Source organism: Micromonospora sp. NPDC023869 (genome assembly GCF_055559695.1).
This window is the reverse complement of the sequence record NZ_JBVHKD010000001.1, coordinates 381,481-439,151: the sequence shown is the minus strand read 5'-3', so window position 1 is coordinate 439,151 and position 57,671 is coordinate 381,481. Positions and strand designations below refer to the sequence as shown.

Here is a 57,671-nt window from a genome sequence, read left to right as displayed (position 1 = left end):
CACCGACACGGTCGCCCAGGTGATCACCTTTCCGTCGGACGTGGCGCTGCCCACCACCTACCTCAACGACGTACGGTTCGACCTGCGGCGCGGTGCCGCCGGGATCGCGTACGTCACCGACTCGGCGGTCGCCGGGGCGAACGGGATCATCGTGGTGGACCTCGACACGGGCGCCTCGTGGCGGCGACTGCACGAGCACCCGTCCACCAAACCGGAGCCGCTGTCCCGCTTCCGCCCGGTGGTGGAGGGTCGCCCGTTCCTGGAGCGGACGGCGGACGGGCCGCCGAAACCGGTCACCATCGGTTCGGACGGCATCGCCATCTCCGCCGACGGAACCCGGCTCTACTACTGCGCCCTCGCCTCACGCCAGTGGTACAGCGTGGCCACCGACGCCCTCGTGGACGTCTCCCTCGGCGAGGACGAGGTGGCCGCCACGGTGCGGCACGAGGGCGACAAGGGCACCGGGTCGGACGGCCTGGAGAGCGACGATGCCGGCCGGATCTACCTGACCTCGTACGAGCACAACGCGGTGCTCCGCCGCCGCCGGGACGGCGGCTACGAGACGGTGGTGCACGATCCCCGCCTGCTCTGGCCGGACACCATGTCGGTGGCCGTCGACGGGCACCTCTACGTGACCGCGAACCAACTCCACCGGCAGGCCACCTACCACCGGGGCGAGGACCTGCGCCGCAAGCCGTACGCGCTGTTCCGTACCCGGATCGACGCCGGGCCGGTGCTGTTGCGCTGAGCCGGGCTCACTGCCCGACGGCGCGGCGACGGCGCAGCAGGAACACCGCCGCACCGACTGCCAGGATGACCAGCACCCCGGCGCCGACCAGCAGCCCCACCGGGGCCGAGTCGTCGTCGGTGCCGCTCGCGGCGGGGCTGGCGGAGACGGTCGGCTCCGCCGACGGCGTCGTCTCGGTCGGCTCCGGGCTGGGAGTGGGGCTCGGGGTCGGGGTCGGCTCGGCGGTGGCGGTCGGGTCGGCCACGGTGAACTCGTACGACCCCTGCACCGGGTGCCCGTCGGCGGAGACGATCCGGTACGCCACCGTGTAGACGCCGTTGACCAGCGGCTCGTCGATGGTGATCGTGCCCTTGGTGCCGTCCACCTCCGGCTCGCTGGTGGCCACCTTCTCCTTGTCCGCGTCACTGAGCGTGATCGTGGTGTAGTCCGGGTTCAGTCGCTGGAGGAATTGCAGGGTGACCTTGGTCGGCGCCTTGGTGACCTCGGCGTCCTGCGCCGGGGTGGCCTTGGTCAGCACGTTGTGCGCGTACGCGGGGGCGGCGGGCGTGGCCAGCAGCGTCGTGGCGGCCAGCAACGAGGCGGCCAGTGCGGCGGTGACCCGGTGGCGGAGGCGGGTGGACATGCGGGTGATTCTCCTCGTCAGTCGAGCAGTTGCCGGCCGATCCAGCCGTCCTCCGGGCACCCCGGCGGAACGGCGAAGACGGCGGAACCGATCGGGGTGACCCACTCGTTGAGCAGGTCCCGCTCGGCGAGCCGCCGCTGGATGGGCAGGAACTGGCGGTCGATGTCGGCCTGGTAGGAGGCGAAGATCAGTCCGCTGTCGGCGGTGCCGTCGGCGGCCGGTGTTCCATCGTAGTTGTAGGGGCGGCGGAGGATCCGGAACCGGTCGTCGGTGACGTGCGCCCGGGTGACGTGGGAGAAGTCCGGCATCACGGTGAGCCCGTCCGGGCCGAGGGCGGCGAAGTCCGGCTCGTCGTGCTCGTCTGCCCCGGTCAGCGGCGCGCCGTCGCCCAGTCGCCGGCCGACGGCCAGTTCCCGGTCGACGCGTCCGAGCAGGTCCCAGGTCTCCAGGTCCATGCTGATCCGCCGCACCACCAGCGTGGTGCCGTGCCGCAGCCAGTCCGGGCCGTCGGGCACCCAGACCGCAGTCTCCACCGGGGTGCCCGGCTTCGGGTTGGCGGTGCCGTCGAGCTGGCCGAACAGGTTGCGTTGGGTCCGGCCCGGCTCGGCACCGGCGGCCCGCCGGAAACCCTGCTGGACCCAGCGGACGGTGGCGAACGGACGGCTGTCCTTGACCAGCACCCGCTGGGCGTGCGCGACAGTGATCGGGTCGTCGGCGCACACCTGGATCAGCAGATCCCCGCCGGACCAGCGCGGTTGCAGCCGGTCGATGCGGAACGCGGGCAGGTCGGCGACCGAGGGCGGGCGGCGGTCGTCGAGGCCGGCGGCGGTGAACAGACCCGGGCCGAAGCCGAAGGTGACGGTGAGCCGGGCGGGCAGCAGGCCCAGTTCCGGCTCGGTGTCGGCCAGCGCCGGACGGCCCTGGGTGAGCCGGGCGGCGTCGTCGGAGAGCAGTCGCAGCATCCGGCCGAGGGCGGCCCTGTCGGTGCCGGGCTGCAGGGTGAAGGCGACGAACGCCGCGTGCGCCTGGGGCTCGGTGGTGATCCCGGACTGGTGTACGCCGTGGAACGGCTCGACCGCCGCGCCGACGGTGACCGCCACCGGCTCGGGGCGTACCGCCGGTGGGTCGTCCCGGCCGGCGGCGACCGCGGCGGCACCGGCCAGCGTGCCCCCGGCGGCCAGGGCGCCGCCGGTGAGCAGTCCGCGCCGGCTCACCGGCCGACGGGTCGGGGTCACGACGCCGGGCTGGGAGAGGTGTGCGGCATCGGCTCACCGTGCCCCGGGGCGTAGCTCTCCTGCGCGCCGGTGAACGGCTTGGCCACGGCGGTGAACGTCTGGGTCCGGCCGTCGGCGAAGGTGAGCGTGATGCTTAGCTCGTCACCGGCCTTGACCGGTGCGGTCAGGTTCATCAGCATCAGGTGGTCGCCGCCGGGCTCCAGCTTGTGCTCGCCACCGGCCTTGATCACCACGCCGCCGGTCTTGGCCTGCATGACCATCTTGCCGTCCCGCATGGCCATCTCGTGCACCTCCATCGGGGAGACCTCGGTGCTGGCGCCGGTCAGGGTGACGTCGGTGTCGCCGTCGTTGACCAGCGTGGCGAACGCCGCGGTCATGCCGTCGTCGGCGGCCTTGACCCACGGGTCGCGTACGCCCAGCACGCCGGCGGCCTCGCTCGGCGCGGCGGCGGCCGGGGTGGCCGACGGGCCGGGGGCGGCGGTCGACGCGTCGTCGGACGAGCCACAGCCCGCGACGACGGCGGCCAGGACGACGCCGGTGAGCAGGAGTGCCGGGCGGACGAGCCGGCGGGAGGCGGTGCTGGGCATGGGCTTCCCCTCGATGAGCGATCTCGTGAGCTTGGTCGGCTCCGACGCGTCGGAAGTTCCGGACCGCGAGGTAACCCGGATCACGGTCGGCCACCGGGCGCGGCAGGTTCGGCCGGGATCGGGCAACGGTCGTCGTGGATGCGGCCGTGATCGGGTCTATCGGGCCGCACCTGCGGCCGTTACGATCCGTCCGTGACGATGTTCCGGATGGGTGAGGCGGCCGAGTTGCTCGGGGTCAGCGTCGACACCATGCGCCGCTGGGTGGACGGCGGTCGGCTCACCGCGAGCCGCGACGAGCACGGACACCGGGTGATCGACGGCGTCGAGCTGGCCGCGTTCGTCCGCGCCCAGGCCGCCGAACCCGGTGGGCGGGCCGACGAGTCCTCGGCGCGCAACCGGCTGCGCGGCATCGTCACCGCCGTGGTCAAGGACGCGGTGATGGCCCAGGTCGACATCCAGGCCGGTCCGTTCCGGCTGGTCTCGCTGATGAGCCGGGAAGCGGTCGACCACCTCGGCCTGGAGGTCGGGTCGGTGGCGGAAGCAGTGATCAAGTCGACCACCGTCGTGGTGGAGAAGCCCGCCGTGCCGACCGGCAGCAGAGGAAGGGCCCACTCGTGAGAGCAGTACGTCTCCTGGCCGCGGTCACCGCACTCGCACTGCTCGGCGGATGCGCCGAGGACGCCGCGGACCCGCCGGTCGGCGGGAACGGGATCGGCGGCGAGCTGACCGTCTTCGCCGCCGCGTCACTGACCGAGTCGTTCACTCGGATCGGGCGGGACTTCGAGGCGACCCACGAGGGTGTGAAGGTCACGTTCAGCTTCGCCGGCAGCTCCGCGCTGGCCACCCAGATCAACCAGGGCGCACCCGCCGACGTGTTCGCCTCCGCCGCCCCCGCCCCGATGGCCACCGTCACCGAGGCGGGCAACGGCGACGGTGAGCCGGTCACCTTCGTCCGCAACCAGCTCGTCATCGCCGTACCCGAGGGCAACCCCGACCGGGTGACCGGGCTGAGCGACCTGACCAGACCCGGCGCGAAGGTGGCCCTCTGCGCCGAGCAGGTGCCGTGTGGGGCGGCGGCGCGGACGGTGCTGAACGCGGCGGGCGTGGCGCTCACCCCGGTCACCCTGGAGCAGGACGTGAAGGCCGCGTTGTCCAAGGTGCGGTTGGGCGAGGTGGACGCCGCGCTGGTCTACCGGACCGACGCGCGGGCCGCCGACGCGGACGTCGACGGCGTTGAGTTCCCCGAGTCGGCCGGGGCGATCAACGACTACCCGATCCTGGTGCTCAAGGAGGCCCGCAACGCGACGACCGCGCGGGCCTTCGTGGAGTACGTCCGCTCCGACACCGGGCAGGCCGTGCTCACCGAGGCCGGATTCCAGGCGCCGTAGCCGGTGACCAGCGTGCCCACCCGTACCCGGCGCACCGGGCGGATCCCGATCGCCCTGCTGGTGCCCGCGACGCTCGGGATGGTCTTCCTGGTGCTGCCGCTGGTCGGGCTGCTGGCCCGGACACCGTGGAGCACGCTGCCGCAGCGACTCACCGAACCGGGCGTGCTGACCGCGTTGCGGCTGTCGGTGCAGACCGCCTCGCTGGCCACCCTGCTCTGCCTGGTCCTCGGCATCCCGCTGGCCTGGCTGCTGGCCCGGGTGTCATTCCCCGGTCGCCGGGTGGTGCGCGCCCTGATCACCGTGCCGCTGGTGCTGCCTCCGGTGGTCGGCGGCGTGGCGCTGCTGCTGGTCTTCGGTCGGCGTGGGCTGGTCGGCTCCTGGTTGGACAGCACGTTCGGCATCACGCTGCCGTTCACCACCACGGCGGTGGTGCTCGCCGAGGCGTTCGTGGCCATGCCCTTCCTGATCATCGCGGTGGAGGGGGCGTTACGTGGCGCGGACACCCGGTACGAGGAGGCCGCCGCCACGCTCGGTGCCGGCCGGTGGACCACCTTCACCCACGTCACGTTGCCGCTCGTCGCGCCCGGCATCGCGGCCGGGGCGGTGCTCTGCTGGGCCCGTGCGCTGGGCGAGTTCGGTGCCACCATCACCTTCGCCGGCAACTATCCCGGCCGGACACAGACCATGCCGTTGGCCGTCTATCTGGCGCTGGAGACCGACCTGGAGGCCGCGATCGTGCTCAGCCTCATCCTGCTCACCGTCTCCGTCGTGATCCTGGCCTGCCTGCGCGACCGGTGGATCAGCTCGCCATGACCGCCTCGCCACCGACACCGGCCGCCGGGTCGCCGCTGCTCGACGCCCACCTGACCGTGGCGCGGGGCGAGTTCCGGCTGGACCTGCCGCTGACCATCGGCCCCGGCGAGGTGGTCGCGCTGCTCGGGCCCAACGGGGCCGGCAAGACCACCGCGTTGCGTACCCTCGCCGGGCTGATCCCGCTCTCGGCCGGACACCTCACCCTGGACGGCCGCGACCTCGACGACCCGGGGCGGCGGATCTGGACCCCACCCGAGCGCCGGTCCGTCGGCGTGGTGTTCCAGGACTACCTGCTCTTTCCGCACCTCACCGCGTTGGACAACGTCGCGTTCGGCCCGCGTCGACAGGGCCTGAACCGGCGGCAGGCGCGCAGCCTGGCCGCCGACTGGCTGGCCCGGATGGGGTTGACCGCACACGCCGGGCACAAGCCCCGGCAGCTCTCCGGCGGGCAGGCCCAGCGGGTCGCCCTGGCCCGGGCGCTGGCGGTGGAACCGGCGCTGTTGCTCCTCGACGAGCCGCTGGCCGCGCTCGACGCCGGGACCCGGCTCGACACACGCGCCCAGTTGCAGCGGCACCTCGCCGCGCACACCGGAGCCACCCTGCTGGTGACGCACGACCCGCTCGACGCGTTGGTGCTCGCCGACCGGCTGGTCATCGTCGAGCACGGTGAGGTCGTGCAGGAGGGCAGCGCCGCCACCATCACCGCCCGACCGCGTACCGACTACGTGGCCCGCCTGGTCGGGCTCAACCTGTACCGGGGGCAGGCCAGCGGGCATCAGGTCCGGCTCGCCGACGGGTTCCGGCTGACCGCCGGGGATCCACAGGACGGCGACGTGTTCGTGGCGTTCCCACCGTCCGCGGTGGCGCTGCATCCACGGCAGCCCGACGGCAGCCCGCGCAACACCTGGCCGGCCACCATCACCGGTGTGCAGCGGCACGGCGACAACCTGCGTATCCAGCTCGCCGGCCCGATCGAGGTGGCCGCCGACGTCACGCCGGCCGCCGCCGCGCAGCTCGCGCTCACCCCGGGCCAACCGGTCTGGGCGGCCGTCAAGGCCGCCGAGACCCGCGCCTACCCGGCCGCACCGGTCTGATCCCGTGTACCCGTCTGGTCCTGCGGCCGGAGCCGGACCCGGCGCAGCAGTTGGGCGTTGAGCGCGACCACGATGGTGGAGGCGGACATCAGCACCGCCGCGACCGCCGGGCTCAGCGCCACTCCGGCCCCGGCCAGCACCCCGGCGGCGAGCGGCAGCGCGACCACGTTGTAGCCGGCGGCCCAGACCAGGTTCTGGATCATCTTCCGGTACGCGGCGCGGGACAACCGGATCACTCCGGTCACGCCGCGCGGGTCGGAGGAGGCGAGCACCACCCCGGCCGACTCGATCGCCACGTCGGTACCCGCGCCGATCGCGATGCCCACGGTGGCGCGGGCCAGCGCCGGGGCGTCGTTCACCCCGTCACCGACCATCGCCACCCGCAGCCCACGTCGGTGCAGGTCCGCCACCGTGTCGTCCTTGTCGGCCGGCAGCACCTCGGCGAAGACCTCGTCCTCGCCGGGTCGGAATCCGAGGTCGGCGGCGACCGCCTCGGCCACCGGACGGGCGTCACCCGTGATCATCACGATCTTGCGGATGCCTTGGGCGCGCAGGTCGGCGATCGCCTGCCGGGCCTCCGGCCGTACCTCGTCCTCCAGGGCCAGCGCACCCAGCACCCGTGCCCCGTCGTCCTGCACCCGCAGCAGGTGCAGCACCGCCGCGCCGCGATCGGACCAGTCCCGCTGCCGTCGGGCGAGATCGTCGGGCACGGTGACCCCGAACTCGCGCAGCAGCGCCGGCCCGCCGACCGCGTACGTCACGCCGTCCACCTCGGCGCGGACGCCCCGGCCGGTCAGCGACCGGAATCCGGTCGCCGTCCGCCGGTCCGCCTGCCGCTCGGCAGCGACCACGATGGCCCGGGCCAGCGGATGCTCGCTGTCCGCCTCCACCGCCGCCGCGATGGCGAGTACGTCCCGCTCACCGTCATCGTCACCGGTCCCGGCCGGCCGGTCGCCTCCGGCGTGGTCCGGCCGGCGGCTTCCGGCGTCGTCCGGGCGGTCGCTTCCAGCGTGGCCCGCCGCCGGGCGGTGGTCGTGGGTGGCGGCGACGTCGGTGACCACGTGTTCGCCCCGGGTCAGCGTGCCGGTCTTGTCGAACAGCACGGTGTCCACCGTCCGCATCCGCTCCAGCGCCAGCCGGTCCTTGACCAGGATGCCGCCCTTCGCGGCGACCGCCGTGGAGAGTGCGATCACCAGCGGGATGGCCAGGCCGAGCGCGTGCGGGCAGGCGATGACCAGCACCGTCACCGTACGGACGACCGCCTGGTCGAGGTTGCCGAGCACCGTCCACACCAGCAGGGTGACCAGGGCGGTGGCGGTGGCGATGTAGAACAACCACGCGGCGAACCGGTCGGCGAGCACCTGCGCCCGTCCGCTGGACTGCTGTGCCTGCGCCACCAGCCGTTGGATGCCGGCCAGCGCGGTGTCGTCGCCGACCGCGTCGACCCGTACCCGTAGTGCCGCGTCGGTGGCGACGGTGCCGGCCACCACCCGGTCGCCGGGTGAGCGGGACACCGGCCGTGACTCTCCGGTGATCATGGATTCGTCCAGCTCGGCCGCGCCGTCGACGATCTGCCCATCCGCCGGCACCCGACCGCCCGGCCGGACCAGGACCAGGTCGCCGACGCGCAGGTCGGCCACGGTGACCGCCTGCGGTCGGCCGTCCGGGTCGAGGCGTTCCGCGTCGTCGGGCAGCAACGCGGCCAGCGCCGACAGGGCGCCTCGGGCCTGGCCGATGGCCTTCATCTCCTGCCAGTGCCCGAGCAGCATGATGGTGACCAGCGCGGCCAGTTCCCACCAGAAGTCCAGGTCGAACGCGCCGAACGCGGTGGCCAGCGACGCCACGTACGCGACCGTGATCGCCATCGCGATCAACAGCATCATTCCGGGGGCGCGGTCCCGGAGCTCGCGTACCGCGCCCTGGAGGAAGGGCCAGCCGCCGTAGCCGAAGATCACCGTGCCGAGGATCGGCCCCACCAGGTCGATGCCGGGGAAGTCCAGCCGGTAGCCGAACCAGTCCATCACCATCGGGCTGGTGAGCACGACGGGCACGGTCAGCGCCAGGCTCAGCCAGAACTTGCGGCGGAACGCCTCCGGATCATGCCCGGCGTGCTTGTCGTGTGCGGCGTGCCCGGTGTCGTGGTGACGGCCGTGCTGAGGCATCCGCTGGTTCGCGTCAGTGGGAGGCGTCGGGGTGTCCGGGCATGCTGGAGCCGCCGCCACTGCTGCCCGAGGAGCCGCCGGTCATCCCCGACCCGTTGTCCTCGGTCACCAGGTCCGGCCGTACGTCGGTGTCGTCCGGCGCGGGCACGTCGGTGTCCGCCTCGACCTGGACGAGCGGTACCTGGCCGGCCTCGTCCTCGGCGTGGTTCGGATCGACCGGCTGCTCGCCGTCCCGCGCTCTGTAGCTCACGGTCGCCTCCTGTCGCACGGTGTCTGCACCGCCATGTCGCTTTCGGGATGACGGGGAATGTCAGCCCTGTCGGGCCTTCTGGCGCGGGTCCTTCTTGTTGACCACGACGACTTTGCCCCGACGGCGGACCACGATCGAGTTCATCTTCCGCGTCAACGACCGCAACGAACTCCTGACCTTCATCGTCCCTCCCGTCCCAGCGGGTGACCGCACGCGGTGTCACGTGCCGTGCGACTCGTCTACCCGTACCGGCGGACGCCACACGCGGCACGAGGGCCGGGCGGGCGCGATCCGCCGCAGATCGGTGCGGCCCGGCTTCGGTGGACAGCGCGACGGTGGCGTACGCCGCGCAATCCTCGGCCACGGTGATCGGTCACAGGCCCTCTCTGCCGGTTGCCCAGTACGGCTTGGTGACGATGGCTCGCCGTGGGAGCACCTGGTGCTGGAGGAGGTGTCTGCGTTGGCGCTGTAGGGACTGCGCATGTCCGAGCAACAGGGCGCCGTCGATACCGTCGAGGGCGCCGGCATCGGTCGTCGCGTCCAGCCAGTGCTGTAGCGCGTCGCCCGGCAGTGGGGTGGCGGGGACGAAGTGGTGGCGGGGCCATCGCTGTGCGAGTGCCGCGACGGCGGCCGGCGGGACCTCGACGGCCACGAGGTGCCCGGTGCGGTCGTGGGTGTGGGCGTCGATCGTGCCGAGGGCGGAGCTGTCCCCGAGGTAGAGCCGCCGGGTTCCGGGCAGCCGTAAGGGAATGTGCCGGCCCGCCAGGATGGTGGTCTCGGCTCCTGCGCGCAGTTGCTTCGCCCAGGTCGTGCCTGGTCCGGTCGCGCGGGTGGCGACGAGCAGACCGATGCGGTCGGCGTGGCCGGGGTCGACGGTGCGGATGTTGTATCGGCGGCTGCGGGTGGGAGTGACGCGAAACTGGAGTTCCTGGGTGGGGTGCCAGCCGCCGTGTGGTGGGTCGGCACGCAGGCTCACGTCGAGGAAGCCGGGAAAGGGCTCGGTGACGTCTTCGACGCGGCCGGTGCGTCCGAGCAGGGCTTCGGCGATGGTTCCCAACACGGCTGGTGCTTTGGGCATGGATCTCTCACGTTCTCTCCGTCGGGTGGTGGCGTCGTGGCCGACCCGAAGCAAAACTAAACGGTTCAGTCTGGTTCGACAAGACTGAACGGTATAGTTCAGAGCTCAGGCGGGTGGGGCACGACGATCACGAGGAGGGCGGCCCGTGGGCGCAGGTCAGAAGGAGAAGCCGATGCGGGAGAGGTCGGCGGCGAAGCGGAAGGCGGTCCTCGCGGCGGCGCGGGAGCTGTTCGTCCGGCAGGGCGTTGACCGGGTGAGCATGGACGCCGTCGCGGCCGAGGCGAAGGTCTCCAAGGCCACCGTCTACGACTACTTCGGCGACAAGCGTCGCCTCTTCCTGGCCATCCTCGCGGACGCCTCCGAGTCGCTGCTGGCCTCCGCGCAGCGCGCCTTCGACGAGCACCTTTCCGCCGAGGTGCCGATCACCACGGTCGCCCGACTCGAACAGGCCATGACCGCACTACTCGTCGACTTCGGCACGACGATGGTCGGCTCCGCCGACTACGCCGCCGCCTTCGCCCTCGCCGCCCAGGAGCGCCTGCGTACCCCCAGCGCCAGCGACGACGTGTCCACCGACGTGGCCGAGGAGCTGATGGCGGAGTACGTCGCCGGCTTCGCCGAGGCCGGTCTGCTGGAGACCGACGACCCGCGTCTGGCCACCGAACACCTCTTCGCGCTGACCGTCCTGTTGGCCTACAACCAGCAGCCCGACCCGGCCCGCGTCGATCCCGACCGGGTCAGAAAAACCATGATCGACGGCGTACGCGCCTTCATCCGCGCCTACGGCGCGCGTTGATCTCCTTCCGCTCTGCTCGGCTCACGCGGCGCGCGCCGTGCTCGGCTCACGCGGCGCGGCGCTCGTCGACCGGGCGGCGGCGTAGGGCGGGTTCGGTCAGGGCCGGCGGCAGGTATGCCTGATCGAGCCGGGTGACGTCGGTGCCGGGCGGGACGATCTCGTCGATCCGGTCGAGGACGTCGTCGGAGAGCGCGACGCCGACGCCGTTGAGCAGGCCGTCGAGTTGGTCCAGGGTGCGGGCACCCAGCAGCGCGCTGGTCACGCCCGGGTGCGCGATGGCGAAGGCCATGGCGAGGTGGGTCAGCGGCACGCCGACCTCCTCGGCGAGCGGGACGAGCCGTTCGACGACGTCGATCCGGCGCTCGTCGGTGAGGTGGCGGAAGATGTGGGCCCGCCGCAGGTCGTTCTGCTGGCCCTTGCGGACCCGGCCGGTGAGCATCCCCTGGCCGAGCGGGCCCCACACCAGCGTGCCCATCCCGTAGCGCTGCGCGGTCGGCAGCACCTCGTTCTCGATTCCCCGGTTGAGGATCGAGTAGGGCGCCTGCTCGGCGCGGAAACGTGCCAACCCGCGTCGTTCGGCGACCGCCTGCGCCTCGACGATGTCGCCCGCCGGGGTGTTGGACGAGCCGATCGCGCGTACCTTCCCGGTGCGGATCAGGTCGGTGAGCGCGGAGAGCGTCTCCTCGATGTCGGTGTCCGGGTCCAGCCGGTGCACCTGGTACAGGTCGATGTGGTCGGTGCGCAGGCGGCGCAGGGAGTCCTCGACCGCGGTCATGATCCAACGGCGGGAGGTGCCCTGCTGGTTGGGGTCGGTGCCCGTCGGGCGGCTGAACTTGGTGGCCAGGACGACGGTGTCCCGCCGCCCCACGAGCGCCCGGCCGACGACCTCCTCCGAGTCGCCGTACGCGTCGGAGGTGTCGATGAGGTTGATGCCGACGTCGAGCGCCTTGTGGATCACGCGGACCGAGTCCTGCGGGTCGGGGTTGCCCACCTGCGTGGCGAACATCAGCGCGCCGAGAGCGTACGGGCTGACCTTGATGCCGGTCCGGCCCAGGGAGCGGTACTGCATGATCGTCTCCTCGCGGTATCGTCAGATGAAGCGGAATGCCTTTCCGGAACTATACGGAAAGCCTTTCCGGAACAGCAAGGGGGTTGGAGTGTCGGACGAGACGACCGGTTCGAGGGCGGGCGCGCAGGCGTCCCGCCGAAAGCGCACCGACGCGCAGCGCAACGTCGACTCGTTGCTCGACGCGGCAAAGACGGTCTTCGGCACCTCGGGCGTGGACGCACCCGCGAAACAGATCACCGACCTGGCCGGCGTCGGGGTCGGCACGCTCTACCGCCACTTTCCCCAGCGCTCCGACCTGATCAAAGCGGTGATCGAGCGGGAGATCGACGCCTGCGCCGACGCGGGCCCGGCGCTGGCCGCCGAACACGAGCCGCTGGCCGCCCTCGCCAGGTGGCTCGACCGGCTCGCCGCGCTCGTGGCGACGAAACGGGGGTTCGCTGCGGCGTTGCACTCCGGCAATCCGGCGTACGACGGCCTCTCCGGCTACCTGATGGCGAAGCTGGGTCCGCCACTCGGAGCCCTGCTCGACACCGCGACGGCGGCCGGCGAGATCCGAGCCGAGGTGAGTCCACAGGACCTGATCTATGCGGTCGCGAAGCTGTGCGCGCCGATGCCGGACGAGGAGCCCGACTACGCGCGCCGCATGGTCGCGCTTCTCGTCAACGGACTACGGTCCGGCGAGGTCCCGCGCTGACACCGGGACGGGCGTCCGTCGCGGGCGCGGGACGGTGAGGTCTCCCGTGGCCACGACTCGTGGGACGACGGTCGACGTGTTCGGTCATGCCAGGAGCACGGCGATCGCCCCGCCCAGCCCCGCGAGGGCGGTCATCGCGGCTACCAGCGCGAGCAACACGGGCGCCGGTGCGGTCGGCGGCGCGGCCCCGGACGGCAGAGCGGTAGGGGCTCGGCGGGGGACCCGGGCCGCAGAGGCCCGACGAGGCAGCGGTCCGATCATCACCAGCAGCGCCACCGCGGCGAACGGGGCCGCGAACGCCAATGCGGCGTGCCCCAGGTCGAACGCCAGGATCCGACCGACCACGAGCGCGGCCAAGGCATAGGCGGCGGCGGTACGACGCCACGCCAGTCTGGTCCGCTCGACGTGCAGGCCCGCGCTGCTCACCGCAGCAGACCGACGGTGAGCAGGACTCCGACGGTCAGCAGCCCGGTGGCGAGCGGCACCGCCATGTTGGTCGGCGGCGGCAGTCCCCGGCTCAGTCGCAGTGCCCGCTCGGTGCGCAGCCAGCCGAACCAGGCGTGGGCCGGGGTGAGCGTGCCGAGTGCGATCAGGAGCACGGCGGCGGCGAGCCGGTAGCCCGGGTGGATGGGCAGGTTCAGGCCCTCCAGGGCGATGCCGGCCGCGAAGAGCGCCAGTGACGTACGGATCCAGGCGAGGAAGGTGCGCTCGTTGGCCAGCGTGAACCGGGGATCGGGGTCGGTGCCGACGGCGAAGAGTCGCCCGGGTCGGCGGACCGCGTCGGCGCGGGGTACGTCGTCCGGGTCGGCGGGCGCGAGGGTGGATTCGGTGCCCTGGCGTCCGGTCACAGCGAGGTCACCCCCTTGCCGATGGCGAGCAGGCTGCCGCCGAGGGCCAGCAGGAGCATCACCCGGCGTGCCTGGGCCTCACTGACCCGGCGAGTGAGGAACTGTCCGCCGAGCAACCCGGCCGCCATCGCCACCCCACAGATGACGATGAAGGGCAGGGAGACCGCCGGCGGTCCCTTCGCGGCCACCGAGAGCCCGTTGCTCACCAGTCCGACGAGTTGCACGCTGGGCACGAAGGCGCGCTGCGGCCAGCCGGTGCTGGCGGCGTAGACCGCCAACGGGGGGCCGCCGGTGGCGGCGGTGGTGTTGCAGAAGCCCGAGGCCAGACCGGCGACGACGGCTCCACCGCGACGGCGGAGCAGCCGCAGTTCCCGCCCGGCGACCACCCAAAGCACCGAGCCGGCGGTCAGCGTGCCCACCCCGATCAGCAGCACCGGGGTGGGCAGGGTGCGGACCACCAGCGCGCCCAGCGGCACGGCGATGACGGCACCGGCGGCGAGGGTCGCGGCGAGGCGCCGTTCCAGGTGTCGAAAGGTCCCGGCGAGCACGATCAGGCAGATCGCGATGGAGAGGACGTTGGCGAGGGTGACCCCGGTGTGCGGCCCGAGCAGGACCACCAGGAAGGGGGCCGCCACCAGTGCGAATCCCAGACCGGTGAGGCGCTGCGCCGTGGCGCCGAGCGCCACGGCGACCACCGCGAGCAGATCGCCGACCGGCACGGCTCAGCGGGTTACGGCGTCGTCGACAAGGTCGGCGAGTCGGCGCAGCCGGTCGGCGGAGACGGTGGAGAGGTCCGACTCCAGGGTGGGGCTGCCGATCACCGAGGCCCAGACGGCACGTCCGGCCAGGAAGCCGGAGGCTCCGCCCCGGCAGGCCGTCCGCACGGCCGTACCGAAGCGCTCAGCCGGTACGCCGGACGACAGGACGACCCAGGGGCTGTCGATGACCTCGGTGAGCCGTTGCGAACCGGCGAGGATCTCCGCCTCGGTGCCCTTGCCGTGGGTGGGGACCTCGGCCTTGTACAGGTCGGCCCCGAGAGCGCCGAGTTCCCGGGCGGCGGCGTGGATGCCGGCCTCGTGGTCGTACTCGCCGCCGTCGCGTGGGCCCCGGCTGACCGGCTCGATGATGCTGACCAGGCCGTGCTTGCGGCACCGCTCGATGAAGTCGGTGGCGAGCGCGATCCGGCCCTCGGGGTCTTCGTCCGGACGCCAGAGCAGGAGCAGCTTGAGGGCCTTGGCGCCCTCGGCGCGGACGGTGGCCGGGACGACGGCGGGATCGATCGCCACGTCGGCGACGAACTCGGTGGCGCTGCCGGTGAAGGCGTCCGCAGCGGCGATCAGGGCGCAGTCGGGGGCGACGGCGCCGCTGGCCACCACGGCGTCCCAGCCGAACTGCTTGTCCACCAGCAGGGCCGAGGCGTACGGGCTGAGCACCCGGGCGACGGTCACCTTGAAGTCGGTCAACTGCTGGTCGGTGACGGGAGCGGACTGGTGGGCGGCGAACATGGCCCGCAGGGCCTCACGCTGGTCGACGGCGAGCATCGCGTAACCGCCGGAGGGGCGGGCCAGGCTTGAGGTGGGGAAGTCGGTCACAGCTCATCCTCCCGGGAAGACATAACAACGGATGGTAAAACTAACATCCGTTGTTAGAAATAAACCAGATGGGTTGGTGCTCTAGACTTCACCCATCCGCCCGAGAGGAAGGCGCCCGGCGTGACCTTGGAGTCCCTGCGCTATGACGGCGCGCCGCAGCGCCGGACCCAGATCATGGCGGCGCTGCGCCGGTCGGGCTTCCTCTCCGTGACCGACCTTGCCGAGCAGCTCGGGGTCTCCCCGATGACCGTCCGTCGTGACCTGCGCAGGCTCGCCGAGCGGGGCGAGGCGGTGCTGGTCCACGGTGGGGTCAGCCTGCCTCCCGGTGGTGCCGCAGGCCCCAGCTACCTGCACCGGGCGCAGGTCAACCCCGAGTCCAAGCTCATCGTCGGTCGCGCCGCCGCGGCGCTTGTCGCGCCCGGCGACACGATCGGCGTGGACAGCGGTACGACCGCAGCCGCGGTGGCGCACTGCCTACCCGACGACTTCGACGGCTGCCTGGTCACCCACTCGGTTCCGGTGCTGGCGCAGATGCTGGGTCGACCTCGGGTCCGGGTGATCGGCCTCGGCGGCGAGGTGCTGCACGAGAACCAGGCGATGGTCGGCTTCGCCGCACTGGATCTGCTGCAGCGGATGCGGGTGCGGATGCTCTTCCTGGGGGCCAGCGCGGTGGACGCCCGTGGTGTCTACGTGCGTTCCGAGGTGGAGCTGACCGCGAAGCACGCGGTGATGGAGATCGCCGACGAGGTGGTCCTGGTCGCCGACGGCAGCAAGTTCGACGCCAGTGCCCCGGTCCGGGTCTGCGCCTTCGACCGGATCGACACCCTGGTCACCGACGTCGACCTGCCGCCGGCTGTGGCCGACGCCGCCCGGCGTGCCGGGACCCGGTTCGTCCGCGCCTGACCACCGCCGCCCCGACCCACACCCCGACTCGCGCTCGGGTCCGCTTCGCACCGTCCCGCGCTGACTCGCGGCCGGTGACCTGCCTCGGACGGTGACCCCAGGCCGCACTCGACCGTCGTCTGCTGCGCCGGGTCGCCGCGTGGCGGAATTCCGGCTCTGCCCCGCTCGGCAGGCAACACATTTGTTACGGGCCCTTGACGTGGACTTCACGTGCCTCCAAGATTGCATGCACCTTGGTGGCAGTTGTGAGGGAGGGAACAATGCTTCGAACGTCCGCAGCCGTGGGGCAGCCCGCCTCCGTACCGGCGGCCATCGTGCCGTCACCGGCGGCGCTGCCAGACGTCGCCGTGGCCGCCGTGCGCTCCCGGGTGCTGCGGGCCCGCCCCGACGAGAAGATCGCCATGTCCTTCGCCCCGCTGACCCACCGGGTGATGATCCTGGTCGAGGTCGAGCTCGCGGACGGTGCGGTGGGCGTGGGCGAGACCTGGGCCAACTATCCCTCCTGGGCCTGGCGGGAACGGATCGCCACGATCCGCGAAGGCGTCGCCCCGCTCCTGGTCGGTCGGCGTTTCACCGACACCGCCGAGGCCCACCGGACGCTGCTGCGGCGACTGCGACCGCTGGGCCGGCAGTGGGGCGCGCCCGGCCCGATCCACCAGGCGGTCAGCGGTGTCGACCTGGCCCTGTGGGACCTCGCCGCCCGGCACGCCGGGGTGAGTCTGACCCGGCTGCTCGCCGACCACCCCGAGCCGCCCACCGAGGTGCCGGTCTACGGCTCCAGCCTCGGCCCGACCGGGGTCGTCGAGACCGCCGAACGCTGCGCCGCCCTCGGCCTGACCGCCGTGAAGGTGAAGGTCGGCTTCGGTGCCGAGACCGACCTGGCCAACGTCCGCGCCGCCCGCCGGGTCCTCGGTGACGGCGCGCAGGTGTTCGCCGACGCCAACCAGGCGTGGTCGCTCGACGAGGCGCTGGAGGTCACGCCCGCCCTGGCCGACCTGGGGGTGGCCTGGCTGGAGGAGCCGCTCGCCGGTGACCGCCCGGAGCAGTTGGCCGAGCTGACCCGCCGCACCGGGATGCCCCTGGCCACCGGGGAGAACCTCTACGGCGCGGCGGCCTTCACGCCGTACCTGCGTGACGACGCGGTGCGGATCGTCCAGCCGGACCTGAGCAAGGTCGGCGGAATCACCGAGTTCCTCGCCGTCCGGACGGCCGCCACCGCCACCGGGCACACCGTCAATCCGCACCTGTACAACGGCGCCGTCGCCACCGCCGCGACGATCTGCGCCGCCGCCGCCAGCCGGGCCACCCGACTCGTCGAGTGGGACATCCGCTCCAACCCGCTGCGCGCTGCCGCCGACGCGCTGCTCACCGATCGCGGCACCGTCCGGGTGCCGGACCAGCCCGGTCTCGGCATCGACCTCGACCCTGACCAGCTCGACCGCTACGAGGAGCAGCTACCGTGACCGACCCCATCGTCTCGCAGGTCCTCGCCGCCGACACCGCCGTGCGGATCGCCGGCCACGCCGACGCCGGTGGCGCGCGGTTGGCCGTGCACGACCCGGCCAGCGGCGTCGCCTTCGCTGAGGTGACCCTCGGTGCGGCGGCCGAGGCCGCTGCCGCCCTCGACGCCGCCAAGCGGTCCGCTGCCGGCTGGACGGACAGCCCGGTCGCCGAACGGGCCGCCGCGCTGCGGGCCATTGCCGACGCCGTCGAGCAGCTCGCGGGGGAGGAGGAGTGGCCGGCCCTGATCACCCGGGAGACCGGCAAACGCCTCGCCGAGGCCCACGCCGAGCTGGGGCTCACGGTGGCGTACTTCCGGATCACCGCCGAGCTGGTGGCAGCGCAGTCGGCCGAGCGGTTCGACGTGGTGCCGGGCATCCGGCACGAGGTGCGGACCCGGCCGCTCGGGGTGGCCGCCGTACTCACCCCGTGGAACTTCCCGGTCTCCATCCCGGCCCGCAAGATCGCTCCGGCGGTGGCGGCCGGAGCGCCGGTGCTGTTCAAGCCGAGCGAACTCGCTCCGTTGTCGTCGTTGGTGCTGGCCGAGGTCTGTGCCCGGCACCTGCCCGAGGGGCTGCTCTCCACCGTCCTCGGCACCCCCGAGGACGTGGTGACCCCCTGGCTGGTCGACCCGGCGGTGCGCGTGGTGTCGTTCACCGGCTCCACCCGGGTCGGGCGGCTGGTCGCCGCCCAGGCCGCCCCGCACTTCCTGCGTACCGTGCTGGAGCTGGGTGGATGCGCGCCGTTCGTGGTGCTTCCCGACGCCGATCCGGCGGCGGCGGCCGAGACCCTGGTGGTCGCCAAGTACCGCAACAACGGCCAGTCCTGCATCGCCGCCAACCAGGTCTTCGTCGCCGCCGAGGTGGCCGGGGAGTTCACCGAGGCCTTCGTCGCCGCCACCCGGGCGCTGCGCGTCGGTGATCCCACCGACCCGGCCACCGACCTGGGGCCACTGGCCCCGGCCGACGACCCCGCCCGGATGGCCGCGATCGTCGCTGACGCGGTCGCCCGGGGCGCCCGTGCCGTCACCACCGACGCCGGTCTGCCCACGACGGGGCACTTCGCCGCCCCCACCGTGCTGCTGGACGCCCCGGCCGACTGCCGCGCGATGACCGAGGAGATCTTCGGGCCGGTCGCGCCGGTGCACGTCTACCGGGATCTCGCCGAGGTGCTGCGCCTGCACCACGCCACCGGGTACGGGCTGGCCGGCTACGTCTGCGGCACCGACCTCGACGCCGCCCGCGCCGTGGCCGGTCGGCTGCGGGCCGGGATCGTCGGCGTCAACACCGGCACGCCGAACACTCCGTGGGTGCCCTTCGGTGGGCTCGGCAACTCCGGCCTCGGTTACGAGGGCGGACGTCCCGGCCTCGAAGCGTTCCAGAGCTTCCAGAGCGTGGCGACCCGGCCGGTCGAGGGCTGACCATGCGCCTGCTGATCGGACAGACCGGAGCGCCGACTGCCGTGGTCAACGCCAGCCTGCGTGGCTTCCTGGAGGCTGCCGACGGGCACTCGGTGCTGGCCCTGCGGGGTGGGCCGGACGCCCTGGTGAGCGGAGCGTTCACCGAGGTCACCCGGGCTGACGTGCCGGTGGCGGTGACCCGCCGGGGTGGGTCCTGGCTCGGCGCGGGCCGCCGAGCGGTGACCGGCGCCGACCTCGACGCCGCACTGGACTCGCTCGACCGGCACCAGGTCGACGGGGTGTCGCTGATCGGCGGCAACGGCACCATGGCCCTGCTGCACGCCCTCGGCGAGCGGGCCGCCGAGCGGGGTCGACCCCTGGTCACCGTCGGCATCCCGAAGACGGTCGACAACGACCTGGTCGGCGTCGACCACAGCCCCGGGTACGCCTCGGCCGCCCGGTACCTGACCCGCATCGTCCCGGACCTGGCCCGCGACCACGCGGCGATGGCCGGGGTGGAGCCGGTCCGGATCGTGGAGACCCTGGGTCGCTCGGTGGGCTGGCTGGCGCTGGCCGCGACCTGGCACGGCGACGACCCGGCACACGCACCGCATCTGGTGCTGCTGCCGGAGGTTCCGTTCGACACGACCGTCTTCCTGGACCGGGTCGCCGACGCCCTGGCCACCCACGGTCGGGCCTTCGTCGTGGTCAGCGAGGGCGCCGCGCCGGAGCTGACCGACGAACCGTTCGAGGCGGCCAACCACACCCGCATCCTGCTCGGCGGCGTCTCCCGGGTGCTCGCCCGCACCGTCGGCTTGCGGCTCGGCGTCGCCGCTCGGGGCGAGGTGCTCGGGATGGCGCAGCGCAGTGCCGCCTCCCTCGCCTCCGAGACCGACCGACGCGAGGCCGCCGAGGTCGGGCGGCGTGCGGCCCGGCTGCTGGTGGAGGGCGTCGGCGGGGTCATGGTCGGGCTGCACCGCCGGCCCGGCGATTCGTACGACGTCGGGTACGACCCGGTGCCGCTGGCCGAGGTGGCCGGGCGGACCCGGGCCGTGCCCGAGCAGTGGCGCACCACCCACCCCACCGAGCTCGACTCCTTCCACCGCTGGCTGGAACCCCTGCTCGGCTGACACGAGAACACGGAAGGGAAGACATGCGCAGATACCTCACCGCCGGGGTCGCTCTGGCCATGACCGGCGGGCTCCTCGTCGGCTGTGGCGGGGGCGACTCCGCCGGAGCGTCCGACGAGATCAACCTCATCATGTCCAACCACCCCTGGCAGCGGGCGATCGAGCCGCTGATCGGCGACTTCGAGCGCGAGTCGGGGATGAAGGTGCGGGTGCAGACCTTCGCCGAGCAGCAGATGCGCGACAAGGTGCAGCTCAACCTCCAGTCGCGCAGCTCCGCCATGGACGTGTTCATGGCGCTGCCCTCTCGGGAGGGGCCGCAGTTCGCCCGGTCGAACTACTACGAGCCGCTGGACTCGTACGTCTCCGGTGCCACCGACTACAACGTCGAGGACTTCCCCGAGGCGGTACGGGCCGGCATGACCGTCGACGGCAAGCAGATCGCCGCGCCGATCAACGTCGAGGCCGTGGTGCTCTACTACCGCAAGGACCTGTTCCAGCAGTACAACCTCACTCCGCCGACGACGCTGGCGGAGCTGACCAGCACTGCGGCGGCGATCAAGGACCGGTCGAACGGTGCGGTCACGCCGATCGCGTTGCGTGGGCAGTCGACGGCGCTGCCGTTCACCTTCGGTCCGTTCCTGCACGCGCGCGGGGTGGAGTGGACGAAGGAGGACAAGGTCACGCCCAACTTCGACGACCCGCGGGCGATCGAGGCGATCGACCAGTACGCCACCCTGGCCCGTGAGTACGGCCCGGACGGCGTGGTCAACAACACCTTCACCCAGTCCTCGGCGCTGATGGCCGCCGGCAACGCGGCGATGATGCTGGAGTCGAGCAACGAGGTCAGCAGCATCACCGACCCGGGCAGCTCGAAGGTCGCCGACGACCTGGGCGTGGTGGCGTTCCCCGCCGGAGAGGCCGGTTCCCGCACCACGATCCTGTCCTGGGGGCTGGCGGTCTCGTCGTTCTCGCAGAAGAAGGACGCCGCCTGGAAGTTCGTCGAGTGGGCGACCAGCGCCGAGGTCCAGCAGAAGCTGACCGAGTCGGGCATCGCCCCGCCGCGTACCTCGGTGGCCGGTTCGGAGGCGTACACCGCCTCGCTCGACACCGATCTGCTCAAGGAGTGGAACGAGGTGCTGACCTCGGCACAGACCACCGGCTCCACCGAGGTCGGTCCGGTCGGTGTGGCGGCACCGGAGATGCGCAAGATCATCGGCGACGCGGTCGGCCTGGCGATCCTGGGCCGTGCCTCGGCCGCCGAGGCGGCCAAGCAGATCCAGGACGGTCTCGCCCCGCAGTTGGCCAAGAACGAGGGATGACGTAGTGGTCACCACGAGTCCGTCGGACGTCTCCCGCTCCGGTAAGCCGGAGCGGGGGGCGTCGCCCCCGGCACCACGGCAGCGCCGCAGGCGGCGGGTCGATCCGACCGCGCGGGGCATCATGCCGTTCGTCCTGCCGGCGCTGCTCGCCACCGGCGCCCTGGTGCTGGTGCCGATCGTCTACACCCTGTGGTTGTCGATCACCGACCGGCGGCCCGACGGCACCAACGCCGGGCTGCTCGGCTTCGGCAACTACCGGGAGATGCTGGCCACCCCCGAGTTCTGGAACTCGCTGCGGGTGACGATCTTCCTCTTCGTCGTCTGTCTCCTCGTCGAGACGCTGCTCGGCCTGGTGCTCGGGTACGTGATGAGCCTCGACGTGCCCGGCCGGCGGATCTTCCAGGGGATGATGCTCATCCCGGCGATCACCGCGAGTGTGGCGGTCGGCCTGCTGTGGCTGCTGATCATGGATCCCACGCTCGGCGCGGCCAACCAGATCCTCGGCGCGGTCGGCATCGACCCGGTGATCTGGCTCGGCGACCCGAGCATCGCACCGTGGTCCATCGCGCTCGTCGACATCTGGCAGTGGACGCCGTTCATGGCGCTGATCATCTCGGCGGGCATCCGGGCGCTGCCCGAGGAGCCGTTCGAGGCCGCCGCGATCGACGGGGCGAGCGCGTGGCGGACCGCCTGGCACATCGGCCTGCCGCTGCTGCGCCCGGTGCTGACCGTGGCGATCCTGCTGCGCACCGTCGACCTGGTCCGGTTCTTCGACACCGTCTACATCATGACCCAGGGGGGTCCGGTGAACTCGACGAACACCCTGAACGTCTACGGCTACCGGGCCGCCTTCATCGACCAGGCCCCCAGCTACGCGGCGGCGTTGCAGATCACGCTGCTCGTCCTGGTGATCGGCATCGCCGGGCTCTTCACCTGGCTGCGTTCCCGGGAGGCGAAGTGAGCACCGTGACCAGCGCCGACACCGCACGTCAGCCCCGCCGCCGTCGCCTCGGTGTCTATGCGGCGTACGCCGTCTTCACGGTGATCTTCTTCGGCCCGGTGCTGTTCATGCTCTGGTCCTCGCTGCGGCGCAACATCGACATCACCGGCTCGATCTTCGCCGTCACGTCGGCGCTGACCCTGGAGAACTACACCGCCCTGTTCGAGCGGTTCGACTTCGGGCGCTACATCCTCAACAGCTTCATCGTCGCCGGTGGCTCGACCCTGCTCGGCCTGCTGCTCGGGGTGCCCGCGGCGTACGTCGTGGTCCGCCGCAACCTGCCCGGTCTGGGATTCCTCACCCTACTGGCCCGGATGGCCCCCGGCGTGCTCTTCGTGCTGCCGCTCTTCGTCCTGTCGGTCCGCATCGACGCACCCTCGAACACCGTGCTGAACTACGGGCTGCTGATCGTCGCGCACCTGATCATCACGATGCCGCTCTGCATCTGGCTGCTGATCCCCTTCTTCGAGGAGATCCCGATCAGCATCGAGGAGTCGACGCTGATCGACGGCGCGAACGCCTGGCAACGGTTCACCCGGATCGCCCTGCCGCTGGCCCTGCCGGGGCTGTCGGTGGCGCTGACGCTGAGCTTCGTCTTCTCCTGGAACTACTTCCTGTTCGCGCTCGCCCTGGCGAACAACGAGACGCTGCCGCTGACCGTCATCGCGTTCAACTTCATCGGCCAGGGCTCGAACGACTTCGGTGGCCTGATGGCCGCCAGCACACTGATCTCGGCCCCCGCGCTGCTGCTCACCATCTTCGCGCAGCGCTGGCTGGTCCGGGGCATCACCGGAGGTGCGGTCAAGTGAGCACGACCAGTTCCCGGGCGCGGTTCACCGGCGACGGGCGGATCGACTTCGAGCAGGTGTCGCTCGGCCCGGTGGCACCGGGCGAGGTGCGGCTGCGGGTCGACGTCTGCGCGCTCTGCGGGTCGGACAAGCGGCTACTCGCCGCAGGTTCGCCGGTGGTGCCCGGCCACGAGATCGGCGGCACGGTCGTCGAGGTGGGCGAGGGCGGGGACGTGCCGACCGGCACCCGGGCCATCGTCTACATCCCCGTCTACTGCGGCGAGTGCGTCCGCTGCCGGGCCGGGGCGACCAACCAGTGCCTGGCCCTGGGGGAGCTGATCGGGTGGCAACGCGACGGCGGGTTCGCCGAGCACGTGGACGTGCCGGCCCGCTGTGTGCTGCCGGTCCCCGACGACGTCGCGTTGGACGTCGCCGTGCTCGGCCTGGACACCGTCGGCACCGCCGCGCACGCGCTGAGGCTGGCCCGGCGTACCCGTGTCGGTGACGTCGGCCGGGCTCTGGTGGTGGGGGCCGGCCCGCTGGGGCTGGGTGTGGTCGCCGTGGCACCGCTGCTGGGCGTCGGCGAGGTGCACGCGTACGACCCGCACCCCGGCCGGCTGGGCACTGCCGAGCGGCTCGGCGCCGTCCCCACCACCGCCGAGGACCTGACCCGAGAGAACCAGTACGACCTCGTGGTCGAGGTCTCCGGGGCGGCTGCCGCCCGGGAGACCGCTCAGCGGGTGGTCACCCCCGGCGGCACGGTGGTGGCGCTCGGCGAGTCGAACGAGCCGTACATGATGCCGGCGACACCGCGCTGGCGGCGCACGGACTGCTTCACGGTGCGCTCGTTCTACTTCCCGGTCAACGAGGTCGAGGAGAACTGGGCGCTGCTGCGGGCGGTCGGCGTGACCCTGCGCGACACCCTGACCCACCCGCTGCCCCTCGCCGAACTGCCCGGGGCGTTCGCCCAGTTCGTCGCCGGCGACTACGTCAAGCCCTGCATCGTCACGGAGGAAGCCCGATGAGTCTGCTGATCCTCGCCATGGACCAGCGCCCCTGGTTGACCAAGGCCCTCTACGGGCACACCGGTGTCGCCACCGTCACCGAGCGGGCCGCCATCGCCGACGGCAAGCACATGGTCCTCGACGGACTGCTAGCCGCCCTGGCCGCTGCGCCCGAGCTGCGGGAACACGCCGCGGTGCTGGTCGACGACCTGCTCGGGCCGGGCGTGCCGGAGCGGGCCCACGCCCACCGCGTCGCCCTGAGCATGCCGTTGGAGCGCGGTGGCCTCGACGTCTACGAGACCGAGCCGGCGGACCTGCCCGGGTTCCTGCGTCACCACACGCCGACGCTGCCGAAGGTGCTGATCCGCTACAACGTGGACGGCGACCGCGAGGGCAACGCCGTGCAGCGGGACCGGCTGGCCGAGGTGGCCACGGCGGTACGCGACGCGGGCGGCCGGTTCCTGGTCGAACTCCTGGTGCCGCCGACGCCCGGGCAACTCGCCGCAGTCGACGGCGACGCCGCCGCCTTCGACCGTAAGCTGCGCCCCGAGCTGATCCTGCGCGGGATGACGGAGCTGTCGCAGGCGTTCCCGGTCGACGTGTGGAAGTTGGAGCATCTCGCCGAGGTCGGGCACTACCGGGCCGCCGCCGACCTGGCCGCCGCCACCGGCGGCGAGTGCATCCTGTTGGGGGCCAACGCTCCGGTGGAGACGGTGGACGGGTGGCTGCGCGAGGCGGCAGCCGGCGGCTTCACCGGGTTCGCCATCGGCCGTAGCATCTGGTGGGACGCGCTGCGCGGACTGCTCTCCGGCGCGGTCGCCCGCCCGGACGCCGTGGCCGCGGTGGCGACCACCTACCACCGGTTCGCCACGGGTTTCCTGGCCGCCGCGTCCACCGCCGCGGCCGGCACCGGGTCGGCCGGGACGTCCACCGAGTGAGGTCACCTGTGCCGTCCACGTCGATCCCTCCGCAGCAGCGCACCGCCGCCGAGACCTCGGCCCGACCGCCTGCCGAGGAGGCGGTGCGGGCCGGGGAGGTCATCTATCGGACGGTCCGCGACCGGATCATCTCCGGTGAGCTGCGGCCCGGGGCCCGACTCAGCGTCCCGGCGTTGGCCGAGGAGTTCTCGGTCAGCCGTAGCCCGGTGCGCGATGCCGTCGTCCGGCTGGTCCAGGAGGGCCTGGCCAGCGAGACCATGAACCGGGGTGCGGTCGTCGCCCGGATCGGCGGAGCCGAGCTGGTCAGCCTGTACGAGGCGCGGGAGGCGCTGGAGTGGGCAGCCGCCCGGCTCGCCGCCGAGCGGTACACCCCGGCACTGCGGCGTACGCTGCTCGGTCTGTTGACCGCGCACCGGGCTGCCGCCGAGGCCGGTGACCTGGCCCAGCACCTGGAGTTGGACGCGGCGTTCCACCGGGAGATCCGGCTGGCCGCCCAGAGTCCGGTGCTCGCCCAGATGCTCGACGGGGTGCAGGGTCGGGTCCGGATGGCGATGCGCTCCACCAGCGTCCAGGGCGGCATGCTGCTCGCCGTCGACGAGCACCAGGCGATCTTCGAGGCGATCTGCGCCGGTGACGCGGACGGCGCGGCCGAGGCCGCGTTGGCGCACATCCGCCGGCTCAAGGAGCTGTTGCATGACAGTCTCTGACACCGTGTCGACGACCGGTCGCGGCAGCACGACAGCGGTGCGGTTCCACGGTCCGGGTGACGTCCGGCTGGATCGGGTACCCGCCCGTGACCTGCTGCCGGACGAGGTGGCGCTCGCCCCGCTGGCGGTCGGGGTCTGCGGCACCGACGGTCACATCGTGGCGGGCTCCTTCCCCGCCGCCCGACCGGTCGTGCTCGGGCACGAGGTCTGCGGTCGGGTCACCGAGGTCGGGGCCGACGTCGACGGGCTCGACGTCGGTGACCTGGTGACCGTCGAGCCGCACCGCTACTGCACCGCCTGTGCGTACTGCCGACTCGGCCAGGAGCACCTCTGCGACCACCGGCGCGGCTACGGGGTACGGCTGGACGGCGGGATGACCCGACGGCAGGTCGTGCCGGCGCGGATCGCGTACCGGCTGCCGGCGGGGACGCCGCCGTGGATCGGGGCGCTGGCGGAGCCGCTGGCCTGCTGCGTACACGGGATGGACCGGCTGGCACCGGTCTCCGGCCTGCCGGCGCTGGTCTACGGCGCCGGTCCGGCCGGCGCGATGATGGTGGCGTTGGCCCGGTCCGCCGGCTGTGCCCCGGTGGTGGCGATGGATCCCCGTGCGGACCGGCGCAGGCTGGCGCTGGCGATGGGGGCGCACGCGGCGTTCGACCCGACCGACCCGGGGACGCAGACGGCGGCCCGGGCGTTGACCGGGGGGTTCGGATTCCCGTACGTCGTCGACGCCGTCGGGTCGTCGCGGATCCTGCGCGACGCGATGGCGATGGCGTCGCGGGGCGGGCGGATCCTGGTCTTCGGGGTCGCCCATCCCGAGGACGAGGCGAGCATCCGACCGAACGAGATCTTCTCCCGCGAGTTGACGATCATCGGCGCGTTGATCAACCCGTACACCCACCAGCGGGCGGTGGGGCTGCTCTCCGCGCTGCCGCTGGAGCGCCTGACCCCGGCCTTCTTCGGGCTGGACGAGCTGCCGGCGGCCCTGGCCGAGCAGCGGTCCGGCACCGCCGACAAGGTCTTCCTCGCACCGTACGGGCAGCAGGCCGCCACCAGCGTGGTCGGCTGACCGGGCGTTCGCCCGGCCGGTGCGGACGGTTCGCCGCACCGACGTCAGGGGATGGACGCGATCAGAGCGGGGAGCAGACGTCGTTGCGCCACGCCCAGGCGGCGATCTCGACCCGATTCCGGACGGCGAGTTTGCGCTGCACGTTGGCCAGGTGCGTCTTGACCGTCGACAGCGTCACGAAGAGCCGTCCGGCGATCTCGTCGTTGGTGTTCCCGTGCGCCACGAGTCGGACCACGGCGAGTTCGCGTTCGGTGAGCGGCTCGGTGGGCGGCGCCTCGGGTGTCTCGGGTTCGTCCCCCCGGCGCGGCGCCAGGTGCGACAGCAGACGCACGGTCACCGCCGGCGAGATCAGCGAGGTCCCGGCGGCCGCCGCGCGGACCGCCTCCACCAGCAGGTTGGGTGAGGTGTCCTTGAGCAGGAATCCGCAGGCGCCGTTGCGGAGCGCCCGGTACACGTACTCGTCGAGGTCGAAGGTGGTGACGATGAGGACGTTGAGCGGGTTCCGGACGGCCGGCCCGGCCAGCAGCCGGGTCGCTTCGAGGCCGTCGAGCTTCGGCATCCGGATGTCGAGCAGGCACACGTCGGGGCGCAGCCGGCGGGCCTGGTCCACGGCGGCCTCGCCGTCCGCCGCCTCGGCCACCACCTCGATGTCCGGCTGGGTGGTCAGGATCATGCGGAACGCCGTACGGATCATGTCCTGGTCGTCGGCGAGCAGGAGCCGGATGGTCATGCGATCTCCTTCGGTTCGGCCCCGGCCTCGGGCCTGAACGGGCGAAACCGGCGTCGGCTGCCCGAAGGCCGGTCGTCGATCGGGAGGGTCGCGGTGACCTGCCATCCTGACCCGGCCGGCCCGGCCGAGAGTTCGCCCCCCGCAGCCCGTACCCGCTCGCCGAGGCCGGTCAGGCCGAAGCCACCGGCCGGCAACGGCGACCCGGCCGGCTTTCCGTCGTTGCGGATCGACACCTCGGCGAGATCGGGCCGGTCGGCCTGGACTCGGATCCGGATGTCGATTCGCGTCGTCTCGGTGGTGTGGCGCAGCACGTTGGTCAGCGCTTCCAACACGGTGTGATGTGCCGCATCGAGGGTGGCGTCGGGCAAGGCCCGGTGCGACAGCGCCTCGTCGACGGAGACGGTCGGCGTGGGATGTCCGGGTGGCAGGGTGCCGGTGACCGCGGTGAGCATCTCGTCAAGTGTGCCGTGGGCGGGCGCGGGCGTGGCCGTCTCGTCGCGCAGGATGCCGACGAGCTTGCGCATCGAGGTGAGGGCCTGGCCGCCGGCCTGTTCGACACCGGCCAGCAGCTCGTCCAGATCCTCGGCGGACGGCGCGGCACCGGAACTCGTGACGAAACGGATGGCACGCGTCTGCGCGACGATCGCGGTCACGTGATGGGCGACGTAGTCGTGCAGATCGCGGGCGTGGTCCATGCGCTCCGCCTGCCGGGCCAGCCGGTCGAGGTCGGCCCGGCGGCGCTCCAGCAGGCGCAGATAGAGGCCGAGCAGCGCCAGGAACAGCACCCAGGCGGTCAGCGCGACGACGAGCACGTCACCGTACTGCGACATCGTTCCCGCGTTGACCGGATGGAGCAGGACCCGGGTCGGCAGCACGGCGATCGCGAGGATCGCCAGGGCGGCCGGACCTGCCGCGCGCCGGATCGGATGTTGCATGACCAGGCGGATCACCGCCACCGAGAGCACGGCGAGCTCCACGATGCCGAACGTGTGCTCCGGGCGCAGCGTCGGCACGAGCCCGAAGGCGGCCGAGACCGCGAGCGACACCGCCGCCGCCACGGCGAGTGCGATCGGGCGGGCCTCGGCCAACAGCACCACGGCGACCGCGAGCAGCCCGCTGACGATCAGGCCGAGCGTGGCGGGCAGGGTGGGGCCGTCGAGCCCTTCGAGGACGACGAGGGCCGCCGCCACGACGGCGAGCAGACCCGCCGTCACCCGCTGTGACCTGCGAGGACCAGGGAAGATGACCAGCACGGAAGGCCACGGTACGACACCGGCGTCCGGGCGGCGTAGTTCTTTCGGCCGACTCCCCGCAGGGTCGCTCGGTAGCACGGCCGAGGTGTGTCCCCGCCTTGCCGTCGCACGATCGAAACCGCACCGAACAGACGAGCGGAGAAGATCGTGGCAACGACAGTGCAGGCCGAGGGCCTGCGAGTGAGGACCGGCCGGTACGTGGCCGTCGACGGCGTCGACCTGGACCTGGGTCCCGGCGTCCACGGGCTGCTCGGCCCGAACGGCGCCGGCAAGACCACCCTGATCCGGGCGCTGGCCACCGTGCTGCCCCCACACGAGGGCCGGCTCCGGTTGCTGGGGCAGTCGATGGACGGACGGCCCGACCTGCGGGCGGTGCGGCGCGGCCTGGGCTACCTGCCCCAGGAGTTCGGCTACTACCCGCGCTTCACCGTGTCCGAGTTCGTCGAGTACATGGCGTGGATCAAGGACGTGCCCGGCGGCCGGCGTCGCCGTGCCGTGCGCCACGCGATCGAGCGGGTCGGTCTGACCGACCGGGCCGACTCCCGGATGAAGGCTCTCTCCGGTGGCATGCTGCGGCGGGCCGGCATCGCCCAGGCGATCGTGAACGAGCCGGACCTGCTGCTGCTCGACGAGCCGACCGTGGGCCTCGACCCGCAGCAGCGGCTCGACTTCCGGGCCCTGCTGCGTGACCTCGGCGAACGCTCCTGTGTCGTGGTCTCGACCCACCTCGTCGAGGACGTGGCCGCAGCGTGCACCAGCGTCGTACTCGCCGACGCCGGGCGGATCGTGTTCCACGGCACGCCGGACGACATCGCGGCGGCCGGTGGGCCCGACGACGCCGGGGACAGCCCGATCGAACGCGGCTACTCGGCGCTGATCGGGCGGCACCGCGCCGGACTGGTGGTGGCGCCGTGAACCGCATCCTCCGGATCGAGCTGCGCCGTTCCGACGCGCTTCTCGCGGGTGCCGTGACCGCCGCGCTCGGCGTGGCCGGACTCTACGTGCTCGCGTTCACCGGGCAGACCGCCCTCTGGGACCAGCAGTGGAACCTCCTCGCCGTCTTCCAGCGCATCATGCTGGTGATCCTCTGGCCGCTGGCGCTGGCGGCCGGCGCCTGGCAGGCCGGCCGGGACCGACGCCACCGGATCGAGGAACTGCTCGGCACCACACCGGCTCCCCGCTGGCGGCGCACCGGCCCGTTCGCCGTGGTCACGGCGACCTGCCTCGCTGCCGGCTTCCTGCTCGTGCTGTTCGGCGGGGCACCGAAGGTCGCGGCCACCGCCGGGTACCCGGGCACCGGTTGGCCGGCGGTGACGCTGGTCGGCGTACTGGCCCTGGTCGCCGCCGGGTGGCTCGGCCTCGGCGTGGGCCGGTTGCTGCCGTACGCGTACACCCCTGCCGTGCTGGGTGTGGGCGGCCTCGCCGCACTTCTCGCGGCGATCGAGCTGACCCGGCCCAGCGAGGCCACGGACCCCGGGGCGGCTCTCCTGCTGCCCTTCTTCACCACCACGATCTCCGAGTTCGAGATGGTCGCCGGCGCGGTGAGCGCGGGTCAGGCCTGGTGGTTCGGCGGGCTGGCCGCCGGGGGACTAGTGCTGTTCCTCGCGAGGAACCCGCTGGTACGGCTGCTCGCCGTCGCCCCACCGGCACTCGGACTGGCGCTCGCCGCGCCGATGCTGACCGTCCCGCTGGAGGAGGCGTTCCCGGTCGACCCGGCCGCCGTCGCCGAGGTCTGCACCACCGACGACGGGCCGAAGGTCTGTGTCACCGCCGCCCACAGCCGGGAGCTGCCCGCTCTCGTCGCACCGGCCCGGGACGCATTGCGCATGATGGCCACGCTGCCGGACGCGCCGACCTCGGTCCACGAGGCTGCACCCGGCCGCGACCGCCCACAGCCGGCCTCCGAGGCGTGGGTGGACACCGACAACCTCGGTGCCACCGACGATCCCGCCGAGTTGACCGCCCGAATCCTGGCCGGTGCCGGTACACCGCTCTGCGTCCGCGCCGACGACGACGCGTACCTCGACGTGCTGCGCGCCCGATCCGTGGCGGCCGCCTGGCTCCACGGCAGTCACCCGGTGCCCGGTCAGAGCCTCTTCGGGGACGAACAGGCCGTTCGCGAGCAGATGTGGCAGACCTTCACCGCGTTGCCCGCCGACGAGCAGGTACGTCGGGTCGCCGCCGTCCGCGCTGCCGGCCTGACCTGCGGTGACCAGGCCGCCGCCCTCGGCGTCGGAGCCGACCGGTGACGCCCGCGCTGCTGTTCCTGCGCTCGCGTGAGCTGCCGGGAGGGTTGCTGTTCGCGGTGCCGGCGATGGCCCTCCTCGCCTGGTTCGGCGCCGCACAGACCCACCCCAGCCACGCCGTGACGACCGCCGCCCTCGCCCTGGCACTGGGCACGGCCGTTCTCGGGTACGGCCTCGGCGGGCCGGACGGAACCCTGGACGCGACCGCGGCGATCCGGTGGGCCCCATACCGAGCGCTGCACCTGGCCGCGATCTTCGTGGTCGCATCCGCCGTGGTGACGGCCGTGACGACGGCGCCGGTCGGCATCGTCCTGCGGGACGCGGCCGGTTTCGTCGGGCTCGCCGCCGCGGCGGTGGTGTTGTTCGGTCGGCGACTGGCCTGGACGCTGCCGGTGGTCGTGGGTTGCGTATCGGCCGCCATCCCGGCCGTCCCGGAGCCGTTCGCGCTGTACCTGCTCACCTGGGCGGGCCAACCGGCGGACAGTGTCGCGGCCCTGGTGACCGCAGGGATCCTCGCGGTGACCGGTGTGAGCGCCTATGTGATCCGTGGTCCCCGCCGGATCAGCCCGGTCAGCTGATCCTGTTCCGCCCGTCGTCCGCCGGTCGACGGGCCGTTCGCCGGAGGGCTCGCGACGCAGCGCATACTCGACGGGTGTCCTCCCAGCGGTACGAGAAGATGCGACGCCGGTATGTGAGTATCGGCAGCGGGGAGCTCGTCTCCGTCGTGGTCTTCGCCGTGGTGGCATGGCGGGTCACACCACGATTTGCAGACCCGACAGATGTACGCGCGCTGTGGTCCGCGCTCGTTCCGCTCCTGCTGATCCTGATTCAAGGCGGGACGTACTGGCTGCTCGCGCGTCGCTGGATCGGGACGGGCCATATGCCGCGCGGGCTCGCGGCGGTGTATCGCGTATTTCGCGTGGTCGATGTGGCCATCCTGGCCGGCGGTCTGGTCGGGGTGCTCGTATGGCTCCCGGACTCCCTCGCCATAAGTGCCCTGGTGGTCGGAATCTGGCTGTTTGGTGTGCTCGAGTATGTGAACTACTTCGTGGTGAGGCTGAGCTACCCGCTGCGCACCTGGTGTTCGCAAGTCTTCCGAGGACGATCACCACGGCTTGTCCAGGACCTGCACCGCAGCCGGCGGCGACCGTCGCCTACTGCGCACAGCACCGACTGAGGACGCGTACCTGCGGTTGTGGTTCCCTCCGGTCCATCTCGACCCCCCGACACCAACCCGCCCGGCGACGTGCGGGCGGTGGCACCGAGGCGGTTCGCTGGAGCGGGCGGCCCAGGGGTACGCGAGCGCCTACTACGACAAGAAGAGGCCCGAGGGAAAGACCCACCGCCACGCCACCGCCGCCCTGTCCAGACAACGCCTCAACGTCCTCTGGGCCTCCATCCGTGACAAGACCCCCTACCAGCCGAAACAAACAAGATCAGCAGAGGTGGCGCCGTGCGAACTCGCGTAGAGACTCCCGCAGCCGGTGACGCTAGGTGAACGACGTTGCGGAACCGTGGCCGTCGGCGATGACCGGCCCGGCCGGGCCGGGCCGGGCCCGGGGACGTGCGGTCGGTGTGTGATCCGCTGGTGGCGGCGCCAGCGCTGATCACCCCGGGAGCTTCCTGCGGTACGCTGACAGCCGCCGCCGAGCGGCGTTGATCGTCCGGCCCTCGTAGCTCAGGGGATAGAGCATCGGTTTCCTAAGACGACGCTGCGCTTGTGCCGCAGGCCGATGACCTGCGGCTTCCTCTTTTTGCCGGTGCGTGCGGGTCGCTTCTCGGCGTTGCTGCGATCGATTGTTGACGATCAGTACACCACGCCCTTCGGTCCTCGGGTTCTGACCCGCTTCGGTGGCCCTGACCGGCCGTGGAGTGAACTGCGGGGGAGGTCAGTCTGCTGTCGAGGCGGAAACCTGCCACAGTGCGCTGACCGGCATTGCGCGGAGTCGGTCGCCGAACGGCAGCGTGGAGGTTCCGGTGTAGAGGACGACGCCGGTGATGAAGTCGTCGCCGAGTCGGTCTGCGAGTCGGCGTAGTCCGCGGAAGTCGTCGGGTCCGACGGTGGTGGCTGCTTTGACTTCGATCCCGACCACCTGGCCAGTCCTGTTCTCGAGCACCGCGTCGACTTCGTACCTGCTTTGGTCGCGGTAGTGGGACAGGTCGACGAACTGCTCGGACCAGGTGAGCTGCCGGGACAGCTCGGACAGGACAAATGATTCGAGTAGCGGGCCGAACGGTGCGCCCGGCCGGAGCAGTGCCCGGGCGTCGGTCGCGATCTCGTTGGCGGCGATGCCCGAGTCGACGAAGATCAGTTTCGACGCGGCGGTGGCCCGGGTGCCAAGGTTGCGGGACCAGCCCGGGATCCGCTTGATCAGGAAGATTTCCTCCAGGGCCTGGAGGTAGCGGGCGATCGTCGGTCGGCTGAGCCCGAGGGCGGATTCGAGGGAGTTGGCGGCGATGATGGTCGCGGACCTGGCCGCAAGCAGGCGTACCAGTTTGCGTAGCTCGCCCTTGTGCTGGATGTCGGACAGCTGCCGGACATCGCGGTCGATGAGCGCCTGGACGTAGGCGTCGAGGAAGCGTTGGCGGCGGCGCGGGTCGGTACGGGTGGTGGCCTCGGGTAGGCCGCCGCGCACTATCCTGGCCGCATAGTCGGCGCGGGTCACCTCCGACTCGTGTCGCAGGTCCGGACCGAGCGTGAAGACGGCGTCGATGAATCCGTCCGGCTCAGCGTCGAGTTCTCCTTGGGAGAACGGCCAGAGTTCCACGGTCTCCATCCGGCCGGGCAACGCGTCCGGGGCGGCAACCATGCCGAACAACCGTGACGAGCCGGTGAGCAGATACCGGCCCGGACGAGGGTCCTCGTCGACTGCTGCCTTGATGGCCAGTAGTAGTTCCGGAGCGCGCTGGATCTCGTCGACGACCAGGAGTTCGGAGGAGTCCACGAACCCGACCGGATCGGCGATCGCCGCCGCCCGGTCCTGAGCCCGGTCAAGATCGCGACGCTCGGCTAGGCGATCGCCGGCAACGAGGCGAACCAGGGTGCTCTTGCCTGCTTGGCGTGCTCCGCTGATCAAGACAACGCGGGTGTCCGCCAGAGCAGCATTGACCTGCGCGGCGGCGCGGCGGGGGATTAGGTGCGGTGTGGGCACGGCATCACCATAACGCCTAAACTTTCGATCTGCGAGGACCTTGGCTTTCGATCTGCGGCAGGAGGTGCGTTCGGTACGCGGTCATTTGGTGTTCGATCTGCGGGCTACGCGGTCGAGCCGGTTCGTGGAAGGGGTCCACGGCTACGTCGCGTTGCTGCGGGTCGCGGCGAGTTCGGGAAAGGCGTCCTCCCAGCGCTGGCGGAGTTGGGGTGGCAGCCAGAGGGTGGGCCAGAGCCGCCGGAGGAGGTCGGCGTCGAGCCAGGCGTTGAGATCCTCGACCGTGCTGGCTTCGGTGAGCACCACCTTGTACATGCTGGCCAGGCGTGCGGCCCGATTCAGGTCGTACTCGGGGTGCCCGGACCAGTCGAGATGACGCGGGAGCGTAACCATGCCATCGGTCGGGCCGTGCAGTTCGGCGAGGGTTTCGGCGATCACGTAGGGCTTCCGGTCGCCGTAGGGCCGGTAGTCCGCTGGCGGCTTGGGTGATTTCGACGTCGGCTGATGTTGGTCGCCCGTCGGACTTCCGGTCGTAGCGCCTGGCGGATCGTCTCCCTGCTGTACCCGGTGACCCGCTGCAGATCCACCGGCCGCCAGCCGGCCGCGTGAAACGCCCGTAGTCGCTCGTCCCGCTCGGTCAACGCAGCCGCGCGCGTCGCTTCGTACCGGGAGACCACCGCATTCAGCTCATCCTCGGAGAACCGGTCCATGCTCGTAGCCTAACTACGCTAGGCCAAGCGCGCTTGGCCTCTTTGGTGTATCTCCGTAGCCGGCGGGACCAGTCAGATCGGATGCACTCATGTTCTGGTGAACCCGAGGGCCCGGTATCCGGGCATGCGGCGTGGGAGTGAGGCGGCGAGGATGGGGGCGGCCGGGTCGTGGTAGTCGTGGACCTCGGCGAGGTCCTTGCCGGGGGCGGCGCGGATGACGCGGCCGGCGCATTGGACGAGCAGGCCGTCGTAGGAGATCGGGCCGGCGAGGAAGAGGGTGTCGAGGGCGGGGGCGTCGAAGCCTTCACCGATGAACGGTGTGGTGCCGATGACGAGCAGGCCGTCGCCGATCTTGGCGCCGTCGAGCCGGTCAACGATGGTCCGCCGGTCGCGGGCGCTCATCGCGCCTTGGAGCACGAGTGGCTGGTGTCCGCGTGCGGCGAGCAGAGCGGTGAGGGCCTCGACCTGGGCGACCCGTCGGGTCAGGACGAGACAGTTGCGCCAGCGCGTCAGGGCTGCGGCGACATCATCGGCGATCTGGGTGTTGCGTGGCTCGTCGAGGGCCAGTCGCCGGTGCACCTCGGCGAGCGCGCTGGGCGCGTCCAGGTCGATGTCGCCGGGTTGGAATGTGGTCTCGTGGATGAATAGCGCTCGTTGGGGGCCGGCGTCGGCGTGCATCGCTGCCGCGAGGGTTCCTTGTTCTTCGTCGGTCAGGGTGTGGCGGACGGGTCCGAGTTGCTAGGTGACGAGTTGGCCGAGGCCGTCGCGTCGGGTGGGGGTGGCGGTGAGGCCGAGCCAGAACTGCGCGGCGATCCGTTTGACCGAGTGCTCGTATGCGGCGGCGCCGAGGTGGTGGCATTCGTCGACGATGACGTGCCCGTACCCGTTGGTCAGAGTGGCGACGTCGTCGCGCCGCGTGAGGGAGGGCAGCAGTGCGATGTCCACCGTGCCGGTGAGCTTGCGTCGGCCGCCGCCGAGTTGACCGGGCTTGATGCCGAGGAACTGTTGGATGCGGGTGCGCCACTGGTCGGCGAGGGCCTTGCGGTCGACGAGGACGAGGGTGGAGGTGTTGCGTTCGGCGATCACGGCGCAGGCCATGACGGTCTTGCCGGAGCCGGGTGGGGCGACCAGGATCCCGTCGTCGTGGGCGAGAAGTGCGCCGACCGCAGTGGCCTGTCTGCTGGTGAGTTCGGCGGTGAACGCGATGTCGATCTCGGCGCCGGAGTTTCGTGCGTCCGTGACTGCCAGCCGCGATCCGGCGCGTTCGACGATGGTGGCGATGGTGTGCCGCAGCCCCCGTGGGAGTACCAGGCGGTCATTGAGGGTGAGGTCGTAGCCCTGGATGAAGCGTGGGGTGTCCCAGGTGGACTTGCGTAGTCGCTGCAGCTCGTAGAACTTCGGGTTGGCCATGGCAGCGGCGTGCTTGAACGTCGCCAGCGCGGCGGGGGTGAGCTGCCTGGCGTCGATGCTCAGCCCGGCACCGGCCTCCGCGTGGACCACCGGCGGCAGCGGTGGATGGACCTGGGTCGCGGCGGACCGGCTCATCGTGGCGAGGTCAGCACCGGTGACGGCTTGCTTCGCTTGCCGGGCGACGTGTTCGGCGTCGCCGGGGCTGAGCCGGTCCAGCGTCGACAGGAACGCCCACTGGTCCGCGTGAGGCTCGAGCGTGCCGAGGTCGAGAAAGGTGGTCAGTCCGTCCTTGCGGCGGTGGCCCTGCAGGGGTACGGCGATGAGGTTGCCAAAGCCACCCTCAGGCAGCACGTCCTGGTTGGGGAAGAGCCGATCGTACGACCGCAGATCCATCGACCCGCGCAGCACCATCGCCTCCCGCAGCAGGACCGTGCCGACGGCCCGCGCGGTGGCCGCGGCAACAGCACCGGTGAAGAAGACCCACACGTGGGCACCGCGGCCTGACTGAGAGATTTCCAACGCAGCAGGCACCGCGCTGGCTCGCGCCGCCTTCACGTACGCGAGGGCGTCGAGCATCGCCGTCGGACCGTCGAAGTCGGCCACGACGAAGTGGCAGGTGTTGCCGGGCATCAGCGGGTACAGGCCCATGAACACGTCGCCGACCAGATGCGCCGCGACGACCTCCGTCGTGCGGGGCAGGTAGGTGGCACCGCGCCGGTCCATGCCCTTGCGCCAGCCTCCGGCTACCGCGGGCATCCACCCGGCAGCGCCGGTACGGGCGTTCTCCCAGCGTACGGCGTACACGTCGGTTCGGGCCCGGAACCGGTCGGCGAACAACGCCAGCTTGTCCCGAGTCGGTGAAGCCATGGTGACCAGCCCTGGAGGCTCCACCGGCGCGGACAACTGCTCCGGCGCCACAGACTTGTCCTGGCCGCGCAACTCCAGCAGACGCGCCAGCCGGGCGTTCTCCGCCCGTAACCGCTCCACCTCCCGCCGAAGATCGACGAACTCGGCCACCGAACCCATGCCGACCATCCTCGCGCACCAGGCTCCGAACTCCCCGACACCGGTCCGCTAGCCTCCGCGGATGACATCGAAGGGAACCGCCGCGCTGGAGGCGATGGTCGGGGAAGCCACCGTCGACGCGTACGGCGACGACGAACAGCTCACCGGCCTGTTCACCATGATCGAGGAGCATCTGGTGGTGCCGTTCACCACCACCGTCCTCGGCGTCGAGGTGACCGTGCGCAAGGTCGACCTGACCGCAGACAGCATCGTCGCGGTCTGCGCCCGAGGCCACCACCAGCAGAAGATCGACCTCCTCGACCTGCCGCTACCCACCCCCGCGCCGGACGGCGCCGGGTGGATCGACGCCTACCGGCACTGGGCCGGGAGGTAGGCCGGTAGTGAGTGAGTATCAGTACTACGAGTTCACCGCCGTCGACCGGCCCCTCAGCGGCCAGGAGCGGGCCGAGCTGCGGTCGTTGTCGACCCGGGCCGACATCACCGCCACCAGCTTTGTGAACACCTACGAGTGGGGCGACTTCAAGGGCGACCCCCGCAAGCTGATGGAACGGTACTTCGACGGGCACCTGTACCTGGCCAACTGGGGCACCCGCCAGCTCATGCTGCGGCTACCGAAACACGTGCTCGACCCCGCCACCGTCGCCCAGTACTGCCAGGGTGACAGCGCATCCGCGTGGACCGCAGGCAAGCACGTCATCATCGACCTCCACGACGAGGACGAGGACGGCACCGACGAGTGGGACCTCGACGGCCACGGCCTGCTCACCTCGATCATCCCGGTCCGGGCCCGCCTCGCCGCCGGCGACCTGCGCCTGCTCTACCTGGCCTGGCTGCGCTGCGTACAGTCCGCCGAGATCGCCGACGACGAGCCCGAACCGCCCATCCCCGCCGGACTGAACACCCTCGACGCGCCCCTCACCGCCGTCGCCGAGTTCCTGCGCATCGACCCCGACCTGATCACGGCCGCGGCGGCCGGGTCGGCACCGGCCGCCTCCGGTGAACCGACCGCCGCGCAACTACGCACCTGGGTCGTCGGGCTGCCCGCCCGGGACAAGGACACCATCCTGACCGACCTGATCACCGGCGGCGACAGCCACCTGCGCAGCCAACTGCTACGCCGCTACCGCGCCGCGCACCGCACCGATGCCCCCGTCCCGGCAGCCGCCCGCACCGTCGGACAACTGCTCGCCACCGCCGCGGAGTTGCGCGCCGAACGGGAACGACGGGACGCCGAGCAACGCGAACGCGACCGGATCCGCCGCGAACGGTCCGCCGCAGCCGCCCGGCAGCGGCACCTCGACACCCTCGCAGTCGACCAACCCGCCGTCTGGAAGCGGGTCGACGAACTCATCGCCACGAAGAAACCCCGCGAGTACGACACCGCCGTACAACTCCTCGTCGACCTACGCGACCTCGCTAAACGAGACGGAGACAGCACATCGTTCCGGCACCGGTTGGCCGAGTTACGGGCAGTTCACGCCCGCAAGCCCAGCCTGCTCGAACGACTCAACCTCGCAGGCCTTGACACCTGACGCTTGGTTCGACGACCGGCGACCGTCACCGAGGCGCGCAAGATCGTGGACAGCTCGACGTTGCGGCGCGGCACCCCTGATAGCAGCGGCTTGGGCTCCGGGTGCCCGTTGGGACCCGCAACCGGACATCGAACTGTGTCGTTTGCCGGGATGGACCCGGAGGGTCGGGTGACTGTCTGGGTGTGTGCTGCCGATGTCATGGCCAGCTTGGAGTAGGACGCCCCGGCCCTCGCTGATGACCGCTGTATCAGCACTGGATGGAGACTTGCGACCGATCGCCCTTTCCGAAGTTGTGGCTACTGAACCGCGGCGGGTCCACGCCCCTTGACCAGCAAGAGCGAAGAGGGTGATGCCCGATGGGCAGCCTGTGGGCCGGCGTCGACGTCGGCAAGACCCACCACCACGTGTGCGTCGTCGACGACGACGGCACCGTCGTTCTGTCCGAGAAGATCCCCAACGACCAGCAGGCCATCTCCGGCATCGCCGGACGGCTCGGTAAGCGCCGTAAGCCGATCCGCTGGGCCGTCGACCTGCGGGGTGGACCTGCCTCGCTGCTGTTGGCGATCCTGTTCGATCGGGGCGCGGACGTGCGCTACGTCAGCGGCACCGTCACCTCGCGGATGGCGGAGGCGTTCCACGGCGACCGCAAGACCGACGCTCACGACGCGTACGTCATCGCCCAGACCCTGCGCATGCGCGGCGATCTACCGACCCTCACCCTCGCGGACGGGGTGCAGCAGCAGCTGAAGCTGCTCGTCTCCCGCCGCCTCGATTTGGTCGCCGATCGGGTTCGCATCACCGCCCGCATCCAGGACCTCCTGGCCATGATCAGCCCCGCCCTGGAGAAGACGCTGAACACGCGCAGCAAGGGCGCACTCCGGCTCCTCGCCCAGTGGCAGACCCCCGGCGGGCTGCGCCGTGCTGGCGAAGCTTGCATCCTGGCCTACCTGCGCCAGCACGGCGTGCGGGCCGCCAAGGCGCTGACCGTCAAAGTCCTCACTGCCGCGCGGACGCAGACCGTCGCCGTCGCGGGGGAGGCCACTGCGGCCGGGATCGTGGCGCAGATGGCGACCGATCTGGAAGCGGTCAACGACCGCATCGTCGCCATCGAGAAAACCATCACCGCGGTGGTCGCCGAGCACGAACTGGGAGAGATCGTCACCAGCCTGCCCGGCATCGGCACCACCCTCGCCGCCGAGTTCCTCGCCCACGCCGGCACCCTCACCACCTACCCGAGCGCCGCGGCGCTCGCCGCCCACGCCGGGCTCGCCCCGATCTCTCGCGACTCCGGACGCCGGCAAGGTCATCAGATCCGGCCGCACCGATACCACCGGGGTCTACGCCGGGTGTTCAGCATGTCCAGCTTCACCGCCCTGACCCACTGCCCACGATCACGCGCCTACTACGACAAGAAACGAGCCGAAGGTAAGAGCCACCGCCAAGCCACCGCAGCCCTGTCCAGACAACGCCTCAACGTCCTCTGGGCCTGCATCCGCGACAAGACCCCCTACCAGCCCAAACGACCAAGATCAGCAGAGGTGGCGCTGTGTGAACTCGCGTAGAGACTCCCGCAGCCGGTGACCGTAGGTGAACGGCGTCGCGCGACCGTGGCCGCCGGTGACGGACGGCCCGGTCGGCCCGGCGATGTGCGGTCGGTGTGTGATCCGCTGGTGGCGGTGCCAGCGCTGATCACCCCGGGAGCTTCCTGCGGTACGCTGACAGCCGCCGCCGAGCGGCGTCGATCGTCCGGCCCTCGTAGCTCAGGGGATAGAGCATCGGTTTCCTAAACCGTGTGTCGCAGGTTCGAATCCTGCCGGGGGCACCTCAAAGATCAGCAAAAACGCCCTCCGGCCTGCGGACACGCTTCACGCCGATCGGTCGAAGTGTCCGCTGCGGGGCTAGCAGCTCGTCAACCTCTCGATCAGCAGGTTCAGCAACTCCTCGTGCTCGGGTGCTGACATACCGTTACGGTCGGGGTGGCCGGGAATGCCGAACCTGAGCACCCGATCGCGTAGCTCGTCCATCCGGTCCACCCAGAACGCTTTGTCGAGCGGATCGAGTTTGCAGGCGTCCACCGCGTCGATCTCCGGCCAGCCTCCGGTCGGCTCGGGAGTCCCTGCTCTCGTCACCGACATCCTCAGCACGCGGTGCACGGCGGCGAAGGCCATCGCGTTGCCCTGTCCGTAGTCGAAACCGGCATGCTGGCCCTGCGTCGGGTGCTCGCCGCGCTCCACGACACCCCATGCCAGCATCACTGCCAGCTCTCGGAACGCCTCTCGTTCGTACATCATGCGGAGAAGTTGGTCGTTCCACGGTCGGCGGGCCTGCCGATCGGGTCTCACCTGTAGGTAGTCGAAGGCGAACGCCGTCGGCACTGGGCCCGTCGGCACCAGCCACGGCTGCGTACCGTCGGGGTCCATCGCTGTTTCGGGGCGGTGCAGCGCGTCGGTCGGCCCCGCCACGCCGCCGCCGAGATCCACCAGCTCGAGGATCGCGCGGTAGGGAGCCGCCACGCGGTTCTCCGGATCGTGGTGACTGAGGGCGCGCATCGCCTCGATGCTCTCCTGCTGATTCAGTTCGGCGACGTGCTGCTGGAGGTACTGCTGGGCATCCGGCCAGTCCGCCTGCCGCAGCCATCCGGTCAGTACCTCCGGCACGGTGAGCAGTGGGGTGGCCGGACCCGGCATCTCGGTTGTGCTCAAGATGCCCGGAGTGCCGCGAAGGGACCACAACTCGTCCGCGAATCGCTGTGCCGTACGTCGGGTCAGCTCGGAGACGTCCTCACCCGTTGGCGGTGAGAGGGTCAACGACAGTCTCGCGTCCGCCGGTACACCTGCGGCGGTGAGTTCGTCGTTGAACCTCGCCGGTCCGTAGTGGCGGGCGCCGGCGACCAGTTCTGCTGTGGCGGGGTCCAGGGTCGCGAAGGCCGAGACGTAGCTCTGGTAACGCGGCATCCATTCGATCACCGGCGGGGGAGCAGGGTCGTCGACATGTGGCAGGTACACCCCGGCCCGGACCGGCACCAGCACCGGCTGCCGCTGCACCGCCACCGGCACCTCGGCAGGGTCTGGCGGTCTGCCGGTCATCGGCTCAGCCTCGTCCGTGGCGGTGCCGTCGGTCAGCAGACCGGCGAGGCCCGCATCGGCGAGCTTGGTCCTTGCCCAGCTCAGCAGGTTGTTCCGGGCGTTCTCTGCGCGCTCCTGCGCCGGGTCGTCGCTGTGGAAGCCCTGCCGCTCAGCCAGCCGGTCCAACCGGCCGACCAGGACCTCGACGTCGCTCTCCGTCGGATCGGCGTCGGCGAGGTCCAGCAGTACGTCGACCACGTGGCTGAGCGTCAGCCTCTCCACGATCGCGATACCGTCGCTCGACACCAACACATCAGCCTCGGCGGACGGACTCTCGTTCTCGAAGGCGTGCTGGAACAGCCGCACGTCCTGATCACCGATCTGATGGGCAACCGCCGTGTCCAGGGGTAGCACCGCCGGCTTCGGGCCGAGGTATCCGAGCCGGTGGACGATTTCCTCGGGCCTGAGGTCGGCGCCGACAGTGGCCACCGTGCCGACCCGCCGGCCCAGGACCCAGACTGTCCATGGGGTCTCCTGCCCTGGTACACCGATGACGATCCGAGCGGCACCGGAATACGGCAGCTCCCGCTCCGGGTGGCCGGCCGGGCGGATCCAGAGACGGTCGCCGACCGGCACGATGTGCCAGCCCGGCAGCAACTCGTGTCTCCCGTCACCGACGTGTGCCAGAGCAAGGTCGGCGATCAGCAGTTCGTGGCGCTGTGGTGTGGGATGGACGGTGTAGTACGCCGCGAACGGGTGGAGAGTTGGCGTGTGGACACGGGTGTGGGCCACGAAGTGATCGGCCAGGTCGGCGGGATCGACCAGGTGCGCGGCCAGCGCCAGTGTCCGGTCACCACCCACCAGTCCGGCAAGCTCCACGGCCTGGGACGCGCTCACCGGAGCGGACATCACCAGCTCCACGGTCGAGAATTCTGGCAGGCCATCGCGTACCTGCGTCAACACGTGGGAGGCGGTGGCCGGATCCACCACCTCCACGACGTCGAGGCGACGGGCCGGATGCGTCATCCGTGTCGGCGGATCCGTCCGGGACCCCGCCGGGCGCACGAAGGTTCCCGCCGGGCCCAGGTCGACCATCTCGAACCCCGGGACCTCCGACACTCGCCTGGTCGGCGTCGTCCGCCAGTCCCGCAGCGAGCCAGCCTCCGTGAACTTCTGCTCGAGAAGTAGCTGCGCCTCGGCTACCGAATCAACATCGATGGTGGAGGCCATCACGTCGGCGTGCTGTCGTTGTGCGGCGGCCACGCCCTGCGTCAGTCGGTGACGCAGCCGGGGCGACCTCTCCAGAGGCCCGATGGTCGAGAGTCGATGGGCTGTCATCAGGATTTCGCGTTGCGCGCTGTCGCGGGTGGCGGCAGCACGCGCCCGTACGTGGGCGTAGTCGGACGGCCAGGCTTCCAGTCGGGTGTCTTCCCCGACACGCGTGTCCCACAGGTGGCGCGCGACATGGTGGGCCGTCGTGTGTTTGCTCATGTCCGGTGGTGAGGACTCTGCCCGGGCCTGCATCGTGATCACTTCTGCGACGAGCAGTTGTTGCATCAGCTCGATGAGTGCGCCGTCGACAGAGGTGACTGCGAGGTCCAATCTCCAGCGTCTCGGGTCGAATGTTGCCTTGTCACCGAAGTCGACAAAGTCGACGAAAGTGGGCATCGGCGGTACGTCGACCCATTTGACGAGCAGGTCCACCAGCTTGGCCCACGCCATCCGCCGCTCGTTCCAGCCCCGACCGCCGTCGAGAATCGAGTAGCGCTCGCGTACCCAGCTCCGGGCGAAGTCCCAGAGGTGCGTATCCAGTGTGTCAGCGTGCCGCGCTGGTACCGAGGAGGACGGGTCCGCGCTGATGAGCGGCCCGTACGCCTGGTACGTGTCGGGGCGGAACCGGTCCGTGTCGGTGCGGAACAGGTGCAGTGCCGGGCGGGGCCCGGGATGCGTCTGCTCGACCGGACTCTGGTCGCCGTGCACGATGATGTTGATGTCGAGTGCCCTGGCGATGACTGCGGGAAGGTGTCGCCCCAGTGCCGTCAGTTGGAGGTCGACCCGTTCGATCCCCGCCTGCAGGTGACGGGCACCGGATGTCGCGCCCTCCGACGCCAGCTGCGTCAGCTGTACGCGGGCATGGTCGAATTCGATGACGGCCCGTAGGAGCCGGGCATTGAAGGTGGGAGTCGGCCGCTCCACACGCCGGGCGAACTCCGCCCGCCACTGGCTGCGCCGGTGCTCGCGCGTCCGCGCGCTCCTTGCCGCCAGCGCCGCCTTCCGGATCGTGTGATCGTCCGCGTCGGGCATCCGACGCCGTACGACGGCCGACGCTTCGGCCTGCCACCCATCGAGCTGCTCGGGCGTCGGCTCCGCCGGACGGAAATCGGCCAGGAGCGCGGTCGACGTGCTGAAAGGCAACTCCTCAGCCAGCAGAGCGCCTCGTCCTCCCGCCACGTCGGCGAACCGCGCCGGCTCGGTCGCCACCACCCCCGTGACGACGTCACGCAGATGACTCGGCGTGCGGATCTCGGGTGGAATCGGAACACCCTGCCACGCGGCGGCATCAAGGACCGCCCCCAGCAACCCCCGGTGCGTCCACTGCCCGTTTCGGGCCTCCATCGACGTCGGGGCCGGGCGGAGTGGTTCGCGAGCCGCTGCGTTCAGCCGGTCCGCGACCACACGACGCAGCAGGTCGATCCGGCTCTCGCCGGCAGCGCTCAACCAGGGCCTTGTCTTCGACGTCAGCCAGGAGTTCACGGCCCTCAGCGCGATCACGTCCTCGACGGTGGCACCGCCGACGGCGGGAACGGTGTCCAGGACGCCCTGTGCCTCGTCCACCAGGGCCGGTATCGGACCGTGCTGCGACACGTCTACGCCCAGGTCACCCAGCCTGACCTGCTCGTTCCGGAATCGCTCGCGCCAGGCGCCGACCGTCGCACCGCTACGCTCCAACTCGTCCCAGAGCCCCGCCACGCTGGCCTGCCGCAGCTCCAACTCAGTGGCGGCATCGGTGACCGGTGGTGCCGTACGCAGGTACAGGTCGGCCCGCCGCTGGATGCCCATCAGGTGGTCCAGCGGAAGGCGGAGTGCCTCGCTGTCGGTGACGGCGTCGCGAGCTGCCATCTCCGGGTCCATGCCGGCGACTGCGGTGACGAACGCGGCGGGATGCTCCGACCTGACGGAGACCGGCCAGATCGGACGGTCGGCCATGCCCCGCACCGCTCCGTCCGCGTGGCCCGGCGGCGGATACCACGAGTTCAGGTGGAACAGCGCGGCGACCTGTGCGCGTCCGGCCGGGTCCAGATCCAGGGCTGCCAGCAATGACCTGAGCTGCGGTCCCCCCGACGGGTCGAGGAACCAACCGTGTACCTGCTGCGGCTCTGACCTGGTGGTGGCGAAGTTCGTGCCGACCGGATCCGCAGCGGAGTCGGGTAGGGCCGAGGCCGCCAAGGGGTCGCGCGTCGTGGCAGCCAGGAGCGCCCAGACCACGCGGACCCCTCCCTGTAGCCCGCCCAGCCCGGACGTCGGGATGCCGGGGTAGGTGAAGCCGACCTCGACGGCGTGAGGTCGCGATTCGGCTGCGGTCACCTCCGGCGGCTCCGCGTGGTTCAGCCAGGGCAGTTCCGGTGAACCGAACAGCCGGGTCAGCGTGTCCTCGTGGGCGCGGACGAGGCGGCCCAGCGCCGCCGCGACATCGACCGGCTCCCCGATCCCGGCTGTCGGCAGCGGGGCGTGATCGACCGTGATCACCATCTTGGAGACGGACACGCCGTACCGCCGCATGGCCTCGACCACGGCTCCGAGCGCTCGCCACACCGGTGGGCTGTCCACGAGATCCGTCGCGCGGATGACGAACATGTCGGCTTCATCCGGGTCGAACTCGGTCCGTAGCCGTGACCTACCGCCATACACAGACAGCGCAGACTCTGCGGCGGCCAGCGCATCGGCGAGTATCTCCCGACGATCCTTGGGGGCCACCCACGTCCACGGCTCGTGTGGCAGGTCGTCACTCCACGCGCCGTCGATGGTGAGAGCGAACGTCCGCCCGGACGCGGGATCGCCCAGGCCCCCCAACGCCTGAGTCAGGACGTACGGCACGGGTGGTGTGCCGGCGTTGATCCGGCGCCGTAGCCAGTCCACGGTCTCCGACGGTTCCGGCCACCTCTCGGACCAGTCCGAGGCGTACGCCTCGACACTCGCCGGCAGGGTCTCGGCCAGGAGGCGACCCTCCGGTACCTCGCGCGTCTGTGGCAGGGACTCCGGGATCGTCGGAGCGTCCCGGACCGGACCCAGTCCCCGTGCCATCGGGAACTTCGAGGCCACTCGCCGAGCCGGGAAGATGGTCAACAACGCTGCGGCCTGCGCGCGGGTCGACCCGTCCACGAGTAGCTTCACCAGCCGCCACCCGTCGAGGCCCAGTTCGAAGGCGTCGTCCGCGTGATCGCCGGGCGGCCGGAACGGCCAGGCCCACCACTGCGGCTCCGGGAACGGTTGACGGGCGAGCTCCACCAACTCCGCGAATATCCGTAACCCGGCCTGTCGCACGCCGGGCCACAGCAGGTCCCCCCGGGCGCTCATGCGAAGCCTGACGACGTCGGCGGAACTCCAGGCCACGTCGAAAGACAGGCCACTGTCCCTGCGGTGGGCGCGGAGGAACCCGGCGAGGCTCGCGAAGCCGTACTGTGGCGGCGGGCTGCTTCTGCTCGCCAGGCCGATCTGGCTCATCGCGTTGAGATGCGAGTAGTAGAGGTGGGCCAGGCGGAGGTATGCGGCGGCGTCCGCGCCGTACCCCGTCCTGATCTCGGCCGTTGCCTTCTTGAGAGTGAATCTCAGATCCCTCAGTGTGTCGAGCACCTGCGCAAGGTCGGTCCATCCAGCCTGCTCGTGGCCGAACGTCAACTTCAACGAGTATTGACCGTCCGTGGGGCGCCCGACACTCACACCGGCGATGTCCGACAGGTGAGCGAACGCTCTCGCCGCCTCCGGTGAATGTTGGTCAAGGAACGACAGGAGTTTGATCGACATGCCGTCCGGCACGGGTGCGTCCGGGAGCAACGGGCTCAGCCACTTGTGCGGTGCGGAGCCGGGTCCCGCCGCCGCGCCCATCGCCCGGATCAGACCGGCGACATGCTGCGGAACGTCCTGTCGGGCGGCACGGGCGATGATCCGGCGAAACAGCTCAGCGCGCCGATCCGACGCGGCGTACCGCAGGGCTGCGGCGCTGACCTCGGCGACGTCGCCTCGGGTGAGGGTCGCCGAGCCGTCGTGGTTCCACACCGGCCACAGGTCCGACGTGTCGAGTCCGTACTTCTCCTCGTCGGACCGCCGCCAAGTCTGAAACGCCCCGATCACCCGGCGCGGCCCGGCCGGACCGGCATCAGACGCCTTCGGCGGCCGACTCAGGTTGGCGTAGACCGCCAGCGACTGTGTCGGGAGGTCCGACCTCGCGGCGACTTCCAACAGACCGCGGAGACCGAGCCAGCCACCGTCGTGGTTGAGCTGCTGGGCCAGCCTGGGTGGTACGTCGCCCTGCTCGAACACGATGTCGTACAGGTGGTCGGTGGGCGTGCCGGTCAACTGCCGCGCCGGCCAGTCCGGTCGGCTTCGGATCGAGTCGGCGACCGGGCCCACCGCGGCGAACCTCGGCGCACCGGCCTCGTCAGCGTCGTTGAGGCGCGCGAGGTCGTCCGCCGGGTTGAGTACTGCGGGGTCGACACCGAGGACGGAGGCGAGCGCGAACAGTCTGTCCGGCGGGACACCCAGCCGCGACGCATGCTCCTCAATGTCGGGCACCTGCCCGATCCGGAGGCTCAACCCGGTGACCCAAAAGGTGCTGATGCGCAGTCGTGTCGACAACTCGTGGCGCCGGTGGAGGTCGAGGCCGAGCTGATCGGCCACCTCCGACAGGGTCGTCAGGTACCGCTCGCGCTGGTGGTCGTTCAGGTCCGCCCACATCTGGTCGGCGAAGACCCTGTTCGGGCCGACGGCCGACTCGCTGCTCGTGTCGGTGTCCGACCCGCTGGTCATCTCGACATCGGAGTCGGTGTCCATCGCTGAACCTGGGCCGTCGGTGTAGGTGGCGTCCGGCAAACCCAGCACACTGGTCAGCCACCAACCGAGATCGACCTCGTCACCCGACCAGTCGGCCAGTGTCAGGCCCCAGTCGGTGAGGAACGCCAGCGGCACCTGCGCGAGCCAGAACGTGTCCGTCACATCGAAGCCGGCGTGTCTGGGCCACAACTGTCGCAGCACGTCGTCGGCGATCGCCGGGATCTCCTTGGGCAGGTCCTGTCGACGCGGCAACGTGGCCACGACCGGCCCGAGTTGGACCAGCGGCACATCCCACCGTGCGGCCATGCCGAACAGCTGCGTCACGGTGTCGGGATGGGCGTCCGGTGGCAGCGGCGGGATGTCGGAGACGCGCAGTCCACCCCACCGGCGGGCGTAGGCCAGGGCCGTCGGCACCGGCACCGCCAGATCACGGGCGGCGTCGAGTACGGCGACATGGTCCAGCCACGGACGGTCGATCAGGTCGCGCTCGACCTCGTGGCGCGGAATGCCCACCTGCTCGGCGAGCCACGGGGCCAGCCACAGGTCCGCGTCGCGTGCTGCCGGCAGCTGCGGGCGGGCCGGCGGAGGCTCGTCCTCGTCGAACCGGCGCGCCGAGTCGTCCATCGCCTGCTCCAGCAGCCCGATCCAGTCCAGGCCCGCGAGCCGCCGGTGATACTCCGTCACGTCGGCGTGGCCCACCCGGAAGTCGCTGAACAGCAGGTCGTGCAACTCGTTCGGGGTCAGCCCGTCGGCCCCTGACCCGTTGGGTAGGCGCGCCCCGACCCAGAAGGTCCACGACGGAAATGGCACCGGCTCACCGTTCGGCCCCTGTACGAGCAGGCGAACCAGGTGTTCGACGGTCAGTCGGTCGTCCGACCGCTCGGGCGCGTGTACCGCCAGCCGGTTCAGAAGCGACCGCATCGGCAGGAGATCCAGGATGTTCGCGTTCAACCGCCAGGACAGCTCCAGCGCGACCTGCGTCTCGATCCCGGCCCGATAGGCGAACCAGTCCAGGCGGTCCGGCACCTGGCCGGTCGTCGCGATCACGTCGAGCAGTTGCGCGATCTGATCCCTCGGCAGGCGCAGTTTGTCGACCATCCGGGCCACGCGCGGCAGGTCGACCAAGGGGAGCTCGGCCACCGCCCGGACCTGCTCCTCGGGCACCTCCCACCGGTCGGCCCAGCCGGCGGCCTCCCGCACGCTCAACCTCGTCGACGTCGTCGTCGACATCGGATCAGGTTCCAGATCGGCCGACTGCCGAATCAGCCGGGCGGGAGCCACCTCCGCCAGGAACCGCGCGATCTGAGACGTCGGCACGTTGCCGACCAGCTGGTATACGAGCGAGGGCAAGTGGCCGGACGGCAGGAGGTTGCTCAACTCGGTGACCGGGAATCCGAGCTTGCCGCTCAACTCCGCATACCGTGTGACGTGCTGCAGCGACTTGAACCCGAGTTCTTCAGCGATGAGTCGGACCTGATCCACCACCCGCTCGACCAGCGTCCCGACCTCGGCGGGCCGGACGCGGTCCGCCCTCATGTCGACCAACCCCGCCGCGGTCCGGATCATCTCTCGGATGGCCAACAGGCCGGCAAGATCGATCTTGCCTGCCGTCTCCAGTCGTGCGGACGGTGGATCCCCCGCTGCGTCGACGGGAGGGGCATCCGGAGCCGCCGGGTGCTCGCTCTCGGTGCCGGATGGGGCGACCGGCCCGAGGCTCAGCTGCCCGGCGAGCGCTTCGAGCGCCAGCAATCGCAGCTTGCGCCGCACATTTCGGGCCGACTCGTCCGGCCCGACCGAGACGAGGAACATTCCCAGTTCCTTCGCCACACCGACGATGTCATCGCCCCGGCGGACCTGATCGGCGGCCCAGGCGACAGACCGTTCGGCCAACCCGTCCGGGAGGGTGTGCACCAGTTCCAGCGGCACCCCCCGCTCGCTCAGCCAGCGGAACGACGGAAGATCATCCATACCCAGTCCGAGCCGGACGCTGAGCTCGGCCAGGAACACCACCTCGACATCGGTGGACACCCCGACCGGCCCCAACCGCGCACGCAACCCGGTCAGCAACTCGTCGGCTCGGGCGGCCCTGGTGCCGGTGGCACGCGTAAGCACCACGGTGACCAGTTCCTTACCGACGATCCGCAGGGCGCCCGGCGGTAGACCGAGATCCTGAGCGACCGCGTACCACGCCCGTCGGACCGGTTCCACGAGATCCGCTGAGGCGCGCTCCGCCGCAGCCCGCTCCGTCGAGTCGGTCGGGAGCGGCCCATGCCACGCCGAGATCGCGTCGACCGTGAGATCGGTGACCTCGTCCGGGTCCGGCACGCTCTCGATCAGACGTACCCACTGCCGCGTCCTGGCCTCGTCCGGGCCCGTCACACCCAGGTCGCTGACCAACCGGGTCCACGTGTCGTTGTGGAAGAGGTCGTCGGTCTGCGGCTGCTGACTCCCGGTCGGGGCCGCCGCCGTTGCCGACTCGTCCTCCGCCGGCACCCGCTCGTACGGCGGTGGCGGCGTTCCGTGCACGAACTGGTCCGCGGTAGGAGCGTCCATTACCAGCTCCAGAGCACCGTCGAGCCGGAAGACAAGCTGCGGCAGACCATGCACGTCCGTCGGCTCCAGCTGCACCAGCAGTCCGACACGTACCCGTTGGTGGACAGCGTCGTGGCTGCTGAGCGTGCCCAGCGGCATCGCGTCGACCAACGCCGCCCGGACCCGCAGCGGGCCCGCCGCTGCGCCCCGGGCGCGTAGCGCTTCGCCCAGCAGACCTGAGAGACCCGGCCCGGACAGCATCTGGTGCAGTGTGTCGGCCTGCATCAGCTGCCGACCGGCCGCCCGCCAGTGACCCGTCGCGATCTCTGCGACGACTGCGTCGTGCAGCGCCCGCACCGGCACCGGATCGATGGCACCCACGTGGGCCTGCCCGCCCCGCACCGCCTCCGGTGGAAGATCCAGCACCCCCAGCCCCAGCCGGGCCGCTGTCGCGGCCAACTCCTCACCCGCACCGACCAGTTCGGCCCCCCGCCGCACCACCCGCAACCCCGGCCCGGTCAACACCTCGTCCGACACCAACGCACGCAGTTCCACCAGCGCCGAGCGGACCACCGGCAGGCCGGCCGGCGGCGTCCGTCCGAGGTGCTGCCAGCGCACCGTCACCAGCAACGGAGCGGCATACCACTGTGCGGATCCCGCTGCCTCCACGTGCTGGTACGCGCCGACTGGCTCCGCGCGGACCAGCAGCCGGACCTCTCTGCCCACCGGCCCGCTCCCGCGCGCCGGGCGCAGCGCCACACCGTTGTCGAACAGGCCGGACGAATGCCACGCCGCCAGCTGCCCAACGCTCAAGAGGTCGGACAGCCCGCCACGCCGACTGGTAACCGCGGCACCAAAGGTCACGACCTCCCAGCGGACATCCCGCAGATGCGCCGCGTGATCGGCAACCAGCCCGGCCGCCAATGCCGCCACCCGGTCCGGCGTCGTATCGTCGGCTGCGGACGAGGTGTCGATGACCATCCGGTCCGACGTCGCATCGTCGCTTCCGGACGACGAGTCGATGTCCATCCGGTCCGACGTCAATTCGTCGGCGGCATCCTCGGTCCCGGGCCGTGCGTTGATCGCCATTTCATCGACGATCAGCGGAAACTCGCCCGGCATCAGCACGGCAGGTGGCAAGGGACCGACCGCGACGGGCTCCTCGGCAGGCATGGGCGGGCTGCCGTCCAGGTCCAAAAGCTCGTCTGGCTGCTTGGCCAGCATCCCCCCGCTGGTACCCACTGGGGCTGTTCCTCCGGGCACCGGCACCTCGACCGCGTCGCGCCGCAGGGCGTCCAGGGTGGTCGCCTCTCCGGCCGCGTCGACCACCACGATGCGGGTCGCGGGATCACGAAGCGCCGCCGCCACCCAGCCGTCACCCACCGGCACGACGGTCGGCCCCGCGGCACCACCCGGAGCGGGCGACGCACCGAACCACCGCACCACCCCGTCGCGCGCTACCAGCCAGCCCACGTCACTTGTGCCGGAACCGGGTCGCAGGCGCACCAACGCCGTCGAGTCGGGAACCCGCAACAGGCTGTCGAGCAGCGTGTCGACATCGTCCGCCGGCACGAGTTCGCCACCCGTCGCCGTCAGCACGTCGGTCACCGACGCCGGCATCACCTTGCGCCTCAGCGCCGCCTCATCCACCCCTGGCGGCAGTCCGTGACGGACCAGACGGAACGCCAGCGCCGTGGCCGCCGACGGCGCCGCGGCCCGCAACCGCTGCTGCGACTCCGCCAACCGGCCGGCCAACGTCTCGATCCGGGCCCAGGGCGGTCCGGTCCGGTCCGACGCGATCTCGATCGCCGCGCCCATCGCCTCCCGCGCCGCGACGTGCGACCACGGCAGTCCCCGTACCGCCACGGCGTCGTCCCACGACGTCTCCCGGCCCTGCGGATCCACCGGCACCAGCCGTGCCGAGCGCGCCGACCCGACCGGTACCTGCACCTGCACCCGGTACAGATCCGCGAGCTTCTCCACCGCCGTCGCGTCGTCCACCAGAGGTCGCCCGTCGACCGCCCAGCGCTCGACCTTCCACGGCACCAGCACCAACTGGTCGGGGAACGGCTGGCTGTGGAGGAAGTTCGCGCCCACCGCCGAGCGGGGCACCTCCTCCGCCAGGAACACCAGGGCCGCATCCGCCGGAGGAGTCGTGGCGAGCGAGGCCGCCATCGCCCCCGGATCTCCCGTCTGCGTCAGGTCGCCGGTGAGCACCAGCCGGCCCGGCACCACCAGAATCTCCCGGCAACCGTGAACGACCGGCATCCCCTCACCCCCGGATCGTCTCTCCGGCATGTCAGCGTCGACTACGCCGGCCACGCGACCTGGTGTCGGCCGAGCATCCCCGCCGCACCCTGGCATGGTGCCCCAGACCGGCGGTAGTCCCTTTATGTCCTGGCCGGGCGTCCTCACCGTCCGGTGCGGCCGGTGTCCCTGGAACTGGTGACTGTGCCGGTCCCGTACCGGCAGGGCAGGCTGGGACGGGACCGCCGTCCGGACGGCCAGGGGGCCGAGCGGCATCGACCGGGAGGGCCTATGAAGCTAGTCGACATCACTCCGCAGATGCTGCTGGACGGTTCGCAGTCCTGCACCGACACGGCTGCACAACTACAGGCGCGGCTCGCGACACTGCGACGGGACGTGGACGACCTTGCGTCGTACTGGTTGGGGCCGGGTTCCAAGGCGTACAAGGCCACCATGGAGGAGTACGACACCTGTGGCCGGATGCTCAACGACGCCCTGAACGGGATCTCCCGGGGCCTGCAGCGCAACGCGGGCAACTACGCCACGGCCGACGAGGCGACGGTGCGCACCATGCCCGAGATCAACGGCATTCCGGCGGCCCGCCTCGGGCCCGAGCCCGGTGCCTGACCGGAATCGTCAGCCCGCCAGAGTAGAGGAGTTCGCGTGACCGACAGTATGGGTAGTCGCATCCGGGTCCCCCCGGAGCTGGAGTTCGCCGGCGCCAGGCTCAAGAGTACGGCCGACGAACTGGTCGACATGCTCGCCACCCTCAAGGCCAAGCTGGTGCCGCTGGAGGAGAGCTGGGTCGGCGAGGCGCGCGAGGAGTACGTCGGACTCCAGGGACAGTGGAACGCCGGAGCGAACGGTCTGTTCGGCGTGGACGGTGCGCTCGGTGACATCGCCAACGCCGCCAACCTCGCCTGGAACAACTACTCGGAAGCGGAGTTCTCGAACCTGCGCACCTGGCGCGGCTGACGATCACCGCAGGCCGGGGGTCTTGAACATCCGAGACCTCCGGCTCGTAGTATTCGGCATGATCCGTGATCAGCGAGGCCGTACCTCCGACGCGCAGTCGCCGCCGGAAACGGCCGAACCGGGTACCGAGTCGAACCCGGATTCGCTCGCGGACAGTAGTCGGTTCCGCAAGCTCGGCTCGGCCCTGAACTGGGTCGGTGACCGGGTGGCCGTGGTCGGCGCCGACCCGGCGGGAGTGATCGCCGAGGCGGCGACCGGGCTGGTGGCGGAGCGCGACGTCGTGACGGTCATCGGACCGCTGGACACCCCCGAGGACTGGTCGTTCGTCGAGACGGTGCTGCCCATCGCGGTGCCGCCCGGCAGCCGTGGCCGCGTCGCCGTGGCCGGTGCGGCCGGTCGCGGTCTGGTCGGTCGATTGGCCCGGGAGCTGACCGCGACGCTCGACGTACCCCGTGCCGAGGTGCTGCTCGTGCCCGGCGGGTCACTGTTCGCAGTGAACGGTTGGGTACGGCACACCCCGGACGGTGTGACCGCCCCGGCCGGGCATCGCAGCCCGCAGCCGTCCTGGGAGGACGACGTCGACGAGCTGTGCGCCACGACGTGCCCAGGGGACCTGGCACTGCTTCCGGTACCGGCCGGAATGTGGCTGTTCCGCCGGCTGCCGGGCACGCCGATGCCGGACTACGACGACCCCGCGTACGGGGTACCGATGGATGCCGACCGTCCGGTGCTGCTGCTCGGGCGGCCCGGCCAGCCGGAGCCGGAGGCGGAGGCCGTCGTCGAGTTCCTCGACCGACTCCCGTCGCGGCTGCGGCAGCAGATCGTGCTGGCCTCCTACGGAGCGGTGACCACGACGGCCACCGCGGCGACGAGCCTGGCCCGTCAGTCGGGTACCCCGGTCCAGGTGCACACCGGCCTGCCGGCGCGCACGCCCGACGGTCGGCCGACGAGTCTCGCCGTCGACCACTCGGCCGCCACCTGGGAACCGATCGCGACCGTCCTCAGCTTCCCGGCCGACGGCCCGGCCCGGCCCGTCGGACCGGTACGCGGACTCGACGGCTACCCGGAGCTGGCGGAGAACGTCTTCCGGCTCGGCGAACGGTGGGTGGCCGAGGTGACGCAGTCCGGCCTGTGGGTGCGGCCACCCGAGCAGGAACACGGCGCGCGCCTGGTGCGCTCGCATCCGTGGACCTCCGGCAAGGTGCGGATCTTCGTCGGCGTACCCGGCAAACCGCCGCGCTACCACGTGTTGCCGGTGCTCGGCGCGCTGCTGGGCCGGATGCCCGCCGAGACCCGTCGGCGGGTCGAGCTGTCGCCGGCCCGGTTCGCGGTGGCGGCCGGGGACGACGCGGTCTCGACGCCGGACTCGGAGCAGGACGCGCTGGCGGCCCCGGTGGTGCAGCGCACCGTCGTGCTGCGTGCCCCGCAGGCCGGTGCAGGTGGCACGAGCTCGGGTGCACCGGCGGCGCGGCCGAAGACGACGGGTGCGAAGCCGGGCGCTGCGCTCTCTGGCCGGGGCACGCCGATCGCCGGCCCGGGCACGCCGATCGCAAGCCCGATCACGCCGGGAGCCGGCCCGGAGACGCCGATCACCGGCGGAGTCTCGCCGATGTCCGGCCCGCCGACGTCAACCGGCGGCCCGGTCACCTCGAAGCCCGACCCGGTCTCGCCGACCGGTGGGCGGATTCCCGAACGCGGAAGGGCGATCGAGTCGGGCTCTGGGGCGGACGAGACGACCGCGCCGCTCGCGGGCGGCCACGCCGGTGGGATCGCCCCGGCCGGGCCTGACCCGGTGGCCGAGCCGACGACGCAGTATCCGATCCGTCCGGTGGCGCGCCACGAGGCCGTCCGTCCGGTCCGCCGCGACGAGCCGGGCCCGAAGCAGAGTGCGCAGGCCGAGCGCCCACCGCGTACCGAGGTGGCAGCGCCACCGGCCGGTCCGGACGACGAGCGGCGACACCCCTCCGGGTCGGGTCCGGTCGGGTCGGACGCGCGGCGTCGGCGTAGGCCCCGGTTGTCGGCCCAGATCCTGACCGCCGTCGCGGTCCTGACGGTGGCGGTCGCCAGCGGGTACGTGCTGAACCCGAACGGGCAACCGTCCGGCGCCGACACGCCGCCGGGGTACGCCGTACCACCGCCGCCGGGTCTGCCGGAGTTCCCCGCCGGAGCGCCGGTCGCCGCCGACCCGTCCGGCACCCCGGCCGACGATCCGTCCACCTCGGTCAGTCCCGCCTCGGGCAGCAGTGGCCAGACCAGTGCGGCTCCCGGCCCGAGCTTTCCCGGGCAGAGCCCGGCGTCATCGGGCGGCACCGACCGGGTGCCCGCACCGGTGGCCCCGCCCCGGCCCACCGGGTCGCCGTCGTCCGCGCCGAGTGCCAGCCCCCAGCCGGTGGCGTCGTCGGCGATGCCCGGTCGGGTGAACAGCTCGGGACGGAATCTGGCACTCTCCGGGACTGCCAGTGCGTCGAGCTTCGAGACCATCTATCGCCCGTCGAGCGCGATCGACGGCAACCGGGAGTCCCGGTGGGGCAGTGCGTTCACCCCGGACACCCAGTGGCTCGCCGTCGACCTGGGCGAACTCTGGCAGGTCACCGAGGTCCGGCTGCGGTGGGAGCGGGCTTACGCGACCGCGTACCGGGTCGAGGTGTCCGCCGACGGCGGGACGTGGCGGACGGTCTACCAGACCGCTAGCGGTGCGGGCGGGACCGTCGACATCGCCGTCACCCGTACTCCGGTCCGCTACGTCCGGATGGTCGGCACGGCCAAGGTGATGACCGGGTACGGGTACTCGATCCACGAGTTCGAGGTGCGCTGAGGACGGCGGCTCACCGGTTGTTGTTGGTGAGGTTCTTGGTGTTCTGCTCCTCGACGTCGGTGTACATCGTGTGGGTGTGCTTCATCCGCCGGATCGCCTCGTTGAGGACGTCGCGCACCTGCCCGCTCAGACCGTCGACCTGATCGAGCAACAGCGCGAAGTTCTTGCCGGCGGGGCTCATCCAGTAGTCGCGCAGCGTGCGGAACTCCTTGTTGATCTCGTTCAGCTTGGCTTCCAGCGCGTCTCGCTCGGTGGCGACCTTCTTGGCGGCATCGGCCAGCTTGTCCAGCTCGACGGCGAAGGTGAACTGGGTGCCGTCCGGGTTGATCTGGGTGATCGGCGTACCGTCCGCGTTGGTGATCACGGTGATCGAGGGCTTGCCGTTGTCGGTGTACGCCCACTTGATGTCGCTGCCACTGGTGCCGTACTCGATGGTGACCGTCTTGGTGCCCTGGGTGCCGAACGTCGGCCGACCCTCCGAGTCGAAGGTGGTGAACGTCCAGCCGTTCTGCTCCATGCTGGTGACCGCACCGTCCGAGTTGCGGAAGATGGTCGTGCCTCCGGAGTAGGTCCACTGGAAACCGCCGCCGGCCGTCGGTGTGATGGTCACCGTCTCCCGGGTCTCCGAGTTGACGCCGGACGTCGGCGCCCCGTCCTTGTACGTGATGACCCACCCGTCGCCACGGTCCTCGGTGAGGATCTGGCCTTCCGAGTTGTACGTCACGACGCTCTCGTCGTCGTACGTGTAGACGGTGTTGCCGTCCCGGTAGCTGATGGTGGCGGTGACGCCGGGCCGGTCCTCGGTGGCGGGGATGTCGACGTAGTGGGGGCGGTTGTCGGCGTCGAACTGGCTGTAGGCGGTGCCGTCGGCGCGTTCCTCGGTGACGATCTTGCCCTGGGCGTTGTACGTGACGACGGTGTCGTCGGCGTAGGTGTAGAGGGTGTTGCCGCCTTCGTAGCTGATGTCGGCGCTGGTGGCGGGTCGTTCTTCGGTGGCGGGGATGTGGATGTGGCCGGGGCGGTTGTCGGCGTCGAAGTCGCTGTAGGTGGTGCCGTCGGGGCGCTGTTCGCTGACGATCTTGCCGCCGGCGCCGTAGGTGATGACGGTGTCGTCGGCGTAGGTGTAGAGGGTGTTGCCGCCTTCGTAGCTGATGTCGGCGCTGGTGGCGGGTCGTTCTTCGGTGGCGGGGATGTGGATGT

The 57,671-nt window shown here is 71.3% G+C and carries 47 protein-coding genes, 1 tRNA gene and 2 pseudogenes (1 of these 50 running past the window's edge); 30 read left to right on the top strand and 20 right to left on the bottom strand.

All coding sequences use genetic code 11. The features are described 5' to 3' along the window. Positions 1 to 748, top strand: the 3' portion of a protein-coding gene (locus ACZ31C_RS01635) for an L-dopachrome tautomerase-related protein (protein WP_465793758.1). It extends 353 nt beyond the left edge of the window; only the last 748 of its 1,101 coding nucleotides appear in the window; its start codon lies off the left edge, out of view; the stop codon is at positions 746 to 748. Positions 749 to 755: 7 nt separating this feature from the next. On the opposite strand, the gene ACZ31C_RS01630 is transcribed toward ACZ31C_RS01635, so the two are convergent. Genes ACZ31C_RS01630 through ACZ31C_RS01620 form a run of 3 tightly spaced genes read right to left on the bottom strand, consistent with a single transcriptional unit; the run spans position 756 to position 3,192 of the window. Further along, positions 756 to 1,370 carry a copper resistance CopC family protein gene (locus tag ACZ31C_RS01630; protein WP_465793757.1) on the bottom strand — a complete coding sequence of 205 codons (615 nt, stop codon included), beginning with the start codon at positions 1,368 to 1,370 and terminating at the stop codon, positions 756 to 758. A gap of 17 nt (positions 1,371 to 1,387) precedes the next feature. Further along, a complete protein-coding gene (locus tag ACZ31C_RS01625; RefSeq protein ID WP_465793756.1) occupies positions 1,388 to 2,605 on the bottom strand; it encodes a Dyp-type peroxidase in 1,218 nt (405 codons plus the stop codon). After that, positions 2,602 to 3,192, bottom strand: coding sequence for a copper chaperone PCu(A)C (locus ACZ31C_RS01620; protein WP_465793755.1), 591 nt, complete (start codon positions 3,190 to 3,192; stop codon positions 2,602 to 2,604). The genes ACZ31C_RS01625 and ACZ31C_RS01620 overlap by 4 nt, the downstream gene beginning before the upstream one ends. Before the next feature lie 192 nt (positions 3,193 to 3,384). Between ACZ31C_RS01620 and ACZ31C_RS01615 the strand changes: the two genes are divergently transcribed. The 4 genes from ACZ31C_RS01615 to ACZ31C_RS01600 are packed head-to-tail and all read left to right on the top strand — an operon-like array spanning position 3,385 to position 6,487. Beyond that, on the top strand, positions 3,385 to 3,810 hold the full coding sequence (locus tag ACZ31C_RS01615) for a TOBE domain-containing protein (RefSeq protein WP_465793754.1): 426 nt from the start codon (positions 3,385 to 3,387) through the stop codon (positions 3,808 to 3,810). After that, complete coding sequence (gene modA, locus ACZ31C_RS01610) at positions 3,807 to 4,580, top strand: molybdate ABC transporter substrate-binding protein (protein WP_465793753.1); 774 nt, start codon at positions 3,807 to 3,809, stop codon at positions 4,578 to 4,580. Before ACZ31C_RS01615 ends, modA begins: the two co-directional genes overlap by 4 nt. A gap of 12 nt (positions 4,581 to 4,592) precedes the next feature. Further along, positions 4,593 to 5,393 (top strand): ABC transporter permease, encoded by an 801-nt coding sequence (locus tag ACZ31C_RS01605; protein ID WP_350696079.1) that lies wholly within the window; start codon positions 4,593 to 4,595, stop codon positions 5,391 to 5,393. After that, a complete protein-coding gene (locus ACZ31C_RS01600) occupies positions 5,390 to 6,487 on the top strand; it encodes an ABC transporter ATP-binding protein (protein WP_465793752.1) in 1,098 nt (365 codons plus the stop codon). The genes ACZ31C_RS01605 and ACZ31C_RS01600 overlap by 4 nt, the downstream gene beginning before the upstream one ends. Here the strand turns inward: ACZ31C_RS01600 and ACZ31C_RS01595 are convergent. The 4 genes from ACZ31C_RS01595 to ACZ31C_RS01580 form a co-directional block, all read right to left on the bottom strand. Further along, the gene (locus ACZ31C_RS01595) at positions 6,466 to 8,649 is read right to left on the bottom strand and encodes an HAD-IC family P-type ATPase (protein WP_465793751.1); all 2,184 of its coding nucleotides are present in this window, start codon (positions 8,647 to 8,649) and stop codon (positions 6,466 to 6,468) included. The two genes, ACZ31C_RS01600 and ACZ31C_RS01595, sit on opposite strands and share 22 nt — an antisense overlap. A 13-nt stretch (positions 8,650 to 8,662) precedes the next feature. After that, the gene (locus ACZ31C_RS01590) at positions 8,663 to 8,899 is read right to left on the bottom strand and encodes a preprotein translocase YidC (protein ID WP_465793750.1); all 237 of its coding nucleotides are present in this window, start codon (positions 8,897 to 8,899) and stop codon (positions 8,663 to 8,665) included. Between the two features lie 60 nt (positions 8,900 to 8,959). Continuing rightward, positions 8,960 to 9,082 carry a 50S ribosomal protein L36 gene (locus ACZ31C_RS01585; RefSeq protein WP_131051346.1) on the bottom strand — a complete coding sequence of 41 codons (123 nt, stop codon included), beginning with the start codon at positions 9,080 to 9,082 and terminating at the stop codon, positions 8,960 to 8,962. 190 nt (positions 9,083 to 9,272) lie between these two features. Further along, the gene (locus ACZ31C_RS01580) at positions 9,273 to 9,959 is read right to left on the bottom strand and encodes a ferredoxin reductase domain-containing protein (RefSeq protein ID WP_465793749.1); all 687 of its coding nucleotides are present in this window, start codon (positions 9,957 to 9,959) and stop codon (positions 9,273 to 9,275) included. Between the two features lie 163 nt (positions 9,960 to 10,122). Here ACZ31C_RS01580 and ACZ31C_RS01575 point away from each other — a divergent pair, with 163 nt between their 5' ends. Next, positions 10,123 to 10,773: a TetR/AcrR family transcriptional regulator gene (locus tag ACZ31C_RS01575; RefSeq protein WP_465793748.1), complete on the top strand. Its 651-nt coding sequence runs from the start codon at positions 10,123 to 10,125 to the stop codon at positions 10,771 to 10,773. 46 nt (positions 10,774 to 10,819) lie between these two features. Here ACZ31C_RS01575 and ACZ31C_RS01570 read toward each other — a convergent pair whose 3' ends face one another. After that, positions 10,820 to 11,842, bottom strand: a complete 1,023-nt coding sequence (locus ACZ31C_RS01570; protein ID WP_465793747.1) for an aldo/keto reductase — start codon at positions 11,840 to 11,842, stop codon at positions 10,820 to 10,822. Positions 11,843 to 11,930: 88 nt separating this feature from the next. On the opposite strand from ACZ31C_RS01570, the gene ACZ31C_RS01565 reads away from it, so the two are divergent. Further along, positions 11,931 to 12,536 carry a TetR/AcrR family transcriptional regulator gene (locus ACZ31C_RS01565; protein ID WP_465793746.1) on the top strand — a complete coding sequence of 202 codons (606 nt, stop codon included), beginning with the start codon at positions 11,931 to 11,933 and terminating at the stop codon, positions 12,534 to 12,536. Positions 12,537 to 12,620: 84 nt separating this feature from the next. Here the strand turns inward: ACZ31C_RS01565 and ACZ31C_RS01560 are convergent, their stop codons facing one another. Genes ACZ31C_RS01560 through ACZ31C_RS01545 form a run of 4 tightly spaced genes read right to left on the bottom strand, consistent with a single transcriptional unit; the run spans position 12,621 to position 14,976 of the window. After that, entirely contained in the window at positions 12,621 to 12,962 is a 342-nt protein-coding gene (locus tag ACZ31C_RS01560; RefSeq protein WP_465793745.1) for a hypothetical protein, read from the bottom strand. Then, positions 12,959 to 13,384 (bottom strand): YidH family protein, encoded by a 426-nt coding sequence (locus ACZ31C_RS01555; RefSeq protein WP_465793744.1) that lies wholly within the window; start codon positions 13,382 to 13,384, stop codon positions 12,959 to 12,961. Before ACZ31C_RS01555 ends, ACZ31C_RS01560 begins: the two co-directional genes overlap by 4 nt. Beyond that, positions 13,381 to 14,103 (bottom strand): TSUP family transporter, encoded by a 723-nt coding sequence (locus ACZ31C_RS01550; protein WP_465793743.1) that lies wholly within the window; start codon positions 14,101 to 14,103, stop codon positions 13,381 to 13,383. Before ACZ31C_RS01550 ends, ACZ31C_RS01555 begins: the two co-directional genes overlap by 4 nt. A 3-nt stretch (positions 14,104 to 14,106) precedes the next feature. After that, positions 14,107 to 14,976 (bottom strand): hypothetical protein, encoded by an 870-nt coding sequence (locus ACZ31C_RS01545; protein ID WP_350696066.1) that lies wholly within the window; start codon positions 14,974 to 14,976, stop codon positions 14,107 to 14,109. Positions 14,977 to 15,096: 120 nt separating this feature from the next. Here ACZ31C_RS01545 and ACZ31C_RS01540 point away from each other — a divergent pair, with 120 nt between their 5' ends. The 11 genes from ACZ31C_RS01540 to ACZ31C_RS01490 all read left to right on the top strand — a co-directional run bounded on the left by ACZ31C_RS01540 (position 15,097) and on the right by ACZ31C_RS01490 (position 26,733). Beyond that, complete coding sequence (locus ACZ31C_RS01540) at positions 15,097 to 15,879, top strand: DeoR/GlpR family DNA-binding transcription regulator (protein WP_465793742.1); 783 nt, start codon at positions 15,097 to 15,099, stop codon at positions 15,877 to 15,879. Positions 15,880 to 16,139: 260 nt separating this feature from the next. Then, positions 16,140 to 17,342 (top strand): mandelate racemase/muconate lactonizing enzyme family protein, encoded by a 1,203-nt coding sequence (locus ACZ31C_RS01535; protein WP_465793741.1) that lies wholly within the window; start codon positions 16,140 to 16,142, stop codon positions 17,340 to 17,342. Further along, on the top strand, positions 17,339 to 18,799 hold the full coding sequence (locus ACZ31C_RS01530; protein WP_465793740.1) for an aldehyde dehydrogenase family protein: 1,461 nt from the start codon (positions 17,339 to 17,341) through the stop codon (positions 18,797 to 18,799). The genes ACZ31C_RS01535 and ACZ31C_RS01530 overlap by 4 nt, the downstream gene beginning before the upstream one ends. A 2-nt stretch (positions 18,800 to 18,801) precedes the next feature. Continuing rightward, positions 18,802 to 19,908: a 6-phosphofructokinase gene (locus ACZ31C_RS01525; protein ID WP_465793739.1), complete on the top strand. Its 1,107-nt coding sequence runs from the start codon at positions 18,802 to 18,804 to the stop codon at positions 19,906 to 19,908. Between the two features lie 23 nt (positions 19,909 to 19,931). After that, positions 19,932 to 21,227: an ABC transporter substrate-binding protein gene (locus ACZ31C_RS01520; RefSeq protein ID WP_465793738.1), complete on the top strand. Its 1,296-nt coding sequence runs from the start codon at positions 19,932 to 19,934 to the stop codon at positions 21,225 to 21,227. A gap of 4 nt (positions 21,228 to 21,231) precedes the next feature. Beyond that, on the top strand, positions 21,232 to 22,188 hold the full coding sequence (locus ACZ31C_RS01515) for a carbohydrate ABC transporter permease (protein WP_396692247.1): 957 nt from the start codon (positions 21,232 to 21,234) through the stop codon (positions 22,186 to 22,188). Beyond that, the gene (locus ACZ31C_RS01510) at positions 22,185 to 23,036 is read left to right on the top strand and encodes a carbohydrate ABC transporter permease (protein ID WP_465793737.1); all 852 of its coding nucleotides are present in this window, start codon (positions 22,185 to 22,187) and stop codon (positions 23,034 to 23,036) included. The genes ACZ31C_RS01515 and ACZ31C_RS01510 overlap by 4 nt, the downstream gene beginning before the upstream one ends. Beyond that, the gene (locus ACZ31C_RS01505; RefSeq protein WP_465793736.1) at positions 23,033 to 24,040 is read left to right on the top strand and encodes an alcohol dehydrogenase catalytic domain-containing protein; all 1,008 of its coding nucleotides are present in this window, start codon (positions 23,033 to 23,035) and stop codon (positions 24,038 to 24,040) included. Before ACZ31C_RS01510 ends, ACZ31C_RS01505 begins: the two co-directional genes overlap by 4 nt. Further along, a complete protein-coding gene (locus tag ACZ31C_RS01500) occupies positions 24,037 to 24,957 on the top strand; it encodes a 2-deoxy-5-keto-D-gluconate 6-phosphate aldolase domain-containing protein (protein WP_465793735.1) in 921 nt (306 codons plus the stop codon). Before ACZ31C_RS01505 ends, ACZ31C_RS01500 begins: the two co-directional genes overlap by 4 nt. Before the next feature lie 8 nt (positions 24,958 to 24,965). Then, a complete protein-coding gene (locus ACZ31C_RS01495; RefSeq protein WP_465793734.1) occupies positions 24,966 to 25,664 on the top strand; it encodes a GntR family transcriptional regulator in 699 nt (232 codons plus the stop codon). After that, complete coding sequence (locus ACZ31C_RS01490) at positions 25,651 to 26,733, top strand: alcohol dehydrogenase catalytic domain-containing protein (RefSeq protein WP_465793733.1); 1,083 nt, start codon at positions 25,651 to 25,653, stop codon at positions 26,731 to 26,733. Before ACZ31C_RS01495 ends, ACZ31C_RS01490 begins: the two co-directional genes overlap by 14 nt. A 61-nt stretch (positions 26,734 to 26,794) precedes the next feature. On the opposite strand, the gene ACZ31C_RS01485 is transcribed toward ACZ31C_RS01490, so the two are convergent. Continuing rightward, positions 26,795 to 27,463: a response regulator gene (locus ACZ31C_RS01485; RefSeq protein ID WP_396740965.1), complete on the bottom strand. Its 669-nt coding sequence runs from the start codon at positions 27,461 to 27,463 to the stop codon at positions 26,795 to 26,797. Beyond that, the gene (locus ACZ31C_RS01480; RefSeq protein ID WP_465793732.1) at positions 27,460 to 28,716 is read right to left on the bottom strand and encodes a sensor histidine kinase; all 1,257 of its coding nucleotides are present in this window, start codon (positions 28,714 to 28,716) and stop codon (positions 27,460 to 27,462) included. The genes ACZ31C_RS01485 and ACZ31C_RS01480 overlap by 4 nt, the downstream gene beginning before the upstream one ends. A gap of 147 nt (positions 28,717 to 28,863) precedes the next feature. Between ACZ31C_RS01480 and ACZ31C_RS01475 the strand changes: the two genes are divergently transcribed. The 5 genes and pseudogenes from ACZ31C_RS01475 to ACZ31C_RS01455 form a co-directional block, all read left to right on the top strand. Continuing rightward, on the top strand, positions 28,864 to 29,631 hold the full coding sequence (locus ACZ31C_RS01475; RefSeq protein WP_465793731.1) for an ABC transporter ATP-binding protein: 768 nt from the start codon (positions 28,864 to 28,866) through the stop codon (positions 29,629 to 29,631). Then, a complete protein-coding gene (locus ACZ31C_RS01470; protein WP_465793730.1) occupies positions 29,628 to 30,965 on the top strand; it encodes a hypothetical protein in 1,338 nt (445 codons plus the stop codon). Before ACZ31C_RS01475 ends, ACZ31C_RS01470 begins: the two co-directional genes overlap by 4 nt. Next, positions 30,962 to 31,540, top strand: a complete 579-nt coding sequence (locus ACZ31C_RS01465; protein WP_465793729.1) for a hypothetical protein — start codon at positions 30,962 to 30,964, stop codon at positions 31,538 to 31,540. Before ACZ31C_RS01470 ends, ACZ31C_RS01465 begins: the two co-directional genes overlap by 4 nt. Positions 31,541 to 31,614: 74 nt before the next feature. Then, positions 31,615 to 32,139, top strand: a complete 525-nt coding sequence (locus tag ACZ31C_RS01460) for a hypothetical protein (protein ID WP_465793728.1) — start codon at positions 31,615 to 31,617, stop codon at positions 32,137 to 32,139. A gap of 127 nt (positions 32,140 to 32,266) precedes the next feature. Continuing rightward, positions 32,267 to 32,431: pseudogene (locus tag ACZ31C_RS01455) on the top strand (IS110 family transposase); the annotation flags it as partial. A 420-nt stretch (positions 32,432 to 32,851) separates the two neighbouring features. Here ACZ31C_RS01455 and ACZ31C_RS01450 read toward each other — a convergent pair. The 4 genes and pseudogenes from ACZ31C_RS01450 to ACZ31C_RS01435 form a co-directional block, all read right to left on the bottom strand. Continuing rightward, a complete protein-coding gene (locus ACZ31C_RS01450; RefSeq protein ID WP_465793727.1) occupies positions 32,852 to 34,114 on the bottom strand; it encodes an ATP-binding protein in 1,263 nt (420 codons plus the stop codon). 141 nt (positions 34,115 to 34,255) lie between these two features. Further along, positions 34,256 to 34,821, bottom strand: a pseudogene (locus tag ACZ31C_RS01445) (hypothetical protein). Positions 34,822 to 34,908: 87 nt separating this feature from the next. Then, entirely contained in the window at positions 34,909 to 35,499 is a 591-nt protein-coding gene (locus ACZ31C_RS01440) for a DEAD/DEAH box helicase (protein WP_465793726.1), read from the bottom strand. Between the two features lie 60 nt (positions 35,500 to 35,559). Beyond that, positions 35,560 to 37,257 (bottom strand): TOTE conflict system archaeo-eukaryotic primase domain-containing protein, encoded by a 1,698-nt coding sequence (locus ACZ31C_RS01435; protein ID WP_465793725.1) that lies wholly within the window; start codon positions 37,255 to 37,257, stop codon positions 35,560 to 35,562. A 61-nt stretch (positions 37,258 to 37,318) separates the two neighbouring features. Here ACZ31C_RS01435 and ACZ31C_RS01430 point away from each other — a divergent pair, with 61 nt between their 5' ends. From ACZ31C_RS01430 to ACZ31C_RS01415, 4 genes are all read left to right on the top strand, one after another. Beyond that, positions 37,319 to 37,630, top strand: a complete 312-nt coding sequence (locus ACZ31C_RS01430; RefSeq protein ID WP_465793724.1) for a hypothetical protein — start codon at positions 37,319 to 37,321, stop codon at positions 37,628 to 37,630. Positions 37,631 to 37,637: 7 nt separating this feature from the next. After that, positions 37,638 to 38,789 (top strand): hypothetical protein, encoded by a 1,152-nt coding sequence (locus ACZ31C_RS01425; RefSeq protein ID WP_465793723.1) that lies wholly within the window; start codon positions 37,638 to 37,640, stop codon positions 38,787 to 38,789. Between the two features lie 356 nt (positions 38,790 to 39,145). After that, a complete protein-coding gene (locus ACZ31C_RS01420; RefSeq protein WP_465793722.1) occupies positions 39,146 to 40,351 on the top strand; it encodes an IS110 family RNA-guided transposase in 1,206 nt (401 codons plus the stop codon). 187 nt (positions 40,352 to 40,538) lie between these two features. Then, positions 40,539 to 40,611 (top strand) — tRNA-Arg (locus tag ACZ31C_RS01415). Positions 40,612 to 40,687: 76 nt separating this feature from the next. On the opposite strand, the gene ACZ31C_RS01410 is transcribed toward ACZ31C_RS01415, so the two are convergent. Next, complete coding sequence (locus tag ACZ31C_RS01410; RefSeq protein WP_465793721.1) at positions 40,688 to 52,702, bottom strand: hypothetical protein; 12,015 nt, start codon at positions 52,700 to 52,702, stop codon at positions 40,688 to 40,690. Positions 52,703 to 52,972: 270 nt separating this feature from the next. On the opposite strand from ACZ31C_RS01410, the gene ACZ31C_RS01405 reads away from it, so the two are divergent. Genes ACZ31C_RS01405 through ACZ31C_RS01395 form a run of 3 tightly spaced genes read left to right on the top strand, consistent with a single transcriptional unit; the run spans position 52,973 to position 56,471 of the window. Beyond that, on the top strand, positions 52,973 to 53,308 hold the full coding sequence (locus ACZ31C_RS01405) for a WXG100 family type VII secretion target (protein ID WP_465793720.1): 336 nt from the start codon (positions 52,973 to 52,975) through the stop codon (positions 53,306 to 53,308). 36 nt (positions 53,309 to 53,344) lie between these two features. Then, positions 53,345 to 53,656, top strand: a complete 312-nt coding sequence (locus ACZ31C_RS01400; RefSeq protein WP_131051369.1) for a WXG100 family type VII secretion target — start codon at positions 53,345 to 53,347, stop codon at positions 53,654 to 53,656. Positions 53,657 to 53,714: 58 nt separating this feature from the next. Beyond that, entirely contained in the window at positions 53,715 to 56,471 is a 2,757-nt protein-coding gene (locus tag ACZ31C_RS01395; RefSeq protein ID WP_465793719.1) for a discoidin domain-containing protein, read from the top strand. Positions 56,472 to 56,481: 10 nt separating this feature from the next. Here the strand turns inward: ACZ31C_RS01395 and ACZ31C_RS01390 are convergent. After that, positions 56,482 to 57,671, bottom strand: a 1,190-nt coding sequence (locus ACZ31C_RS01390; RefSeq protein WP_465793718.1) for a WXG100 family type VII secretion target, incomplete at its 5' end; no start/stop codon positions are given.

Coding starts and splice junctions, on each gene's coding strand:
- ACZ31C_RS01630 (WP_465793757.1), bottom strand. CDS start 1,370: ATGTCCACCCGCCTCCGCCACCGGGTCACCGCCGCACTGGCCGCCTCG.
- ACZ31C_RS01620 (WP_465793755.1), bottom strand. CDS start 3,192: ATGCCCAGCACCGCCTCCCGCCGGCTCGTCCGCCCGGCACTCCTGCTC.
- ACZ31C_RS01600 (WP_465793752.1), top strand. CDS start 5,390: ATGACCGCCTCGCCACCGACACCGGCCGCCGGGTCGCCGCTGCTCGAC.
- ACZ31C_RS01595 (WP_465793751.1), bottom strand. CDS start 8,649: ATGCCTCAGCACGGCCGTCACCACGACACCGGGCACGCCGCACACGAC.
- ACZ31C_RS01585 (WP_131051346.1), bottom strand. CDS start 9,082: ATGAAGGTCAGGAGTTCGTTGCGGTCGTTGACGCGGAAGATGAACTCG.
- ACZ31C_RS01570 (WP_465793747.1), bottom strand. CDS start 11,842: ATGCAGTACCGCTCCCTGGGCCGGACCGGCATCAAGGTCAGCCCGTAC.
- ACZ31C_RS01535 (WP_465793741.1), top strand. CDS start 16,140: ATGCTTCGAACGTCCGCAGCCGTGGGGCAGCCCGCCTCCGTACCGGCG.
- ACZ31C_RS01525 (WP_465793739.1), top strand. CDS start 18,802: ATGCGCCTGCTGATCGGACAGACCGGAGCGCCGACTGCCGTGGTCAAC.
- ACZ31C_RS01520 (WP_465793738.1), top strand. CDS start 19,932: ATGCGCAGATACCTCACCGCCGGGGTCGCTCTGGCCATGACCGGCGGG.
- ACZ31C_RS01500 (WP_465793735.1), top strand. CDS start 24,037: ATGAGTCTGCTGATCCTCGCCATGGACCAGCGCCCCTGGTTGACCAAG.
- ACZ31C_RS01490 (WP_465793733.1), top strand. CDS start 25,651: ATGACAGTCTCTGACACCGTGTCGACGACCGGTCGCGGCAGCACGACA.
- ACZ31C_RS01485 (WP_396740965.1), bottom strand. CDS start 27,463: ATGACCATCCGGCTCCTGCTCGCCGACGACCAGGACATGATCCGTACG.
- ACZ31C_RS01440 (WP_465793726.1), bottom strand. CDS start 35,499: ATGCACGCCGACGCCGGCCCCCAACGAGCGCTATTCATCCACGAGACC.
- ACZ31C_RS01435 (WP_465793725.1), bottom strand. CDS start 37,257: ATGGGTTCGGTGGCCGAGTTCGTCGATCTTCGGCGGGAGGTGGAGCGG.
- ACZ31C_RS01430 (WP_465793724.1), top strand. CDS start 37,319: ATGACATCGAAGGGAACCGCCGCGCTGGAGGCGATGGTCGGGGAAGCC.
- ACZ31C_RS01420 (WP_465793722.1), top strand. CDS start 39,146: ATGGGCAGCCTGTGGGCCGGCGTCGACGTCGGCAAGACCCACCACCAC.
- ACZ31C_RS01410 (WP_465793721.1), bottom strand. CDS start 52,702: ATGCCGGTCGTTCACGGTTGCCGGGAGATTCTGGTGGTGCCGGGCCGG.
- ACZ31C_RS01405 (WP_465793720.1), top strand. CDS start 52,973: ATGAAGCTAGTCGACATCACTCCGCAGATGCTGCTGGACGGTTCGCAG.
- ACZ31C_RS01395 (WP_465793719.1), top strand. CDS start 53,715: ATGATCCGTGATCAGCGAGGCCGTACCTCCGACGCGCAGTCGCCGCCG.